General features: G+C 58.6%; 46 protein-coding genes and 5 pseudogenes (1 of these 51 cut by a window edge). 25 read left to right on the forward strand and 26 right to left on the reverse strand.

Annotation, left to right across the window (positions count from 1 at the left end; genetic code table 11):
• Nucleotides 1–775, reverse strand: partial view of a beta/alpha barrel domain-containing protein gene (locus AC3IX4_RS16875; RefSeq protein WP_489256561.1) — the 5' portion only. The gene continues 188 nt to the left of window position 1, outside the view; only the first 775 of its 963 coding nucleotides appear in the window; it begins with the start codon at nt 773–775; the stop codon falls past the left edge of the window.
• Nucleotides 776–1,013: 238 nt separating this feature from the next.
• Between AC3IX4_RS16875 and AC3IX4_RS16880 the strand changes: the two genes are divergently transcribed.
• Nucleotides 1,014–1,502, forward strand: a complete 489-nt coding sequence (locus AC3IX4_RS16880) for an Lrp/AsnC family transcriptional regulator (RefSeq protein ID WP_489256562.1) — start codon at nt 1,014–1,016, stop codon at nt 1,500–1,502.
• Nucleotides 1,503–1,576: 74 nt separating this feature from the next.
• On the opposite strand, the pseudogene AC3IX4_RS16885 reads toward AC3IX4_RS16880, so the two are convergent.
• The 5 genes and pseudogenes from AC3IX4_RS16885 to AC3IX4_RS16905 form a co-directional block, all read right to left on the reverse strand.
• Nucleotides 1,577–2,429, reverse strand: a pseudogene (locus tag AC3IX4_RS16885) (IS5 family transposase).
• A 92-nt stretch (nt 2,430–2,521) separates the two neighbouring features.
• Nucleotides 2,522–3,310: a methyl-accepting chemotaxis protein gene (locus AC3IX4_RS16890; RefSeq protein WP_489261308.1), complete on the reverse strand. Its 789-nt coding sequence runs from the start codon at nt 3,308–3,310 to the stop codon at nt 2,522–2,524.
• A 117-nt stretch (nt 3,311–3,427) separates the two neighbouring features.
• Nucleotides 3,428–4,021 (reverse strand): annotated as a pseudogene (locus tag AC3IX4_RS16895) (cache domain-containing protein); the annotation flags it as partial.
• Nucleotides 3,988–4,293: a hypothetical protein gene (locus AC3IX4_RS16900; RefSeq protein WP_489256563.1), complete on the reverse strand. Its 306-nt coding sequence runs from the start codon at nt 4,291–4,293 to the stop codon at nt 3,988–3,990. The pseudogene AC3IX4_RS16895 and the gene AC3IX4_RS16900, both read right to left, overlap by 34 nt.
• 237 nt (nt 4,294–4,530) lie before the next feature.
• The gene (locus AC3IX4_RS16905) at nt 4,531–6,210 is read right to left on the reverse strand and encodes an arylsulfatase (RefSeq protein ID WP_489256564.1); all 1,680 of its coding nucleotides are present in this window, start codon (nt 6,208–6,210) and stop codon (nt 4,531–4,533) included.
• 308 nt (nt 6,211–6,518) lie between these two features.
• Between AC3IX4_RS16905 and AC3IX4_RS16910 the strand changes: the two genes are divergently transcribed.
• Nucleotides 6,519–7,493 (forward strand): helix-turn-helix transcriptional regulator, encoded by a 975-nt coding sequence (locus tag AC3IX4_RS16910; protein WP_489256565.1) that lies wholly within the window; start codon nt 6,519–6,521, stop codon nt 7,491–7,493.
• Nucleotides 7,494–7,496: 3 nt separating this feature from the next.
• Here the strand turns inward: AC3IX4_RS16910 and AC3IX4_RS16915 are convergent, their stop codons facing one another.
• From AC3IX4_RS16915 to AC3IX4_RS16940, 6 genes and pseudogenes are all read right to left on the reverse strand, one after another.
• The gene (locus AC3IX4_RS16915) at nt 7,497–8,753 is read right to left on the reverse strand and encodes an OprD family porin (RefSeq protein WP_489256566.1); all 1,257 of its coding nucleotides are present in this window, start codon (nt 8,751–8,753) and stop codon (nt 7,497–7,499) included.
• Nucleotides 8,754–8,868: 115 nt separating this feature from the next.
• Nucleotides 8,869–9,072, reverse strand: a pseudogene (locus tag AC3IX4_RS16920) (3-hydroxyacyl-CoA dehydrogenase); the annotation flags it as partial.
• Nucleotides 9,073–9,081: 9 nt separating this feature from the next.
• A complete protein-coding gene (locus tag AC3IX4_RS16925; RefSeq protein ID WP_489256567.1) occupies nt 9,082–10,299 on the reverse strand; it encodes a patatin-like phospholipase family protein in 1,218 nt (405 codons plus the stop codon).
• Nucleotides 10,300–10,344: 45 nt separating this feature from the next.
• A pseudogene (locus AC3IX4_RS16930) lies at nt 10,345–10,434 on the reverse strand (transporter suffix domain-containing protein); the annotation flags it as partial.
• Nucleotides 10,435–10,438: 4 nt separating this feature from the next.
• Nucleotides 10,439–11,716: a peptidase MATCAP family protein gene (locus tag AC3IX4_RS16935; RefSeq protein WP_489256568.1), complete on the reverse strand. Its 1,278-nt coding sequence runs from the start codon at nt 11,714–11,716 to the stop codon at nt 10,439–10,441.
• 9 nt (nt 11,717–11,725) lie between these two features.
• Nucleotides 11,726–12,727 (reverse strand): transporter substrate-binding domain-containing protein, encoded by a 1,002-nt coding sequence (locus AC3IX4_RS16940; RefSeq protein ID WP_489256569.1) that lies wholly within the window; start codon nt 12,725–12,727, stop codon nt 11,726–11,728.
• Between the two features lie 929 nt (nt 12,728–13,656).
• Between AC3IX4_RS16940 and AC3IX4_RS16945 the strand changes: the two genes are divergently transcribed.
• Entirely contained in the window at nt 13,657–15,453 is a 1,797-nt protein-coding gene (locus AC3IX4_RS16945) for an acyl-CoA dehydrogenase (protein ID WP_489256570.1), read from the forward strand.
• A 1,960-nt stretch (nt 15,454–17,413) separates the two neighbouring features.
• Here AC3IX4_RS16945 and AC3IX4_RS16950 read toward each other — a convergent pair.
• The 3 genes and pseudogenes from AC3IX4_RS16950 to AC3IX4_RS16960 form a co-directional block, all read right to left on the reverse strand.
• Nucleotides 17,414–18,718, reverse strand: coding sequence for an IS4 family transposase (locus AC3IX4_RS16950; protein ID WP_489261189.1), 1,305 nt, complete (start codon nt 18,716–18,718; stop codon nt 17,414–17,416).
• 393 nt (nt 18,719–19,111) lie between these two features.
• On the reverse strand, nt 19,112–20,005 hold the full coding sequence (locus AC3IX4_RS16955; protein ID WP_489256571.1) for a LysR family transcriptional regulator: 894 nt from the start codon (nt 20,003–20,005) through the stop codon (nt 19,112–19,114).
• Nucleotides 20,006–20,298: 293 nt separating this feature from the next.
• A pseudogene (locus AC3IX4_RS16960) lies at nt 20,299–20,523 on the reverse strand (AAA family ATPase); the annotation flags it as partial.
• A gap of 577 nt (nt 20,524–21,100) precedes the next feature.
• On the opposite strand from AC3IX4_RS16960, the gene AC3IX4_RS16965 reads away from it, so the two are divergent.
• The 8 genes from AC3IX4_RS16965 (at nt 21,101) to AC3IX4_RS17000 (ending at nt 29,541) form a co-directional block, all read left to right on the forward strand.
• A complete protein-coding gene (locus tag AC3IX4_RS16965; RefSeq protein ID WP_489256572.1) occupies nt 21,101–22,399 on the forward strand; it encodes a sialidase family protein in 1,299 nt (432 codons plus the stop codon).
• Nucleotides 22,396–23,013, forward strand: a complete 618-nt coding sequence (locus tag AC3IX4_RS16970; protein WP_489256573.1) for a hypothetical protein — start codon at nt 22,396–22,398, stop codon at nt 23,011–23,013. Before AC3IX4_RS16965 ends, AC3IX4_RS16970 begins: the two co-directional genes overlap by 4 nt.
• A gap of 32 nt (nt 23,014–23,045) precedes the next feature.
• Complete coding sequence (locus AC3IX4_RS16975) at nt 23,046–25,082, forward strand: LTA synthase family protein (protein WP_489256574.1); 2,037 nt, start codon at nt 23,046–23,048, stop codon at nt 25,080–25,082.
• Nucleotides 25,083–25,651: 569 nt separating this feature from the next.
• Nucleotides 25,652–26,137: an SgcJ/EcaC family oxidoreductase gene (locus AC3IX4_RS16980; RefSeq protein ID WP_489256575.1), complete on the forward strand. Its 486-nt coding sequence runs from the start codon at nt 25,652–25,654 to the stop codon at nt 26,135–26,137.
• A gap of 57 nt (nt 26,138–26,194) precedes the next feature.
• Nucleotides 26,195–26,596 (forward strand): hypothetical protein, encoded by a 402-nt coding sequence (locus tag AC3IX4_RS16985; protein ID WP_489256576.1) that lies wholly within the window; start codon nt 26,195–26,197, stop codon nt 26,594–26,596.
• A 26-nt stretch (nt 26,597–26,622) separates the two neighbouring features.
• Nucleotides 26,623–27,495: a GNAT family N-acetyltransferase gene (locus AC3IX4_RS16990; RefSeq protein ID WP_489256577.1), complete on the forward strand. Its 873-nt coding sequence runs from the start codon at nt 26,623–26,625 to the stop codon at nt 27,493–27,495.
• Entirely contained in the window at nt 27,495–28,394 is a 900-nt protein-coding gene (locus AC3IX4_RS16995; protein ID WP_489256578.1) for a polysaccharide deacetylase family protein, read from the forward strand. Before AC3IX4_RS16990 ends, AC3IX4_RS16995 begins: the two co-directional genes overlap by 1 nt.
• 211 nt (nt 28,395–28,605) lie before the next feature.
• A complete protein-coding gene (locus AC3IX4_RS17000) occupies nt 28,606–29,541 on the forward strand; it encodes a SphA family protein (RefSeq protein WP_489256579.1) in 936 nt (311 codons plus the stop codon).
• 722 nt (nt 29,542–30,263) lie between these two features.
• On the opposite strand, the gene AC3IX4_RS17005 is transcribed toward AC3IX4_RS17000, so the two are convergent.
• The 3 genes from AC3IX4_RS17005 to AC3IX4_RS17015 form a co-directional block, all read right to left on the reverse strand.
• Nucleotides 30,264–30,593, reverse strand: coding sequence for an EthD domain-containing protein (locus AC3IX4_RS17005; protein WP_489256580.1), 330 nt, complete (start codon nt 30,591–30,593; stop codon nt 30,264–30,266).
• Entirely contained in the window at nt 30,590–31,879 is a 1,290-nt protein-coding gene (locus AC3IX4_RS17010) for an MFS transporter (RefSeq protein ID WP_489256581.1), read from the reverse strand. The genes AC3IX4_RS17005 and AC3IX4_RS17010 overlap by 4 nt, the downstream gene beginning before the upstream one ends.
• A gap of 483 nt (nt 31,880–32,362) precedes the next feature.
• On the reverse strand, nt 32,363–33,601 hold the full coding sequence (locus AC3IX4_RS17015; RefSeq protein ID WP_489256582.1) for an OprD family porin: 1,239 nt from the start codon (nt 33,599–33,601) through the stop codon (nt 32,363–32,365).
• A 264-nt stretch (nt 33,602–33,865) separates the two neighbouring features.
• On the opposite strand from AC3IX4_RS17015, the gene AC3IX4_RS17020 reads away from it, so the two are divergent.
• The 8 genes from AC3IX4_RS17020 (at nt 33,866) to AC3IX4_RS17055 (ending at nt 41,240) form a co-directional block, all read left to right on the forward strand.
• Nucleotides 33,866–35,062, forward strand: coding sequence for an acetyl-CoA C-acetyltransferase (locus tag AC3IX4_RS17020; protein ID WP_489256583.1), 1,197 nt, complete (start codon nt 33,866–33,868; stop codon nt 35,060–35,062).
• Nucleotides 35,063–35,105: 43 nt separating this feature from the next.
• On the forward strand, nt 35,106–35,996 hold the full coding sequence (locus tag AC3IX4_RS17025) for an MBL fold metallo-hydrolase (RefSeq protein ID WP_489256584.1): 891 nt from the start codon (nt 35,106–35,108) through the stop codon (nt 35,994–35,996).
• Between the two features lie 113 nt (nt 35,997–36,109).
• Nucleotides 36,110–37,033 carry a LysR substrate-binding domain-containing protein gene (locus AC3IX4_RS17030; protein WP_489256585.1) on the forward strand — a complete coding sequence of 308 codons (924 nt, stop codon included), beginning with the start codon at nt 36,110–36,112 and terminating at the stop codon, nt 37,031–37,033.
• Nucleotides 37,034–37,325: 292 nt separating this feature from the next.
• Nucleotides 37,326–38,018 carry a 3-oxoacid CoA-transferase subunit A gene (locus AC3IX4_RS17035; protein ID WP_489256586.1) on the forward strand — a complete coding sequence of 231 codons (693 nt, stop codon included), beginning with the start codon at nt 37,326–37,328 and terminating at the stop codon, nt 38,016–38,018.
• A gap of 6 nt (nt 38,019–38,024) precedes the next feature.
• Nucleotides 38,025–38,726 carry a 3-oxoacid CoA-transferase subunit B gene (locus AC3IX4_RS17040; RefSeq protein ID WP_489256587.1) on the forward strand — a complete coding sequence of 234 codons (702 nt, stop codon included), beginning with the start codon at nt 38,025–38,027 and terminating at the stop codon, nt 38,724–38,726.
• A gap of 2 nt (nt 38,727–38,728) precedes the next feature.
• Entirely contained in the window at nt 38,729–39,601 is an 873-nt protein-coding gene (locus AC3IX4_RS17045; RefSeq protein WP_489256588.1) for an acyl-CoA thioesterase, read from the forward strand.
• A 32-nt stretch (nt 39,602–39,633) separates the two neighbouring features.
• On the forward strand, nt 39,634–39,912 hold the full coding sequence (catC, locus tag AC3IX4_RS17050) for a muconolactone Delta-isomerase (protein ID WP_489256589.1): 279 nt from the start codon (nt 39,634–39,636) through the stop codon (nt 39,910–39,912).
• Between the two features lie 68 nt (nt 39,913–39,980).
• The gene (locus tag AC3IX4_RS17055) at nt 39,981–41,240 is read left to right on the forward strand and encodes an acetyl-CoA hydrolase/transferase family protein (RefSeq protein WP_489256590.1); all 1,260 of its coding nucleotides are present in this window, start codon (nt 39,981–39,983) and stop codon (nt 41,238–41,240) included.
• A 186-nt stretch (nt 41,241–41,426) separates the two neighbouring features.
• Here the strand turns inward: AC3IX4_RS17055 and AC3IX4_RS17060 are convergent, their stop codons facing one another.
• Nucleotides 41,427–42,341, reverse strand: a complete 915-nt coding sequence (locus AC3IX4_RS17060) for a LysR family transcriptional regulator (RefSeq protein ID WP_489256591.1) — start codon at nt 42,339–42,341, stop codon at nt 41,427–41,429.
• An 87-nt stretch (nt 42,342–42,428) separates the two neighbouring features.
• Between AC3IX4_RS17060 and AC3IX4_RS17065 the strand changes: the two genes are divergently transcribed.
• From AC3IX4_RS17065 to AC3IX4_RS17090, 6 genes are all read left to right on the forward strand, one after another.
• Nucleotides 42,429–43,490, forward strand: a complete 1,062-nt coding sequence (locus AC3IX4_RS17065) for an LLM class flavin-dependent oxidoreductase (RefSeq protein WP_489256592.1) — start codon at nt 42,429–42,431, stop codon at nt 43,488–43,490.
• A gap of 56 nt (nt 43,491–43,546) precedes the next feature.
• Nucleotides 43,547–44,557 carry a flavin reductase gene (locus tag AC3IX4_RS17070; protein ID WP_489256593.1) on the forward strand — a complete coding sequence of 337 codons (1,011 nt, stop codon included), beginning with the start codon at nt 43,547–43,549 and terminating at the stop codon, nt 44,555–44,557.
• A 201-nt stretch (nt 44,558–44,758) separates the two neighbouring features.
• On the forward strand, nt 44,759–46,177 hold the full coding sequence (locus tag AC3IX4_RS17075) for a spinster family MFS transporter (protein WP_489256594.1): 1,419 nt from the start codon (nt 44,759–44,761) through the stop codon (nt 46,175–46,177).
• Nucleotides 46,178–46,241: 64 nt separating this feature from the next.
• Nucleotides 46,242–46,655 (forward strand): GFA family protein, encoded by a 414-nt coding sequence (locus tag AC3IX4_RS17080; protein WP_489256595.1) that lies wholly within the window; start codon nt 46,242–46,244, stop codon nt 46,653–46,655.
• Between the two features lie 49 nt (nt 46,656–46,704).
• Nucleotides 46,705–48,225, forward strand: coding sequence for an acetaldehyde dehydrogenase ExaC (exaC, locus tag AC3IX4_RS17085; RefSeq protein ID WP_489256596.1), 1,521 nt, complete (start codon nt 46,705–46,707; stop codon nt 48,223–48,225).
• 113 nt (nt 48,226–48,338) lie between these two features.
• Complete coding sequence (locus AC3IX4_RS17090; protein WP_489256597.1) at nt 48,339–50,213, forward strand: DUF1302 domain-containing protein; 1,875 nt, start codon at nt 48,339–48,341, stop codon at nt 50,211–50,213.
• Between the two features lie 29 nt (nt 50,214–50,242).
• On the opposite strand, the gene AC3IX4_RS17095 is transcribed toward AC3IX4_RS17090, so the two are convergent.
• The 7 genes from AC3IX4_RS17095 to AC3IX4_RS17125 all read right to left on the reverse strand — a co-directional run bounded on the left by AC3IX4_RS17095 (nt 50,243) and on the right by AC3IX4_RS17125 (nt 57,670).
• A complete protein-coding gene (locus AC3IX4_RS17095) occupies nt 50,243–52,690 on the reverse strand; it encodes a penicillin acylase family protein (RefSeq protein WP_489256598.1) in 2,448 nt (815 codons plus the stop codon).
• 35 nt (nt 52,691–52,725) lie between these two features.
• The gene (locus AC3IX4_RS17100; RefSeq protein WP_489256599.1) at nt 52,726–53,349 is read right to left on the reverse strand and encodes an NIPSNAP family protein; all 624 of its coding nucleotides are present in this window, start codon (nt 53,347–53,349) and stop codon (nt 52,726–52,728) included.
• A 91-nt stretch (nt 53,350–53,440) separates the two neighbouring features.
• On the reverse strand, nt 53,441–54,655 hold the full coding sequence (locus tag AC3IX4_RS17105; RefSeq protein WP_489261309.1) for an OprD family outer membrane porin: 1,215 nt from the start codon (nt 54,653–54,655) through the stop codon (nt 53,441–53,443).
• Between the two features lie 247 nt (nt 54,656–54,902).
• Complete coding sequence (locus AC3IX4_RS17110) at nt 54,903–55,403, reverse strand: flavin reductase (RefSeq protein WP_489256600.1); 501 nt, start codon at nt 55,401–55,403, stop codon at nt 54,903–54,905.
• A 14-nt stretch (nt 55,404–55,417) separates the two neighbouring features.
• Nucleotides 55,418–56,377, reverse strand: a complete 960-nt coding sequence (locus AC3IX4_RS17115; protein ID WP_489256601.1) for a PDR/VanB family oxidoreductase — start codon at nt 56,375–56,377, stop codon at nt 55,418–55,420.
• A gap of 65 nt (nt 56,378–56,442) precedes the next feature.
• Nucleotides 56,443–57,183, reverse strand: a complete 741-nt coding sequence (locus AC3IX4_RS17120; protein ID WP_489256602.1) for an SDR family NAD(P)-dependent oxidoreductase — start codon at nt 57,181–57,183, stop codon at nt 56,443–56,445.
• A gap of 10 nt (nt 57,184–57,193) precedes the next feature.
• Nucleotides 57,194–57,670: an aromatic-ring-hydroxylating dioxygenase subunit beta gene (locus AC3IX4_RS17125; protein ID WP_489261310.1), complete on the reverse strand. Its 477-nt coding sequence runs from the start codon at nt 57,668–57,670 to the stop codon at nt 57,194–57,196.
• Nucleotide 57,671: the final 1 nt, after the last annotated feature.

The following is a 57,671-nucleotide window of genomic DNA, read 5'->3' on the forward strand; positions in this document are numbered from 1 at the left end:
GAAACAACCCGCCAGGGTGATGGACGATAATGTCGAGCAATGATGCAAGACTGATTTTTCGCCCGGTCAGACGCGCAACAAGCGTCAACATGACTTCCGTGGCGGCGTTACCACCTCCCTTGCCCAACCCGCCCAATGTCGAATCAATCCAACGGGCTCCGCCGCTGATGGCCGCGATCGAATTCGCAACGGCCAGGTTCAGATTGTCGTGAGCATGAAAGCCCAAAGGGAAGTCACAGCGACGGTTGACAAAGCGAATAAGGGCTTCGACCTGAGCGGGAAACATCGAACCGTTGGAGTCGGCGAAATAGAGTACATCCGGCATCAGGAGACTGGCCTGGCGCACAATATCAGTGAGCTGGTCATCCGCCAGCTCACTGGCGCGGATGATATTCAGACAGACCACATAACCTTCCTCGCGGGCCGCGCGGGCCAAGGCGATACTGGCGGTAAGGTTATCCTGGCGTGCAGGAATCCTCACATGACTGATGCCGTACCCTCGCAATGCCGCCAGGTGACCAGGTTGCACATGGTCTGGCCGCAGCATCAACGCCAACCGACCGGCTCCCGTCTGAGGCAGCAACTCGAGCAATGAAGGGGGGCAATAGGCCGTCAACCCAAGGTCTTGAGTATCGCGACGAAAATAACCGAGCTCCACAAGATCAACCCCGGCAGCCAACAGGCGTGAGACCGTATGCGTAACCTGGGACTGACTGAAGTCATGATTATTAACGTAGCCGCCGTCGCGTAAAGTGCAGTCGGTGACTTTAAGCATTGAGTGCATTGTCAAGATAGCATCCCTATTAGTTGCCGCTCTGATCAAGGGGGGGATTTCACTCCTGTGACACCCGCTGTTTGGCCCCAGTGAGATTTTGGTTCGCTAATCACAGCCAATTTCCAATTAAGACTTGATTGGAAACATTCTTCTACGACGCCATTAATTATAGATAAGTGAGTGAAAAAAAATATTGCTTTTCGCAGTCTTCATTGATAGTTTTCCAAAAAAATTTCCTATGGAAGGGCAAAAATTGAAAAAATCCTCCGACATGTTGGATGCTGTTGATATCGCAATACTAAAAGCCATGCAGGCGGACGCAAAAACCACAACCTCAGACTTGGCTAGGTTGCTCTCACTGAGTGAAACACCTTGTTGGAGAAGGCTGAAACGACTCGAAGAAAGTGGTTTCATCTCTCGATACGAAGCGGTTCTTAATAAGGAAGCACTGGGCTATGGTATCAAGGCCTTCGTGCAGTTATCCGTGGACGCTCATACCCTGGAAGCTACTCGCGAACTCGAAGAAAAAATCAAGTCACACCCCGGAGTGTTTTCATTTCATAACGTTACGGGCGATTGCGATTTTCTCGTTCAGATGATCTGTAAAAGCATGGACGACTATAATTTTTTCATCGAAAACACCTTGCGCGACATACCGTGCATTCGAAAAATACAAACATCCATTTCACTGCGCGAAATCACTCAACATAATCATTTGAACATATAAGGAAACCGCGATTTCTGGCGCAAGGCAGTAAAATCGAATCGCCAGCAGATTCGAGTTTTACCTCTTTTAGGTCTTTAGGCTCTGTATGAAAAATAATGCCGCAGACACCGCATAGCACAAGCAAGCGAAACCATGGCGCCGAAGCTTTTTGCGAGCTTGTCGAAACGTGTCACCACTCGACGGCTTTCCTTCAGCCATCCGAACATCCGCTCGATGATGTTCCGTTGCCGATATTTGGGACGATCGAAGAGTCTGGGCAAGCCTGGCTTAGGCTTGCGCTTCATCTTGCGCAACGGGATCACGGGCTGCATGCGGTACCTGTCGCAGTACCGACGTAGTGCTTCGGCATCGTAGCCTTTGTCCGCTAACAGCCATCGGCATCGTTTGCGTGGACGGCCCCGCAGGCTGGGAATACAAACCCCGTCCAGTAGCGGCTCGGCGTAGCTGATATCGCTGGCTTGGCCACCAGAAAGCAGAAAGCAGAAAGCGCAACGGCGTACCGTTGGTATCACACAGCATATGGATCTTGGTGGTAAGGCCGCCGCGGCTGCGCCCTAGAGCATGATCAGTGGGTTCGTCAGGCCCCCTTTTTTACCGGCTCCTGAAGAAGCTCGGGGTGCGCGTACCGCTGTCGAGTCGATCATCCAGGTTTGTAAGTCTATCAAGTCCTTCTCGTTCAACTTGATGTGCAAACGCTGGAGCATCCGGTCGAAGACCCGTTGATTTCGCCAGTCTCGGAATCGCTGATAAACCGTTGACCAGGGTCCGAAATGCTCTGGCATATCGCGCCACGCAGCGCCCGAACAGAGAATCCAAAGCACGCCGTTGAGTATGAGGCGGTCATCACGGCGCGGGCCGACGTGGTTCCACAAAGAGATCCGCTATCAGCTCCCATGCTTCATCCGAGATTTCGTATCGCTTTGCCATCACAGGATTCCTTTCCATAGATAGCTGGGAACTCTATAAAAAAACGGGTCTGGCAGGGCTTCGACACGGTTTCCGCGAATTACGTACAGAACCTAGTACTTGAACTGACCGACCAGCCCTTGTAGATCGACTGCCAAGCGCGCCAGCTGACTGCTGGCCTGGGCCGTCTGGCTGGCGGAATCGGTGACCCGATCGGCAACATCGTTGATATTGACCACGTTCTGATTGATCTCATCCGACACCGAACTCTGCTCTTCGGCGGCGCTGGCAATCTGCGCGTTCATGTCATTGATACGGGTCACTGAGAGGGTGATCTGTTTGAGCGAGTCGCTCACTTGCTGTGCCTGGGTGACACTGTCCTGGGCGCGTGTCTGGCTTTGCTGCATGACCACGGCGGCTTCGCGGGCGTTGGTCTGCAGTTGTTCGATCACGGTCTGGATTTCTCCGATCGACTGCTGTGTGCGCGAGGACAACGTGCGCACCTCGTCCGCCACCACGGCAAAGCCACGCCCTTGCTCGCCGGCACGTGCTGCTTCAATGGCAGCGTTAAGCGCCAGCAGGTTGGTTTGTTCGGCGACACCACGAATCACGCCCAATACGCTATTAATGCTTTGGCTGTCATCTTGCAGACGGGTGATCACCTGGACGGCGTGTTCGATTTCGACAGCGACTCCGTCAATCGCATTCACCGCACCCGCCACGACCTGTTGGCCATGCAGCGCCTGCTGGTCAGTGCTGTCCGCCGAGTGTGCCGCCTCTGAGGCGTGGCGCGCCACTTCCTGGACGGTGGCCGTCATTTCGTTCATGGCGGTGGCCACTTGCTCGATTTCGCCACGCTGGTTGGCCAGGTCGCGCTTGAGTTCCTCGGTAATGGCCGACATTTCTTCGGCGGCCGAGGCCACCTGCGCGGTGGAGCCCGCAACGCTACCGATCAGCAAACGGACTTTCTCGGCAAAACTGTTGAAGGCCTGTGCCAATTCGGCAAGCTCATCGCTGCCCTTGACCGCCAGGCGGCGCGTCAGATCGCCTTCACCGGCGGCAATGTCGCGCATGGCAGCGGCGGCGGCCCGAATCGGTTGCACGATACTACGAGCGATCAGCGCGGCCAGTAACAGACCAATCGCCAAGGCGATCGCGGCCACCAGAAATGCCGTATTGCGCGTGTCACTGAGGGCGTTGGCGTAGTAGGTCCGGTCCATGGCGATTTCCAACACGCCCAGAGGCTGGCCGGAGAAGTCGCGCACAAGTCCTGCATAAGAAGCAACTGAGCGGCCATTGAGCTCTCCCTGAACGGTCACCTCCTTTGCGCTAAAGGCGATTTCGCGTTGAGCGTTGGAGAAGATCCTGGAATCATCGAAGGTCGTGGCGAAGGCAACGTATTGGTCAGGAGATTTGCGGAGCATCAAGCCTACGTCAACGTTGTAGCGTTGTTTGAATGACTCAAAGAACGGTTGGCCGAACGACAGGCCGAACTCGACAGAACCGACGTGTTTGCCATGCGCCTGAATCGGCGCAACGCCACGAATACCCAAGCCTGCAACGCCAGACTCAATCCCTCTCAAGGCGCTGTGCTGGGTGTTGACCTGAACCACCGTATTGCGGATATCGGACAAGTCATCGCCAAATTTTTTCGGCTCGTGAACCCGCAGATCAGCGCTTCCGAGGCGATGGCAGTGCTGATGTTATTGAACAAGCCGCGCAATTCGCGTTGTTCGGCCTCGGCGATCACGTTGTCAAATCGACTTAAGAACACCGTCAGCAGGGCAGCGACGGTGAGGACAAGCAACAGCACTACGCTGATTGCGATACGTTGGCCAATTTTGAGAGCGCTAAATAAGGTCGAGCTGCGGTGCATATTTGTCATTGTTACTGTCTGTTTAGTGAAATGGACCTTGCGGTTAGTCGCACTATCTTACAGTTGTTAGACAATCCCTGTTACCGCAGCCTAAGGCAAATGGCCATCAATTGAATCGCAGCGCCTGCATCGCAGGCAAGCCTGGCTCCTACACAGACCGTTGTAGGAGCCAGGCTTGCCTGCGATGGCGTCACCACAATACATCAGACAAACCGCGGTGCATTCATCATCAACCCGCGAAACGGCTTACTTGAAGCAGTACTCATACAGGCACGTCTGGAACCCATACTTCATTTCGAAGTTGCCCTCCAGAACGTTGTTCTCCTTCACGTACTGATCCCACGCCACGAGCATTTCCTTCATCTTGGCAGGCTCGGTGCTCGCCAGGTTGCGGCTTTCGGTGGGGTCTTCCTTCAAGTTGAACAGACGCCAGGCGGAGTCGCCATAAGGCTGGTTGACCCAGGTGATTTTCCAGTCACCCTTGCGCAGCGCCTTGCGGCCAAACAGTTCCCAGCCAATCTGGCGCTCGCCCATCGGCTTGCCTTCCAACATCGGGATCATGCTCTTGCCACTGATGGGCTGGACCTCACGCCCCTTGAAGGTCTTACCCAAGGCAGGCACACCGGCAGCCTGAAGCAGGGTCGGCATCAGGTCCATCACATGGACCATATCGTCGCGAAGTGTGCCTTGCAGGTGGGCCTGCTTGAGCATCTTGGCGCTGATAATGGCCGGCGCACGAATGCCGCCTTCGGTGGTGAACCCCTTGAACAGCGGGTACGGCGTAGAGCTGACCTGCGCCCACTGGGCACCGTAGTCGCCATAAGAGCCTTTATGGCCAAGGTTTTTCAGGCTGTTGTCAAACTCCTTTGCCATCCATTCCTTGTTGCCTGGCAAGTCCAGAGGGCTGTTACCGTCTGCGCCGTTGTCGGAAATGAACACAATAAAGGTGTTATCCAGCTTGCCGTTTTTTTCCAGGTACTTGAGCAGACGGCCGATGTTGTAGTCCATGTTGGACACCATCGCCGCGTAGATTTCCATGTTGCGCGCTTCACGCTTGCGCTGCTCGGGGCTCAACTGATTCCAGTCAGGCAGCCCTTTGGCCATCGGCATATTGGGACGCTCGTTTTCGCCCACGATGCCGAGCGCTTTCTGACGCTTGAGCCGAGCCTCTCGGATCTGATCGTAACCGCCGTCATAGCGCCCCTTGTACTTGTCCAGCCACTCATCGGGTGCATGCAAAGGCCAGTGCGGCGCGGTGTACGAAAGCATGGCCATGAACGGCTTGTGCTTATCCTTGTCGGCTTCGAGGTAATCAATCAGGCGATCGGTATAGAACTCGCTGGAGTAGAAACCCTTGGGCACTTCAACCGGCTTGCCGTCTTCGCGGTAAATGGCCTTGGGGTCGGCGGCAATGATTGCATGCTGGTCGTCGAAGTGGCTGGCGCCGCCCTGGACCAGAATGAACGAGCGATCAAAACCACGGGCTTTCGGGCTGGTTTCTTCGGTACGTCCCAAGTGCCATTTGCCCGTGGTGTAGGTGTTGTAGCCGGCATCCTGAAGGACCTGGGCCACGGTCACCATGCGATCGTTGAGGTAGCCCTCATAACCGGGTACGCCTTTTTGGAACGGCTGCAGCAGCTCTCCCATATTGCCCAGCCCCGCGACGTGGCTATCGGCACCGGAAAGCAGCATGGCACGGGTTGGAGAGCAGGTTGGGGCTGTGTGAAAATTGGTCAGGCGCATCCCTTGGTTGGCAAGGGAGTCGAGATTGGGGGTTTCGATTTCACTGCCATAGCTACCCAGGTCGCTGTACCCCAGATCGTCGGCAATGATGACCAGGAAGTTAGGCCGCTCGTCACTGGCCAATGCCGCCTGGCTCAAAGCAGCGGCCAGCGCGCAAATCCAAAGACTCTTCATCCCTCTCATAGGGGGCTCCTCGGTTGTTCTTATTGGATGGAGTTCGCAGTATGTGGACCGTGAAGCTGGCGCCGATAATGCAGGCGCGCAAGGCCTTATCTGTGCGCGTCTTTTTTTTCTGCGCGCTATGGGGGGATGACCGAGCGTCGCTCATCATGGGCGTTTCGGGTACTCGCGCGTACTATCAGACCCCAGAGAGGCCTGTGTCGATGAGTCAACGCTAACAAGGGCGCAAGCCAGCTCTATAACAAGAAAGGTTTTTGTATGAATATCCACGCGATGCCTGATCGACTGGCCCGCCTCGCAGGTGCGCTCCAATGATGGATCAATACGCTAGCTCGAACTTTCCGTTTGCGGCCAAACCGATGCTGCGTACCGGCTGCCTGGATCAAGCCCAGGCGTGCCTGAACCACCAGATCGAAGAGCGGCGCATTCATCTGATGGGCCAAGGCATACTGGAAGTCAACTTCACCCTGCAGGCCTTGCCACAACTCAAGTTGTTCGGCGCCAGCTGGGGCAATGAAGTTCGCGTGAGTTCAAGTCCGCTCAGCTGTTGGCACGGCATATTGCCCCTACAAGGTGCAATCACCAGCCTTCCCGCCGGGCTGCAGGCCATTCCCGGTCAGTTGCTGGTATTCACGCCGGGGCATCAGGTGGATGTTATCTGGCATGAGTCGACCAAGGCCGTGGTCATTTCATTGGAAAATTCATTGCTGGTTGATCATCTGGATCGCCACCATCAATCCAGAGTGCCAGGGGTGCCTGCCCAAGCGATCCTGATCGACCGGTTGCACCCGGCACTGCAGAGCCTTGGGAGCCTGCTGCGACTGGTGGACATGGAAGGCAATACCCCGTCCGGGTTGCTGAGTTCCCCTGTCAGCCAGTCCCACATCCAGCACCTGTTCTGCGAAAACCTTCTACAACTGGTGCCGTCGCTCGACACGCTGCCACAACGTTGCCTATTACCCGGAACGGTCAAACGGGTCGTGGATTACATTCACGCCCACCTTAGCGAACCGCTGCTGATCGCCGACCTGGTCTATGTCAGCGGCGCCAGCAGGCGCAGCCTGGAGCAGGCGTTTCGCAAGAACATGGGCAGCACCTTGCAGCGCTATATCCAGCACCACCGGCTGCGGGCGATACGTGAGCTATTGCACAAGCACCAACCCGGAGAGCTACAGATCAGCGAGCTGGCGTTCCAATGGGGGTTTGCTCAACCCAGCCATTTCACCGCGGCCTATAAGCAGGCGTTTGACGAGTTACCGTCTCAAACCCTGGCCAGGCCGCGCTAAGCCCTACCAGATGTTCCAGGTATAGGTCGTGATCAGCCGGTTCTCGGTGTAATCATTGTTGTGCTGAACTTTCGCGTCGATATTGCGCCACTCAACACCCAGGCCCTTCAAAGGCCCGCTCTGCACCGTATAGGCAAGGAACAGATCGCGCTCACTTTCCGAAGCGTCACTCAAGTCACCCCCGCGATCAATCCCTGTGCCGCGCTGATAACGCGCCAACAGTCGCAGCCCAGGCACCCCCATGGCGGCAAAGTCGTAATCGTAACGCGCTTGCCAGGAGCGCTCATCAGGCCTGATAAACGCCAAGGCCGACCAACTGAGCAGAAACGGTTGTGGCGTAAAGCCGTTCAATGTCGGAAAGCTGCTGTCACCCAGCATCCGCTGATAGCCGACGCCAAACGAATGCCCGCCTTTCTTGAGTGTGGTCATCGCACCGTAGGAACGGTTATCGATTTCACCATAGAGCGCGTCGCCGTCTTCACGGTTGTTGAAATAGCGCAAGTCGGTCTTGAGCGCATAGCCACTGCCCAGGTCTGAATTAAACGTCAGGCCCAGATAATGTTGTTGATAGATGTCCTCCAGCTGGCCGTAAAAGTAGCTGGCAGAGATCCCAGGGGTAAAGGCATAGGTCGCCCCGCCCAGGTTCAGCCCGTCACTGGTGCGACGTGGGCCGTTCAGCCCGGTGAACAGGTACATTTTTTCCCGGTTTGAAGACTCACGGCTGCTGATTTCGGTGAGTCGCCCCGCGGTCAGGGTGAGCTTATCGATTTCATTGGAAGTGACCAGCGCACCCTGGAAGGTGCTGACCAGCTGGCGTGAGTCGTCAATGGAGACCACTGGCAATACGGGGCGAAGTTCACCGAATTTCAATTCGGTCTTGGAGTACTTCATTTTCGCCGTCAGGCCACCGCGCCCGTAGTCGTGAACCGGCTTGCCCGTGTCGTGATCGAAGGGGAGCACGGTGTCTGGAGAGCGCCCGCCACCACCGTCGAGCCGCACCGCGTACTGCGCTGCAGCGTCCAGGCCAAATTGCACGACGCCTTCGGTGTAGCCCGAGGTGAACCGCAGGTCAAAACCCTGGGACCAGCTTCCATCGCGGGAAACTCTGGGGTTATCACCCTTGAAATCACGGTCTACGTAAAAATTACGCATACCGAGGCTCAAGTGGCTGTCGTCGAGGATCTCGGCTTGCGCCGCCAAGGGCAGAAGCACACCAATGAGGTTGATTGCTTTCAGGGGTTTGCCAAGAACTGAGTTCATTGTGGCCTCTACATTTTTATAGTTGTTGTAGAAGGCCAGTATTCGTATCTACGCCAGCGCAAGGTTATCGCGCCAGCGCAGAAACTATCGTGATGACGCAACTATCATCGTGTTGTTATGTGCCCGGGTTCCAGTCGGAGAATCGACGGCCTTCGGCGGCCAACTTCTCCAGTAATGGCGCCGGCCTCCACCATGCGCCAAAGCGCTGATGGAACTCACGAACACGCGCCAGTACCTGGTCCAGGCCCAGGCTGTCAGCATAGAACATCGGGCCGCCGCGCCAGGCTGGAAAGCCATACCCATTCAGGTAAATCACATCGCACACTCACTATTTTCCCGTTGCTGTTGCACCTGGAGGAGCGAATCCTGGCGGAACTTTGAGCCACGAGAAACCCTGCAACGCCATGTCATAACCGGTGTCGTAGAGCTTGCGCATGTATTCGTTGTCGAACTCTTCCTTGTGGGGGGCGTTGAAGCTCGACGGTATGAACCCGAGGTTGAAGTCCACACCGTCGCGCTGGGTGGTGGCATAGATCCGGTAGAGGTCGCCGATGCCCTGGCTGTGGATCAACGAGGCGACTGCGCGCCCGGCGATGCTCAAGGTGCTGCGCTCGACGTGCGCCCAGTCCGGGTCGAGTCGCGAGTTGCGTATCACGTAGAGCCTGCGCTCGCGGGTGACTCCTGCTTTTACCGCCTCTTCATTGACACGGATCCCGGCCGGATAAGCGAATACCTGCGCCATGATGCCACCGTCCACGTGCATTTCCTGATAGGTTTTACCGTCGACTTCCACATCGATCATCATGGGCGGAAATCCTCCCGGAATCGAGGCGGAGGCGATCATGATTTTCACGAAAAGGTCCAAGGCCTCAGGACCACCATAGGTCGCGATTTTCCCCATGTCCCAGATAATGGGGCGTCGCGCATCAAGGTCGGCGGTGGCGATCAACAGAAAGCGGCCCTTCGCGTACTCGGCGGCGATCTCCTTGAGCATGACATCGGTCACCGATTTGCGCGTCAGCTTCAACAGCGGTGCGTTGTCCGACATCGCATCGCCCAAAACGCCTGCTAAAAAGCTGCGATGCAAAATGACGTCTTTGGGCGATAAGGTGGTATAGACCCTCTTCAGTTCCGCGTCGTACTTCGGCCCAAGAAAGGCGAACGGCGCAATTAGCGCGCCCGTGCTGATGCCGGAAACGAGTTTGAATTCAGGGCGCGTTCCTGTGGCCGTCCAGCCATTCAGTAATCCTGCGGTGAACGCACCGTTGTCACCACCGCCCGAAATGGCTAGATAGACCGCCGGCGGTAGGGGCCCCTTGTGCCCCTGTTTCACTAGGTAAGCCTGTTCCCGCCGTAGCGAGTCAAGCCCGACTCGGGTCAGCTCTGTCATGTTTCCGCCCGCGACATAACGCACCCCGTCCATGCCTGGGATCTCCGCTCTCGCCGTCAACTCGTGCGGCACCGCCGGCAGCCGCGGCGGTGCCATCGCGCAGCCCTGCATCAGCACTAACACGGCCACCACCAGGCTGGAAGTTTTCATAATCATTTACCTCTCTGACGCTAAGGACGCTGTGCTTCAGCGCTTTAATACTCAGTCTGCTTCCAAATTGACCACCCGTGTGGTTCGGATGAACAGCGCGCGAACTTTGTTCCAAAAATTGCCGCCAAGGACGAAAAAAGCAAGATCACATGGCGCTGGCATCGGCTTCATGCTCGTCTGCAAAGGCCAGGAGTACCTCCAGATCGAGCACATCCAGCTTGATCCTGGCGATAAAGGCGGAGAACGCCAGGTTGGCGGCGAGCAACCGCAGATCGGCGGCCCAGGCCGGGAGATGGACCGGTCCCTGGAGCCAGCCCGACTCGAAAAGAGGAGCCAGGCGTACGGTATCACCCAGACCGAGGCGCCCCGCAAACAAACGGCCCACCAGTTCCGGCCGGTTGTCGCGGATCGCGATGCGCAGTAGGGTATGGACGCCGAGCAAACCGGTCAGGTAAGCAGCATCCTTGGTAAACGCCGAACCGCCATGCAGGTCGGCGCCGCGGAAAATCCGTTGGGTTGAGCGGAAGGACTCCTCTTGCGACTGACCGGCATCAAGAAAACCTTCGAATACTTGGATGAAATCGGCACCCTCCAGCGCTTGCTGGACCGCGAGCACGCGCAGGGCGAGGCGACGCAAGCGGTTGATGTCCATGCTGCCGGTGAACAGCTCGGCCAGGGTGGCAATGCCCTCCTGAGTCTGGGTCGTGCGTGGCGCCCCCAGGCCCAGGCTTTTGAGGTTGGGTTGGAGCGCGCCGTTTTGTGCCGTGGCGACATGCACGAAGGCCTCGTGCTGCAATAACTGACTCTTGTCCAGTTCCGAGAACAGAGCGCTGGCACGTAGGCGGATGCGGCTCGCCCCGGCGATGGCCTTGGCGGCCAGGCTCGGATCGAGCATGACCGTGATCCGGCCCGCGCCGAAGAAGCGGTCCAGTTCCGGCTGCATCCAGGCGGCGAAGACCTCGGCCGGGATGTCGGCCTGGCTCGGTGGAATCTGAGCACCGCCCAGAAGGGCGTCGGTGGTCTTGAGGAAGAAATGGGCCGCGTCCAGCATGCTCAATTTCAGGTTCGAGTAATAGAAATCCGGGCGCCGGTACAGCGCTGACGAATATTGAGTAAAGGCGGGAGTGCCAATGGCACCCAGCATGCGTCCAGCCGTGGCATAGCTACGCGCTGTCATGGCGAGGTAGTTCCCGGCCGGATGCCCCACATCGCAACGGCCAATAAAGGCTTCCAGGGCGGCAATGTCGGCGCTGTGCTCGCGCGGGCGCAGCTCGACTTTGGGCAATTCTGCTTTCCCGCCTCGCCAATGCGCCAGGAAGACTTCCTCGACTCCATCCGGCCAAGACAGGGCATCCAGCACGCGGATCTTGCGGGCCAAGCCGGGCAGAGTGGCATCGAGTTCGGAGAGGGGGGCGGCGCTCATGGAAATCTCCTAGAGAGACGAGGTTTTCTCGAAAAAGCTTAGTCGTTGCCGATGTATTGCGTTGTAACAGGTCAAGACGGGATGTCCAAAGCCCGGACGATGCAGCGCCCCCACGCACTCAGCGTTGCCGAAGACGGTGCCCAGCTTGTGGCCCTCGGCAAACTTCGCCAGCACCTTGAGCAGCTCCGGACTGCCCTTGCGCACGGCCCAGGCGAGCTCGGTATCGACCCGAATGGGAAAGTCGTCATGGATCACCAGCTCATGGAGCATGCTGCTCCAAGTCTCGGCGATATAGCGGTCCACCACCGTGGCATTGACCAGCCCGACATTGACCATCTCCAGCAGGTCCTCGGACTCCAGGTTCTCGTCCGCCGGCTTGATATTAATGGGCGTCAGGCCTTTCTGCCGGAAGGACTCGTTGAGTTCGGTAAGGTGCTCGAAGTAGCTGCTGGAAGGCCGAACCATTACCTCCAGGCCGGCCAGGTCCTCCAGCTTTGCCACGGGCATGCTCTTCGGCCCGGTAACCAGGACTTCCTGCATGTTACTGGCGAAGGGCGCACTGAAATCCACCGCTTCCTGGCGCTTGCGGGTAATGGACAGACCACCGGCAGCGATATCGCCGATACCTTCCGTCAGCTTCGGCAGCAGCTCATTACGGCCGACGGGAATGAACAGCACGCGCCACTGCAGGGATTTGTTCGTGAACGGGTACGCTTTGTTGAGCCAGGACTCCAGCGCCTTGCCGATCTCATAGGCGATGCCCAGTTGGCGGCCACGGTCCACCGCAAAGAAGGTCTTGCTGTAGGGCACCAGAATGCGTACCAGCCGGCGCTCGCGCATGCTATCGAAATCACCAGTCCTGGCACCCGGAACCGGCAATACCAACGCAGTAACTTCCGCCTCCTCGGCGGCGCTCAGCTCCACATTCGGCAGGTCCTGGGCCTGTGCAGCGTGCAACACGCACGCCAGCGCCAGCCCGAACAGCCAGCGCACAAGAAGCGGTAGTCTCATCGGATTTCACCCTCATGGACCGCGCCGACCGGGGCGAGACTGCCCCAGCCGCCCTACAAGCGTGGCTCACAAACCTGCCGCCCGCTACCGAATACAAAGCGTGTAAAAACGCAGCTGATGGAGGATATCTGGATATTGGACTGTTTCGCGGCCGGAATCATGGCCGGCGGGCCTATGTTCCCGGAGGGAGTCCGCAAGCGGTTCTACGCTTCAGTCATTGAGCTATTTCGGCCGGTTTGATGGGCTGCATGGTCAAGCGCCTGCCATCGTTGAGTGAGTTACACCGCTTCCTGTTGCGCGGCCCCACCCCCCTGCTCTACCCGCGCTACTTGTTAGTCGCCTTGGGGCTGGGTCGATGTAGGAGCAAGGTTTACCTGCGATAGCCATAGGTATCTACACATCTTTTGGTGTACTGCATTTCGTAGCAGTGGACGAGTAGAACGAGGCCACGTCCGGCTGCGCAGCAGTCGTAAAACCTGGCACTTCAGTATTCAGATACACCGCGAGTACAGGCTTTGCGAGGACTACGTCCCCGGACCTGGCCTCGCTGAACTCGTCTACTGCTACGAATGTAGCCGCTGACGAGGTACGAGGCTGCGATCGGCAGCGAAGCGGCCGTAAAACCTGAGACCGTAATCCATCAGGCACACCGAAGGGCCTGAATTTACGACGGCTTCGCCGCCGATCGCAGCCTCGTACCTCGGCAGCGGCTACAAGAGCCGCGCTGCCCCAGAATTGTGTAGATACCTATGCTGCGATGGCATCACCGCGGTCTATCTGGCATACAGCGGTGGCGCCATTGCAGCCAATGGGTATTGGGCTGGCATGCGGGTTCGGCAAATGCCCACCCTCAACGGGTGGGCGCGAGGCTACCGGCGCTCTGGTCTACTCGTCTGCTCAGCGCCAATGCCCGACAGGAGGGTTCATCCATGAGTGAATACACCGCGCCATTACGTGACATGCAGTTCGTCCTCAACGAACTGGGCCATCTGGACCCTGTAAGCCGCCTGCCCGGCTGCGAAGAGCTCAGCCCCGACCTTGCCGACGCTATCCTGGTCGAGGCTGGCAAATTCGCCCAAGGGGTGCTCTCGCCCCTCAATGTCAGCGGCGACCTTGAGGGCGCTCGCTGGATCGATGGCCAAGTCATCACCGCCAAGGGCTGGCGCGAAGCCTATGAGCAATTTGTGGAGGGTGGCTGGAATGCCTTGTCCTGTGCACCTGAGCACGGTGGCCAGGACCTGCCGCGTCTGGTTTCGGCGCTGGTGGAGGAGATGTGGAACGGCGCCAACCTGTCATTCGGCCTGTGCCCGATGCTGACCCGGGGCGCCATCGAAGCCATCGAGCTGCGCGGCAGCGACGCCTTGAAAGAAACCTACTTGCCGAAGATGATCAGTGGCGAGTGGACCGGCACCATGAACCTCACCGAACCCCAGGCCGGTTCCGACTTGGCCGAAGTGCGCAGCCGCGCCGAACCCCAGGCAGATGGCACGTATCGTGTGTTCGGGCAAAAGATCTTCATCACCTACGGCGAGCACGACCTCACCGACAACATCGTGCACCTGGTGCTGGCTCGAGTGCCGGGGGCACCGGCGGGCGTCAAGGGTATCTCGCTGTTCGTGGTACCGAAGTTTATGGTCGAAGCCGATGGCAGCCTCGGCGAGCGCAACGATGTGCGCTGCGTTTCCATCGAGCACAAGCTCGGCATCCATGCCAGCCCCACCGCCGTACTGGCCTTCGGCGACAAGCAAGGCGCCACCGGCTGGCTGGTGGGCGAAGAAAACCGTGGCTTGGAGTACATGTTTATCATGATGAACGCCGCGCGTTTCTCGGTGGGCATCGAGGGCATCGGCCTGTCGGAGCGCGCCTACCAAAGGGCCCTCGCCTACGCCCGCGAGCGGGTACAGGGCACTGAGGCAGGCACCGGCAGCCGCGACAAGGTCGCCATTTTGCGCCACCCCGATGTGCGGCGCATGCTGCTGTCGATGAAGTCGCGCACCGAAGCCATGCGCGCCCTGGCCTGCAGCGTGGCCGCGGCCATGGACAGTGCCGAACGTGCAACCGAGATCGAGCAGCGTCAGCGCAGCCAGGCCTTCGTCGACCTGATGATCCCGGTGGTCAAGGGCTGGAGCACCGAGAACGCGATCGATATCGCCTCCCTCGGCGTACAAATCCATGGCGGCATGGGCTTTATCGAAGAAACCGGCTCGGCCCAGCACCTGCGCGATGCCCGCATCACCACCATTTACGAAGGCACCACCGGCATCCAGGCCGGCGACCTGATCGGGCGCAAGATCGCCCGCGACCAAGGCTTGGCCATTGGCCGGGTCATCGAACAGATGCGCCAGGTCGAGCAGCAATTGCTTATCGCAGACAACGCAACGCTGGCCACTATTTCCGGTGCCTTGGGCCAGGGTGTAAACGCACTGGAGCAAACCGTCGGGTTTATCGTGTCGAACTACGACCGGCAGGTTGCCCAAGTATCCGTGGGCGCGGTGCCCTTCCTTGAGCTGTTCGGCACGGTCGCCGGTGGCTGGCAACTGGCGCGCTCGGCCTTGGTGGCCCAGCAACGACTGGATGACGGCAGCCAGGAGCTGGACTTCTATCGCGGCAAGCTTGTGACAGCACGCTTCTATGCCGACCACCTGCTTTCCCGCGCGCAAGGCCTGGCCCATTGCGTGATCCAGGGTGGTGAAGCGGCTTTGTTGATCAACGACGAACAGTTCTGAGCCTGCCCTCTCCCAGGTTCACCCTGAGAATGAAGGGAGGAAGGCTGTATCAAGGCTTCCAGGCGCTTGCCTTGGGTTTTGTGCTGTTGCCTAGATCGAGCGCCGCCCGCGCGGCGCATCGCGGCTGAAGCCGGCTCCTACATTGGTTGCAACGTGCCATTTTCTGTGGGATCGGCGTTGTTAGCCTTGGTGGTTCGGCTTTGGATTTTTGTGGTTTCGGGTGGGGGCGCGTGACTGACAACTCCAATCTCACAGGCCATGGCACGTTGCAACCAATGTGGGAGCCGGCTTTAGCCGGCGATGCGCCGCGCGGGCGGCGCTCGATCTCAAGAGCAAAGGAAAAACCAAGGCAGGCACCTTGTGTGGCTCATGCGATCTGTTGACAGGCACTCTGCGGTTCACCCTGAGAATGAAGGGAGGAAGGCCGTATCAAGGCTTCCAGGCGCTTGCCTAGGGTTTTGCGCTGTTGCTTAAATCGAGCGCCGCCCGCGCGGCGCATCGCGGCTGAAGCCCGCTCCTACATTGGTTGCAACGTGCCATTTTCTGTGGAATCGGCGTTGTTAGCCTTGGTGGTTCGGCTTTAGTTTTTTGTGATTTCGGGGGGGCGCATGGCTGACAACTCCACTCTCACAGGCCATGGCACGTTGCAACAAATGTGGGAGCCGGCTTTAGCCGGCGATGCGCCGCGCGGGCGGCGCTCGATCTCAAGAGCAAAGGAACAACCAAGGCGGACACCTCGTGGGGCTCATGCGATCTGTTGACAGGCACTCTGCGGGTTCACCCTGAGAAAAGGGAGGAAGGCCGTATCAAGGCTTCCAAGCGCTTGCCTTGGGTTTTGTGCTGTTGCTTAAATCGAGCGCCGCCCGCGCGGCGCATCGCGGCTGAAGCCCGCTCCTACATTGGTTGCAACGTGCCATGGCCTGTGGGGTTGGGGTTGTTAGCCTTGGTGGTTCGGCTTTAGGTCTTTGTGGTTTCGGAGTCTTGCGCGTGGCTAACAACTCCAATCTCACAGACCATGGCACGTTGCAACAAATGTGGGAGCCGGCTTTAGCCGGCGATGCGCCGCGCGGGCGGCGCGCGATCTCAAGAGCAAAGGAAAAACCAAGGCAGGCACCTTGTGTGGCTCATGCGATCTGTTGACAGGCACCCTACGGATTCACCCTGAGAATGAAGGGAAGTAGGCCGTATCAAGGCCTCCAAGCGCTTGCCTTGGTTTTTACGCTGTAGCCCAAATCGAGCGCCGCCCGCGCGGCGCATCGCGGCTGAAGCCCGCTCCTACATTGGTTGCAACGTGCCATTTTCTGTGGAATCGGCGTTGTTAGCCTTGGTGGTTCGGCTTTAGTTTTTTGTGATTTCGGGGGGGGCGCATGACTGACAACTCCACTCTCACAGGCCATGGCACGTTGCAACAAATGTGGGAGCCGGCTTTAGCCGGCGATGCGCCGCGCGGGCGGCGCTCGATCTCAAGAGCAAAGGAACAACCAAGGCGGACACCTCGTGGGGCTCATGCGATCTGTTGACAGGCACTCTGCGGGTTCACCCTGAGAAAAGGGAGGAAGGCCGTATCAAGGCTTCCAAGCGCTTGCCTTGGGTTTTGTGCTGTTGCTTATATCGAGCGCCGCCCGCGCGGCGCATCGCGGCTAAAGGCTAGGCGCCCCCGCCGCTCCTACATTGGTTGCAACGTGCCATTTTCTGTGGGATCGGCGTTGTTAGCCTTGGGGGTTCGGCTTTAAGTCTTTGTGGTTTCGGGGTATTGCGCGCGGCTGGCAACTCCAATCTCACAGGCCATGGCGCGTTGCAACCAATGTAGGAGCGGCGGGGGCGCCTAGCCTTTAGCCGCGATGCGCCGCGCGGGCGGCGCTCGATCTCAAGAACAAAAGAAAAACCAAGGCAGGCACCTTGTGGGGTTCATGCGATCTGTTGACAGGCACTCTGCGGTTCACCCTGAGAATCAGCCCTTTCAAGGTCTTTCATCTTTTTTGGCCTTGAGCACCCGGTCCGTCGATACATGAGCACGCGCAGCTTTGCCCTCGAGCCATTCCTTGGGTTTATCTACTTTGGGGCCGCGTTTGCTTTTAGCGACCTGTCGGGGCTGGATATTCCTGGCCAGCGCCAACAGACGCTCCGCCAGAGTTTCTGAGGTCGTTTGGAGTGATAGGTAATCCGAGGGCAACGCGATCTGCATCCCCTCATAACTGCTGCGCACCTGCACCGCCAGGTGGAAGATCGAAGCTTCCCAGCCCTCGGGCTGCGTCTGGCGATGGGCCTGTTCAACACTGCGCTTAAGGACCGACAAAACGTTGTAGGCCAAGATCGCCGAGGCAAAACCGAGCAAGGCCGCTCGGGGGTTGCCCAGGCTTGCGATTTCACTGTCCAGCACCGATTCCAGGCGTTGGAACATCCCTTCGATACTCCAGCGACGACGGTACAAATCAGCGATCTGCTGAGCACTGATGCTGTCGGGCAAATTGCTCCAGAATAAGAGCGTGGAGTCACCCGACTCAGTGGGCGTTCGCAAGCTCAGTTCAATTCGCCGCCAGCAGCGTCCGCCTTTCAATTCGATGGTTTGTTCACGCACCGTTCCAGCCTCGACAGACACGGGTTCTTGCCAGTCGTTTTCCTGGATCAGGCGTGGATGGTGACTCTGCTGACGAATAATGAACGAGGCGCCCGACTCCTCGCAGGCTTCCATGACGGGGAGCGTGCAATAGAGCCGATCGGCCATCCACAGCTGTCCCGCCCTCGCACTCGCCAGCAACGGCAGTACGCTGACGCGTTCACTGGCGTAGGCATCTTCGCAGGGCTGAAGGTCAACGACCTGATCCAGGTCGGGGTCATAGACCACGACCGAAAAACCAGGCCGCGCGGCGCCTCGTTCACGCCGCAAAGCCCCCAGACGTTTTTCGGTAGAAGGCAGGTGGTTGCCGTCGACGATACGCAGTTGCCAGCCGGGCAAAATGGCTGAACAGCCCAACGCTTCTATGGTCGGGGTCAACCGCTCTGCGCTGCCGGTGACCAGGGCCCGCAGCAACGCGGGTTCTGTGCGGCTGACCTTGTCATAGAGCGCTGCCAAGGTAACCGGAAGGTCCTCCATCTGACGTGCAGCGGCATGCAGTGAAGGTCGTAAACCCAATGAAACAAGGGACATCAGCTCAACGATGGTCGAAAACAAAAGCTCACGCGGGTACTGGCGTTGGCGATGGTTTTCGAACACCTGATCGACCCACTCGGCCGGGATGGCCTGCTCCAACGCCAACTTGGCCATGACGCTGGCCGGTGCTTTTTTTTCAAACCGCGCTAAGACTTCTTCCCACATCGTTTCGTCATCCTGGACCGTAGATGGGAGAGAGTTTAAACGAAGACCTTGAAAGGGCTGACCCTGAGAATGAAGGGAGGAAGGCCGTATCAAGGCTTCCAGGCGCTTGCCTAGGGTTTTGCGCTGTTGCTTAAATCGAGCGCCGCCCGCGCGGCGCATCGCCGGCTAAAACCGGCTCCCACATTGGTTGCAACGTGCCATTTCTGTGGGATCGGCGTTGTGAGCCTTGGGGGTTCGGCTTTAAGTCTTTGTGGTTTCGGGGTGTGTCTCATCAAGGAAGGTGGCGCCCCCGCAAAAAAGGGGGGGCTGGGACGAAAAACAATTTCGGCAGGCTTGAACGGGTCACTGCGACTGAGTAATGGCCTTGGCCCAGTCTATGAAGCTTCTGATCTTGGGCAGATCGTCGTGATGCTCTGCATAAGCCACGTAATGCGCACCGGGACTGGGGCTTGAGTAGTGCCAGGGCACCAGCAGTGTGCCTTGGCTTAATTCGACTTCGACCATGAAGCTTGGCACCAGTGCCACGCCAAAGCCTGTCATTGCCGCACGAATGCACATATCGAAGGTGTCGAACTGTGGGCCGTGATAGCTGCTGTTGGAGGTGATCTGTTGCGCATCGAACCAATTGTGCCAAGCCTCTGGCCGTGAGGTGCACTGCAGCAACATACAGTGGGTGAGATCCTGAGCGCTGGCGATAGGATGCCGCTCAATAAATGTCGGCGAACAGACCGGCACAACGGTTTCACCGAAAAGCTCAACACAGGTCGCCCCAGGCCAGGAGCCGCCTCCGTAGAAGAACGCGATATCGGCCTTGGCCTGCACGAGGTCGAAAGGCTCAAGCTCGTTTCGTATGTCCAAGCGAATATGGGGAAAGCGCTCAGCGAACTCCGGCAATCGGGGAATCAGCCAACGCGAGCCGAACGTGGGCTGAGTGGCGATACGCAGGACCTCTGTCTCTCCACTAAAAGACACCATGTAGCGGCTGGAAATGTCCGTTTGCGCGAGGATTTTATTTACCTCGACCAAGTACAACCCGCCCGCAGGCGTCAGCTTCAGGCTATTACGGATACGGTGGAACAGCCGCTGTTGCAGCATCTGCTCAAGCTGGGCGACCTGCTTGCTCACCGCACTTTGAGTCAGGTTAAGTTCTTGGGCCGCGCGAGTGAAACTCAAGTGCCGCGCTGTGGACTCGAAACATTCGAGACCCGCCATCGAGGGTAATAGCTTTCTGGACATACAGGTGATTGCTGCTACAGGACGTGAAGGAAAGACAGCATGTTGCCGGTCAGAAACAGGCAACGGAGAACGCCAGACCCTAATCCTACGAGGAGGAAATCGCAAGGGCTGATAGCCGTGTGCCTGGGCAGGAGCCTTTGCAGCTTGCATTCCAATTCGGAACTAGCTGGCTGTCGCTGGCTGAATTGCCCAAGGCTGATACAGACTTTCTGCAAGAGTGTCCGAGCGTTATCAGCGATGAAGGCAGGCTCAATCTGTAACCACGTACAGGCTAGATACCTCTTGCTGCTCATCTATTCAAGGCAGCTTTCAGGCGTTGCGGGCAAGCTATCGATAAATGCAGCAATCTGCCGGCTTCCCCGCAAGTGCACCGCAGGTATCTGCGGGCCTATCGCCAAGCGCACTGCCTCGATTCCTGGGCGGTAACCGCGATCAAAATTCCACACAAAGTTCAAGAAGGCCAGGAACGCCCGATCGAGCTTCTCTGTGCAGCCTGCTGCAAGGTCAGGGCGAGGACGCCTCTCTTGGCCATTTTCGGCCTGAGCCACGGGCAGCTATGGGTCGACTTCAGTCTGTCACGACCAACGGCAGTCGACCCAAAGCTGACGGTGGCGACCGGCAAAAATCGGCCAAAAGCGGACAGAACCTCAGGAAGCATAGGTATCTACACAACTCTGGGGCAGCGCGGCTCTTGTAGCCGCTGCCGAGGTACGAGGCTGCGATCGGCGGCGAAGCCGTCGTAAATTCAGGCCCTTCGGGGTGCCTGATGGATTACGGTCTCAGGTTTACGGCCGCTTCGCTGCCGATCGCAGCCTCGTACCTCGTCAGCGGCTACATTCGTAGCAGTACGGCAAAAGATGTGTAGATACCTATGCTCAGGAAGGTCACCGTCGAAACCAAGTTTTTGATTAACGGTCAGGCACCTGCTGAAGGCTGCAAGCTATTGAGTTACAAGGAGTCGCGGCTGCAGCTTTGGGTCGGTCAGCGCACTGCGAACATTTGCTTACAAAACAGGAGCTCGTTAAAGACCGAGTTTGTAACTTACAGTGTTAGGTTACTGCGCTTGATCGGGCCATGAGATGCTCAGCTTTAATTATGCGCTTCAAACTACCCAGCCTTCCTGCCTTCGGTGCTTACCTTGCCCTTTCTTGCCTTTTTGCGGGCGCATGGTTCACCCACCCTGCTCCTACGCATTCTTCCTTTGCCCTGATGAATCCGGTGATGGCTGTGGCTGAACAAGTGGCCAAGCCCATTTATACCAGCCGTTTCGCCTCATCTGGGCTGGTGGACTTCGTGCATTCCTCGGCGGTAACAGCCTTGCCTGACGGTAACCTGATGGCGGTCTGGTTCGCCGGCTCTCGCGAAGGCGCAGCCGACGTGCAGGTGCGCTCTGCCCGTTTCGACGCGAGCACCAGCGAGTGGGGTGCGGAACAGGTATTGGCGACTCGGGATTCGACTCAACAGGGCACTCGGAAATACATTCGAAAACTGGGCAACCCGGTCATTGCACTCGCGCCGGACAATCGCCTCTGGTTGTTCTACGTGTCCGTGTCCATGGGTGGCTGGGCCGGCAGTGCGGTCAATGTGATGGTCTCGGACGACTATGGTCGCCATTGGTCCGCGCCACGCCAATTGATCACTTCACCCTTTCTGAATATCAGCACCCTGGTCCGGTCGGCACCGGTGTTTCATGCCGACGGCTCCATCGGTTTACCGGTCTACCACGAATTTCTGGGCAAGTTTGCCGAGTACCTGTACCTGAGCGCAGACGGTGATGTGATCGATAAATTCCGCATCAGCCGCGGCAATAATTCATTGCAACCCACGGTAGTTCCGCTGGATGGGCAGCGCGGCATCGCCTTGTTGCGCTATGCCGGCAACACCCACCACCGTGTGCTGGCGACCCGCACTGATGATGCCGGACAAACCTGGAGTGAACCTTATCCGCTCGAACCATCGAATCCGAATTCCTCATTGGCGGCCGTTGCGACTCCCGAACATGGGTTGCTGGTGGCCCTCAATGACCTGCGGGAGGGCCGCTTCAAGCTGAGTCTTTATAACACCGACGCAAAAATGGACGATTGGCGCTCGTTGCCGGACCTGGACAAATCACCTGATCCAGAGGGCGATCCGTTTCCACCCCGGGCCTACAAGGAAATCATTGGCAATGAGTTCCGCAGTTCCAGTGGCGCGCTTCGCCAACCGCTAGAGGCGCAGTTCCTGAGCAACCTCGACAGCCGGACATGTACTGAGCAAGGGTGCAAGTTTGAATATGAATACCCGTACTTCATCCGTAGTCCCGACGGTATGTATCACTTGGTTTATTCCTGGAACAACACTTTCATCAAGCACGTCACCTTCAATGATACGTGGCTGTCCGAGCGTCTCAAATGATTAACCTGTGGCAAGCCCATGTCAGCTTCGCAATGATCATCTTCCTGCTGCTGCCTTCTTTTGGTTTAAACCGGGTTAGGGGTATCGCGCTGTTGGTCGCTTTGCTGGCAGCCAGCTTCATACCGCTGGACGGGTTGTCGCTGGCCGCTTACTTGCGCAGCCACATTGATGACCTTGCGGTCACGTCCCTGGTCTTCATGGGGTGGGGCTGTTTACGTCGACTGGGTTTCTTGCCGCCTGCGCAGCAAGGTAAAACCAGCGTATTGATCATCTTTGCCTCGATGGCCCTGATGCTCTATCCGGCAACCCTGGGTTTGAGTTATCTGGACCCTTATCGGTTTGGCTACAGCCCGCGCCCTATGTTGATTTTCGTCGCACTGCTCACGTTAAGCCTGTTTTACCTGCGCAACGGCCTGGCAGTCGTGATGCTGGCCAGCGCGACCCTGGCCTTCATCGCCGGGATAAAGCCTTCGCAAAACTATTGGGATTACTTGGTTGATCCGCTGCTGGGTCTGTATTGCTGCGCGACACTACTGATGCTTGCCACGCGCTGGACGTATGGTTGGCTAAACAAGCTGCGCGGCTCAGTGCGAAACGTATCCAAATCCGTTTGAGACTTAACGACATTTTTGACAGGGGAACATGGATGGGTTGGCTGCAATCGAGACGTTTGCATTACTGGGTAAGCGCAACAGCGATTGCGTTTGCGTTGTTTGCACTGCTACGGGTGGTGTTCTTTTTCGGCTTTTCCGGTTTCGACGCCAGAGCCCTGATCGACGAAAATGCCGTCTTGGAAACCTTAGGCATCGGCTTTCGTTTCGATTTGCGCTTGGCCATCCTGGTGATGTTGCCGTTGGCGCTGCTGGCCTGGATTCCTCGTTGGAATCTTATCGGCAGCCGCCTGCTTCGCCGGATGGCACGCGTGTATGTGTCAGCAACCCTGAGCGTCCTGCTGCTGATCTATATCATCGATTTTGGCCATTACGCGTACCTGGGCGTGAGGATCAACGCCACCGTGCTGCGCTTCATCGAGGATGCACAAATATCCCGCGATATGGTCTGGCAAACCTACCCGGTTATCTGGATTTCCCTGGGTTGGCTGGCAACGGTCGCACTGGTGACCTTGGCCCTGGTGCGGCTGGAACGCGTGACGCTGGACCGCCGCCGCAAACCCATTCACCCGATCACCGCCACATGGGGTGGCGCGTTGATGGTCGTGGTGGTGCTGTCAGGTATTTTAGGCCGTGTCGAGAACATGAACCTTGAAAACCCTGTCCCGTTGCGCTGGAGCGATGCGTTCTTCTCGGGCAATAGCCAGATCGCCGCGTTAGGCCTGAACCCGGTAATTTTCCTCTACGACACGGTCAAGGTCGGCCAGTCGCGCTACGACGAAGCGCAGGTGCGCGAACACTACGCCGTGATGGCGAACTACCTGGGGGTCGACCAGCCCGACCCACAAACCCTTAACTTCGTACGTAACCAGACGCCACAATCCTACAAAATACCGGGCTCCCGGCCACCGAACGTGATGTTTGTCATGCTTGAGTCGCTGGGTACGAGCGCCGTCGGGGCCTACGGCAACCCGATCAATCCGACGCCCCATCTCGATCGCCTGGCCAGCCAGAGCTGGTTTTTCGAACACTTCTATGTTCCGGTTACGGGAACCGCAAAAACCGTCTGGGCTAGCATTACCGGGGTGCCTGACGTAACGCGTCAGGAAACCGCGACGCGTAATCCGCTGATCACCAAACAGCACACAGTGATCAATGCCTTCAGCGGTTATGAGAAAATCTACACCATCGGCGGCAACTCCGGCTGGGCCAATATGAATGCCTTGATTCGGCAAAGCATCGACGGAGTTCGTTTGTTCGAAGAGCGGGACTGGAAATCCCCGGTGGTGGATGTCTGGGGGATTTCAGATCTGGATCTGTTCAAGGAAACCGACAAGATCCTGCAAGCACTGCCCAAGGACAAACCGTTCTTTGCGTATGTACAGACTGCCGGTAACCATCGTCCCTTCACGATTCCCAAGAGCAATGATGGGTTCGAGGTCAAGCACCCTACCTTGGCAGAAGTACAGGCCGCAGGATCGCGCAGTGTCGAGCAGTACAACGCAGTGCGCTTGCTGGACTTCAACATCGGACGCTTGATGGAAATTGCCAAGGAAGGTGGCTACTACGACAACACCATTTTCGTGCTGTTTGGCGACCATAACACCCGTATCGCCCAGATCCCTTTCCTGGCACCGGCTTATGAGCAACTAGGTCTGGAAAGCAATGCGGTGCCGATGATCATCCACGCGCCTGGCTTGCTCGGGACGCGTAACGTCAAGGAAGCGGTCGGCCTGGTGGACTTGCTGCCAACCGTGGCGGGTATGGCCGGCCTTGAGTTTCGCAACAGCGGCATGGGTCGTGATATTCAGCAGCCAGCGCCCGAGGGTGAACGCGTGGTACCGTTGGTATTACGTGAGGGCACGTTCCCGTTAATTGCGGGCGTTACTCAACACTATATGGTGCAGATGGAGCACGACGGCAGCTCGCCGACTCTCCACGACCTGGCCTCACTGACGCCGATGGACGACGTGGCTCGGCAAAACCCTGAAGAGTTCAAACGCCTGGTGCAGCTGACCCGCGGAATGCATGAAACCTCAAGGTTGATGTTGTACCAGAACGTGCGACAGTGACTGCGAGTGCCAGCCAACCCGCGCCTATGGTTCAGATAAACGCGGACCCACCCGTGACGCAAGTAGCGGGTTGGGATCGAGTACATGGGTCGCCCCCACTTCCGGGGCCTTGCCCTATACCCGGCACGATCAGCGCACGTCGACGTCACGCTGTGAGGGAGACATCGACGGACTTGTGGCAGAAGTGCGCTTTGTATTTACGGTAACTCAGCTCCTGCAACCGCCCAGCATGGATGATTTTGAACGAGTCGCGCCGACTGGATCAAGCTCATGATCGCAGCCGCTGGATGATTTCTGCCTGTCGCGATTGGCTGCAACGGATCGATGACTGTTGCGTCGATCAGTTGAATCCACAGCCAATAGCGGACAGTGGACAAGCTGCCGGCATGCCAGCAGCGTCATTCGATTTGCCACCTATACTCACCGGGCAGTTCGGGTTTGCCATCTTTGTCGTGGCTCTCCTCGAGCAATGTCGTACGCGCAGTGACCACACTCAGGCAAAACACAGACTTGCAAAATGACAAGAAGCGTTAGACCCTCAGCGTTTTTAACCGTCACGAGGATCGCCGATGAGAAACCTATCTGTCCTGTCAGTTGCCTTTGCAGTCGCTCTTGCAGGCTGTGCCTCAGCCCCATCAGGGCTCGAGCCCGGTACTGCACACACGGAAGTATGCAAGGCAACCAATGAGCAAGAAATCTCGGGCTTGTTTGACCGATGGAATCGCTCACTGCAAACCGGTGACCCACACCAGGTTGTCGCCAACTATGCCGAACGCTCGGTCCTTCTGCCTACCGTGTCGAACAAACCGCGATTAACCGCGGCGGAAAAAGAGGACTACTTCCATCACTTCCTGGCAAACAAGCCCACCGGCAGGATCGACTCGAGAACCATAGAGATTGGCTGTAACTCAGCGGTTGATGCTGGGCTTTATACGTTCAACTTTGGCACTACGGGTGCTCAAGTCAAAGCTCGCTACACTTACACCTACAAGTGGGACGGAACGCAGTGGTTGATTACGAGCCACCACTCCTCTGCAATGCCAGAGAAGCTTTGAGGTGGCCATCAACCAAAACGGCGTCTGACTCTTGCTCAGCCGAACAGATCGGAGTTCATGAAGCCCCCATTCCCGATCCGCCAACCCTGCCCGCCCGGAGCCTGCACCTGCGGGCTTGAGCGACTGCTGGACACTCCCGGCGCCGATCTGCGCATCCTGCGCCTGACGCGCCAGGAGGAAAAGCGCCTGCTCGACCGGCTGGAAAGTATCGAGTGCCTGGCCGACCTCGAGCATATGCAACTGCGGATGTTCGAGCAGTTGGGCATCCGCCTGGAAATCGCCCCAGGCCACAACGAAGTGCGCACCATGCGCGGCATCGGTATTCACATCGACGAACTGCCCGGACTCTGTCGTAAAACCCGCCAGTCGATCCCGGCAGCGATTCGCCGAGGGTTGGAGAAGCGACCGGAGATTGCCTACAGGCTGCTCGATGTCCATGACCTCTTGCGCGATGCCTGAGGTGCCCGACTGAGGAGAACATTGCGGTGTCAAATCAGCTGGTAATACGCAACATGACCCGCTCCGAGCTGGACGAGCTCGTCGCCTGGGCTGCACGCGAGGGTTGGAATCCCGGCCTTCACGATGCCGAGCTGTTCTGGGTGACGGACCCTGAGGCTTTCATCGCGGCGGACCTTGATGGCGAGTTGATTGGCGGCGGCGCCATCACGTCCTACAACGGCGAATTCGGCTTCATGGGTTTCTTCATCGTTCGGCCCGAATATCGCGGGCAGGGCCTGGGCAATGCACTCTGGCATGCCCGCCGCGAGCGACTCCTCGCCCGCCTGCGCCCGGGTGCGAGCATCGGCATGGACGGTGTCTTCGCGATGCAGGACTACTACGCCAAGGGTGGCTTCGTCTTCTCCCATCGCAACATGCGTTTTCGTGCCGAGATCCCCGAACGTCCGGAAACCTCACTGGTTGACGGCCAAGACATCGTCCCGCTGGCTACCTTTGCATTCGATCAGGTGCTCGATTACGACCGCACCTGCTTCCCCGCCTCGCGCCCGACCTTCCTGAGAGGGTGGATAGCCCAACCCGATGCGCTCGCCCTGGGTTGCCGGCGCGAAGGAAGGTTGAGCGGATTTGGCGTGGTGCGACGCTGCAGGGAAGGCTGCAAAATCGGCCCCTTGTTCGCCGATGACGCCCTGGCGGCCAATGCCCTCTACTCGCACCTGGCAGGCTTTGCCGCGGGTGGCCCGCTGTTCCTCGACGCCCCACAGAACAACTGCGCCGCGATGGAACTCGTGCACCAGCATCAGATGATCGAGGTCTTCGGCTGCGCGCGCATGTATCTCGGCCCTCCTCCGGCGCTCGCGCACGAACGTGTGTTCGGCGTCACGACCTTCGAGCTGGGCTGATGTCGGCGCGCGATCTGGTCGGTTACGGCGGTTGCCCACCCCCTCCGCGATGGCCGGGTGAGGCTCGCGTCGCGGTTCAGTTTGTGCTCAACATCGAGGAGGGCGCGGAGTCGTGCATCCTCAATGGCGATGCCCAGTCAGAGGCCTATCTCCACGAGCTGCCGGGCCGCCCCCCTCGCACGGGAGAACGGGACTTGAGCGTCGAGGGCATGTATGAATACGGATCGCGCACAGGCGTGTGGCGCATCCTGGAGCTGTTCAGCGCCCGTGGCCTGCCCTTGACCGCCTTCGCCGTCGGCCAGGCACTGGAACTCAATCCGCAGATCGGCCATGCGCTCTGCGCTGCCGGGCATGAGGTCGCCGGGCACGGTTACCGTTGGCTGGACTATCGCGACATCCCTGAAGACGAAGAGCGGCGCCATATCCGCCTGACCCTCGACGTGATCGAGCGGATCTGCGGCAAGCGCCCCATAGGTTGGTACACAGGAAGGGTCAGCCAAAACACCCGCCGCCTGTTGCGCGAGGACGGCGGGCTCCTCTACAGCTCAGACGCCTACAACGATGACTTGCCCTATTGGCTCCCAGGTTCGCCCGCACACCTGGTGATCCCGTACACGCTGGTCAACAACGACGCCCGCTATCTGCTGCCGAACGGTTTCTCTTGCGGGGAAGACTTCTTCCGGCTGCTCAAGGATGCTTTCGACCTGCTGTGGCAAGAGGGCGCGCAACATCCGAAGATGATGAGCGTCGGCCTGCATGGCCGGATCAGCGGTCATCCCGCGCGCGCGATGGCGCTGGCGCGCTTTCTCGATTACGTGCAAGGCCACGACTCGGTGTGGGTCTGCCGGCGGGAAGAGATTGCCAGGCACTGGATAGCCGAATTCCCCGCTGAATCATGACCGTTACATTTGAATTTTCCGCAGCCAGTAGAGTTTTCTTAACAAAAACGGACATCCCGCGTTAAATCAAGCAGCACAACAATCCAGATGCCACGTAAATCATTGAAATAAAACATAAAAAAACAAAAAAAGTTTGGCACGAAATTTGATCCAGTCCTTGCGTGAATTTAAAAATTTCGCCTCGTTAACAACAATAAAAGGACGGACTCTAATGCATCAGACATTCAACCACCGCACACCTCTTGCGCTCAGCGCTGGCTTGATTCTGGCCACCAGCGCTTCACTGGCTCAGGCTACCGAAGGCGGGATATCGTCTTGGCCGATGGGCATCGAAATCTACGGCATGGGCATTCTGCCTCCGCCGGGTACTTACGGGCAGTTATTCGTCGGCAACTATTTGGCCGATACCGTGCGTGATAACGCGGGCGATAAAGTGGCCGACATTGACCTGCGCGTCACCACCCTTGTGCCACGTTTTGTCTGGGTCACCGAACAGCAAGTGCTCGGGGGCAATCTGGGCTTTCACGCTTTGCTACCGCTCAATGACGCGCGGCTGAACATCAAGAACGGCCCGCACGACCACAAGCGCGGCATTGGCGATGCTCACCTTGGCCCGGTGGTCGGTTTCCACCACAGTGACAAGTTTCATACTGCTGTGGGTGTCGACTTCGTACTGCCCACCGCCAGCGAGTACGACAAGGACGACCTGGTCAACCTCGGCAATAACTACTACACCGTACAGGCGGTGTATGCCATGACCTACATGGACCCCAAGGGTTTCAACGCTGATATGCGCCTGATGTACGATTACAATTTCGAGAATCAGGACACTCACTACCAGTCTGGTCGCGAGCTTCATGCCGACTACACCCTTGGTTGGGGCTTGGGTAATGGCTGGGTACTCGGCGTTGGTGGCCATGCCTATAAGCAGGTGAGTGATGACCAGTGCGGTGCTTCCCATTGCGCGGCTGCGGGCTTGGTTGATGCTACTGATGGCAATCGTGGTAGTTCGTTCTCAATTGGGCCGGCGGTGCAATACGCCAGCAAGGATGGCTGGTTTTTCAGCGCCAAATGGCAGGATGAATCCGGTGTGCGTAACCGTACCGATGGGCAGGCGTATTGGCTGAAGTTGACTGTGCCGCTTTGAGCCAACCCTGGTTTCACCGTACAAAAAAGCCCCGTGATCATCTGATCACGGGGCTGCTAAAACCAATGTGCTTGAATCTGGAGCATATCCGTTTTCGAGGGTGACGCTTAGTCACCTTTCCGCCCTTACGGCGTGTCACTTTTGCCGGGCGCAAAAGTAACCAAAACGCCTGGTCCCCGCATCCGGCCCTACGCTGCGCTCCGGGTTCCCTCCCTCCGCACCTGCTCCGTGGGGCCGCGCCGACGGGCCGTCCATGGCCCATCGGCGCTTGCGGGCCATCCATGGCCCTTACCCCAGGGAGGAAGGTCGTATCAAGGCCTCCAGGCGCTTGCCTTGGGTTTTGTGCTGTTGCTTACATCGAGCGCCGCCCGCGCGGCGCATTCGCGGCTAAAGCCTGCTCCTACATTTGTTGCAACGTGCCATTTTCTGTGGGATCGGCGTTGTTAGCCCTTGGTGGTTCGGCTTTGGATCTTTTTGGGTTTCGGTGGGATTGCGCGTGGCTGACAACTCCAATCTCACAGGCCATGGCACGTTGCAACAAATGTAGGAGCAGGCTTTAGCCGCGATGCGCCGCGCGGGCGGCGCTCGATCTCAAGAACAAAGGAAAAACCAAGGCAGGCACCTCGTGGGGCTCATGCACCACTGCGCAGGCGCTCCAGTCGGCCTCCTGAAGGGACATCCGCGGTGTCTGGATTTTCTGTGCTTGAGGATCAAGATCACGATCAAGTACTGGCTATTTCTTCAGTCACAAATGGCTTGAGCTGCCCAATGAAAGTCTTGCCGTGTTCGAACCAGGCCTTTCGCTTGTCGGCCTCCATGTAGACTTGGTAATGCTCGTCATCCAGGAACCAGCACTCACCAATGGCATGCACAGGGCCGACATCCAGGTAGGGGACGTGGGTATCGCTTGGGTTGCTTGCCACCAACCGTACTTCGTATTTGTGCAGGCCCGGCATGCCCTCGCTCATGTCGAAGTGGAGGATGCATTCGCGCTTGAAGACTTCGTCGCTCATGGTTTCAGGCTTTACCAGCAGATAGACAATTCTGATCATTTGAGTTTCTCGACTACGTTGTTCGCAAAGGGTTGCAGCAGTGGCTCGTCAGTATCCGGGACGATGGTGTCCAGGCGGATGCCCTTGGTTTCAGGCAGCAGCATCAGGGCCGACACCGCCAGTGCGTAAGCGACCAGGCAAAATCCGCCGACCGTTTGTGCCAGGCCAAATTTGGCCGCCAGCAGGCCAACGCCCGTCACAGCCAGCGCACCGATGGATTTACCGACGTTGTAGGAAAACCCCATGCAGGTGGTTCGAACCTGGGTAGGAAATTGTTCACTCAGGAACGGCCCCAGTGCCGCGAACATCCCGATCGCAAACGCGCCGACCAGAAAGCCCATCAAATGCGCCACGAATACGTTGAAGGGCACAAACATATAGGCGACGGTCACGATCCAGGAGCCCAGCGACAGCATGATCAGGGTGGGGCGACGACCGAGCCGGTCAGAGAGGTAGGCGGTGGCGCAAAATCCGCAGAAGCTGCCCGCAGCCATGATCAGGATGGTCACGATCAGCGACCCCTTCTCGACACCGCGCTCCGCCATCAGTGAAGGTGTCCATACCAGGATGACGTAGCACCCGGCCTGCAAGCCGATCACCAGCAGGCTGGACAACATGCTGACTCGAATGTATCGCTTGGAAAATACCGTCCAGATCGTGGCCTTTTCGACATTGGATTGGCGTGCCTGCTCGAACGCCTGGGAATCCTTGACGTTGCGGCGAATGAAAATGACCACCAGCGCCGGAAGCACCCCGACCCAAAAAGCGACACGCCACGCATATTCCGCCGGGACATAAGCCAGAATGGCTGTCACGATCAGCACCGCAGCCGACCACCCCAGGGCGAAGCCGGACTGGACAAAGCCCAGCGCCTTACCGCGGTTTTTCGGGTTGATCACCTCAGCCATCAAGGCCACGCCTACCGCCCACTCACCCCCGAAACCCAGCCCCTGAAGCGTTCGCGCCACCAGCAGTTGCTCAAAGTTCTGGGCAAACCCGGCAACGACCCCGAACAAGGTAAACCAGCACACGGTAAAGATCAGGATGCGTACTCGCCCGAAGCGATCGCTCAGGATACCCGCGACCCAGCCGCCCAGCGCGGCGGACAGCAGCGCCGAGGTGCCGACGATGCCCGCCTCGCCCTTGGTCAGGCCCCAGATGGCCATCAGGGTTGGCAGCAGGAAACTGAACATCTGCATGTCGTAGGAATCCAGGGCCCATCCTGCATAGCAGGCCCAGAAGGTTTTTTTCTCACGTGCGGAGCCGCTCTTGTACCAGGAGAACATGGGAGCATCCTTTATTGTTATGGGTATCTCAGTGCCGTCGAGCTTCTCTTAGATTCTCGTGTGCGCCTATTTGAGTTATTGAAAGCCTGCCTTTTGCTTTCCCTAATCAGTCAGGGCCGTCTTAGTAAACCGCGGTGCATTCATCGCGGCTAAAGCCGGCTCCTACCCAAAGCGTGCCACCGTCCTGTAGGTGCTAGCCTTGGCTGCGATGGCCTCGCCGCGGTACATCAGGCAAACCGCGGTGCGTTCATCGCGGCTAAAGCCGGCTCCTACCCAAAGCGTGCCACCGTCCTGTAGGTGCTAGCCTTGGCTGCGATGGCCACACCGAGGTGCATCAGGTAAACCGCGGTGCGTTCATCGCGGCTAAAGCCGGCTCCTACCCAAAGCGTGCCACCGTCCTGTAGGAGCTAGCCTTGGCTGCGATGGCCTCGCCGCGGTGCATCAGGTAAACCGCGGTGCGTTCATCGCGGCTAAAGCCGGCTCCTACCTCAGAGCAATGCTGTAGGAGACGATCAAGCGGTTCTCGTTCAGCTCACCGATCATGTCCGAACGCACCATTGCATTGCGCCAGCGCACGCCCAGGTTCTTGAGCGGGCCGCTCTGGACGACATAGCTCACGTCCAGGTCGCGCTCCCACTCATGGCCATCACTGCCGGCCACCGAATAACCATCACCGCGCAGATAGCGCGTGAAAGCCGTCAGCCCAGGCACCCCGAATCCGGCGAAGTCCAGGTCGTAGCGTGCCTGCCAGGAACGCTCCTGCGCACGGGTAAAGTCGAGAATCTGCACGACGTTTGCAGCATTGGGGTCTGCGTCCTGCAAAAAGGGAAAAGCCGTTTGCCCGCGGTTGTCCTGGTAGCCCAGCCTCAAGGTGTGGCTCCCCCTGTTGGCGGATAACAGCAGGGTGGTCAGACCGTTGTCGATAGTGCCGGCTCGCCGCCCGCCCACCTCAGAACTGTCGAAATAACCCGCGTTAGCCCCCAGTGTCCAATCCCCCCATTTTTGCGAAGCCAGCAAGCCGTAGTAATTCTGTTGGTAGACGTCTTCCAATTCGGCGCGCCAAAAGGAGGCTGTGAGCTGCGGGTAGACACTGTAGGCGGCGCCTGCGTAATTGAAGCGGTCACTGCTGGCGGCAAAATTCGCCGTGCGCAGGTCATCATGATTACTGCTGGCATTTCGAAAATTGACACTGCGGATCTGGCCTGCATCGACGACCAGGTTGTCGATGTCATTGCTCACCACCGACAAGCCGTTGAAAAACGGCGGCATCAACCGCGCATCGCTGGACAGCAGCACCGGCGACTTGGGCATCAGGCCACCGACCTTGAGCACTGTTTTCGAGACCTTGGCCTTGAAGGCACCCGATACATCGCTGTATTCCCCAGGCCCTGCGTCACCGAATGCATTAGGCAGCAGGCCAGTCCCTGCATGGGCATCCGAGGAATCAAGCTTCAGGCCGACGGCCCCGTACACGTCCAGGCCCACGCCGACCAACCCGTCGGTGTACCCGGACTTGGCGTCAAGCATAAATGACTGTGCCCACTCCACCCGCTGCGACTGCGGCGCATTGTCCTGACGGAAATCTCGATTGAAGTAATAGTTACGCAGGTTGAGATTGACGCTGCTGCCTTCAACGAAGTCAGCCTTGGCGATAGCGGGAAACGCCATGACGGGGGTGATGCAATACAAAGCGCAAGACCGCGCCAGACGATGCTTTTGCATGGGGGTTGTTTCCTGTCGTTGTTCTTATTAGTTACCCGACCGCACGGATCGCAAGCCCCAGCATGGTGAGCCCGTCGTGCGCTGGGTATTGGGATTTGCTTAAGCAGAACTTGCGCACAGCGAAACATGAGCACCGCGGGAGCCATGCCTTAAGCACACTGAAAGAGGGCCTTTCGCTAAATCGAATTGTTAGCGCACGGAGCGGCCGCCATGCTGGCTACCCATGCACCGCATCCCATCACAACAACAAGAGGCTCTTGCGATATGAAGGACGCTTTGATCGTTTCGCCGCTGCGCACTCCCATCGGCAAGTTTGGCGGCGCCCTCGCCTCGCTGACCGCCGACCAATTGGCGGCTACGGTCATCCGTACCCTCATGGACCGCCTGGACATTGCGCCGGGGTCTCTGGACGAAGTCATCGTGTCCCAATCCTATGCGTCCAGCGAAGCGCCCTGCATGGGCCGCTACGCAGCGCTACTGGCCGACTTGCCCCTCGAAGTGCCCGGCTACACGCTCGACCGCCGCTGCGGCTCGGGGCTTCAGGCCATCGTCAATGCGGCCATGCAAGTACAGACGGGCCATGCGCAAGCGGTGATGGTGATCGGTGTCGAGAGCATGAGTAATATCGAGTTCTACAGCACCGACATGCGCTGGGGCGCCCGTGCCGGCAGCGTGAAACTGCATGATCGCCTGGAGCGCGGCCGCGAGCGGTCTCAGCCAGAGTCCCGTTTTGGGCGTATCTCCGGCATGCCGGAAACGGCCGAAAACCTGGCTCGCGACTACTCAATCAGCCGCCTTGAGGCGGATCGCTTTGCGGTGCGCAGCCATCAGAATGCAGCCAGCGCTTGGCAGCAGGGTCGATTCCTGGATGAGGTGATCCCCCTGGACGTACCGGGTAAACGCGGTGCAAGCGTGCAAGTCACGACCGACGAAGGCATTCGCGCCGACGCCAGCCACGATACCCTGGGCCAACTTCGCCCTTTACTGGCTGACGGTGTGTGCACCGCTGGCAACTCCAGCCAACAGAACGATGCCGCCGCCGGCTGCCTGGTGGTCTCACCTGAATACGCGGCACGCTATAACCTGCGGCCACTGGCCCGGCTGGTGGATTGGGCAGCGGCGGGCTGCGATCCGGCACGCATGGGGATTGGTCCGGTACCGGCAGCGGCCAGGCTGTTTCAACGTACCGGCCTGAGCCTGGCCGACATGGACCTGATCGAAGTCAACGAAGCCTTCGCCGCCCAAGCGCTGGCCGTGTTGCGGGCCTGGAACATGGACGATATCGATCGCGTCAACGTCAATGGCTCCGGTATCTCCCTGGGTCACCCTATCGGCGCCACCGGCATACGGATAATGACCACGCTGTTGCATGAAATGCGTCGGCGCGATGCCCGCTACGGCCTGGAAACCCTGTGCATCGGTGGGGGCCAGGGAATGGCCGCCCTGTTCGAGCGAATTTGAAGCTGTTAACCGCGAACTCAAACACGATTGAAGGAATAGCCACATGATGCAGTCACGCATGATCGGAGATATCAAGGTTACCCGGATCCTGGAATACGCAGGCCCTACCCATGACCCGGCCTTTCTCTTTCCCGATATCGATCGCAGCGTGCTGGAAGAACACGAGGCACTGATGGCACCCCATCACTGGGTGCCGCACATGAACAAATTGATCGTCACCATTCAGTTCTGGGTGGTCCACGCGGGCAGCAACATCATTGTGGTCGACACTGGCGTGGGCAACTTCAAACCCAGGGCCGGTATCCCACGCATGAACATGCTCAACACCTTGGTGCGCGAATGGATGATTGCCGCGGGTGCGCCGCCAGAAAAGGTCACTCACGTGGTACTGACTCACCTGCATGCCGATCATGTGGGCTGGAACACCACCTGGCAGGACGGGCGTTGGGTACCGACGTTCCCCAATGCACGCTACTACATCCCCAAGGAGGATTTTGTTTTCTGCAAGGAAGGCAAAAACAAGGAGCCTGGGGTGATCGACGTGTTCGGCGATTCCTTCTTCGACAGCGTCATGCCCATCATCGATGAGGGGCTTGGCGTGATGATCGATCCCACACAAGAGATTGCCGATTGCCTGGTGGTCGAGCCCGCGCCGGGGCACAGTCCTGGGCAAGTGGCGTTCCGCGTTCGCTCAGGTGGCGAGGAAGGGTTGTTCTGCGGCGACATTCTGCACAGCCCCTTGCAGATCGCCCGGCCCGACCTGAACTCGGGCTACTGCATCTGGGCGGACACCGCCCGTCAGACGCGCCTTGCGTTTCTCAACCGCGCCGCCGATCGAGAAGCCCTGATCATGCCCGTGCATTTTGGCGAGCCACATTGCGGCTTCATTCGCCGCCAGGGCGATGGTTTCAGCTTCGAGCCCTCGGCCTGGTAGGCAAAATCCAGAAAGGGCTCACCGTTATGGAACGGGTCTAGCAGAGCGCCTTTCTGGACAGCCCAAGCAACAAGGCAGTACCGTGTTTTATTCCTTGGCTAGAAGCATTCATCATGGCGATGCATTTCGATATCACTGATTTCCGTTTGTTCATCAACATTGCGCAAACCAGCAGTCTGACCAGAGGTGCCGAGCGCTCGTTTCTTTCCGTTCCTGCGGCCAGCAACCGCATCAAGAACCTGGAGGACAATCTGGGGATGCGCCTGCTGGAGCGTTCACCCCAGGGTGTGACGCTGACCAACGCCGGAAAGACCTACCTGCAACACGCGCGTATCGTCCTGGCCCAACTGGAAATGCTGACCGGCGAATTGCAGCAATTCGCTATCGGGCTAAAGGGCCAGTTCCGCCTTCAGGCCAATACCACTGCCATCACCGAGTACTTGCCGCCGGTGGTGGGTGAGTACCTCAAGACCCACCCGGATGTGCATATCGACATGCGCGAGCGGTTGAGCGATGACATTATCCGCAGCATCCGCGAAGGCAGTGCCGACCTTGGGATTGTCTCCGGCAGTGTGGTCACCGAAGGCCTGCAAACGGTTCCGCTGGTCTCCAGCCGCTTGATGATCATCGCTCCCGTTGGCCATCCCCTGCTGGAAAAAAGTGAGGTGTTTTTCAAGGAGGCACTTCAATACGAATTCGTGTCGCTATTGGAAGGCAGCGCCATTCATGTGTTTCTCAGTCGCGCCGCCTCAGCGCTGCACATCCCCTTCACCATTCGTGTACAGGTCGCCAGTTCAGACGCCATTTTCCGTATGGTCGAAGCGGGCGCCGGCATCGCTGTGGTGCCGCAAGCGGTCTATAACCGCCTCAAGGGCCATCATCATATCGGTTCGTGCGGCCTGCTCGACCCCTGGGCGGTTCGCACCTTCCAATTATGCGCCCAGGATTTCGAGGGCCTTTCGGCCTTCGCTCGCGAGTTTGCCAACAGCTTGATTGATTACTACCGCAATCCCCTCCTCCCTACCCTACCTGCCTGATCCCCGCACGTCCTGTAGGAGCCAGCCTTGGCTGCGATGGCCACACCGCGGTGCACCAGGCAAACCGCGGTGCGTTCATCGCGAGTAAACTCTGCTCCTACCCCGATAGCCACACCGCGGTGCATCAGGCAGACGGCGCTGTCTTCATCGCGGGTAAATCGGAGCGCCGAACCGCCGGTTCCTACCGTAGGCCTTAATCAAAGATTAATCAGGGCTTCTGAAGTCCGAAATTGTAGCGCTCGACACCCTTGGGCAAGCTGTGGCGAAGAACTTCCAATTAGGAACATAAGCCATGATCAATAAGCTTTGCGCCAGCGCCCAGGTCGCCCTGGCCGGTATCAAGGATGGTGCAACAATTGCCATCGGGGGATTCGGCGGCGCTGGCATGCCTGACGAGCTCATCAATGCCCTGATCGAACAAGGCGCACGTGACCTCACCCTGGTGAGCAATAACGCCGGCCAAGGCGATTCAGGGCTCGCCGCGTTGCTCAAGGCCGGGCAAGTGCGTCGAATCCTGTGCTCCTACCCGCGGATGGCTGGGTCGCACGTGTTCGAGACCCTGTATCGGGCCGGCAAGATCGAGCTTGAAATCGTCCCCCAGGGCAACCTCGCGGAGCGCCTGCGGGCCGCCGGTTGTGGTATCGGCGGGTTCTACACCCCGACCGGTTTCGGCACCTTGCTGGCCGAAGGCAAAGAGACTCGGCTGATCGATGGTCGCCACTGTGTGCTGGAACTGCCGATTCACGTCGACTACGCGCTGATCAAGGCTCAATCGGGAGACCGTTGGGGCAATCTGACCTTTCGCAAGACCGCACGCAATTTCGGCCCGGTCATGGCCATGGCCGCCAAAAACACCATTGCCTCTATCGAGCAATTCTGCGAGCTGGGTGATCTGGACCCGGAAACCGTGGTCACCCCTGGCATCTACGTGAAGCACCTGGTGCTTCGCCAATCGCCGGCCAATCTTCTGAACCAGGCAGGATAAGCAACCATGGACAACAACGTAAAAATCGCCATGGCCATGCGGGTCGCGCGTGACATTCCCGAGGGCTCTTATGTCAACCTGGGTATCGGCCTGCCGACGCTGGTGGCCAACCACCTGCCCGAAGACAAGGACTACTTCCTGCACAGCGAGAATGGTGTGCTGGGCCGCTGGCAGGCCGCAGCGCCCGGGGAAGAAGACTGGGACATGATCAACGCGGGCAAGGAGCCTATCGAACTGAGCCCGGGAGCGGCCTTTTTTCATCATGCCGATTCGTTTGGCATGATGCGCGGCGGCCACTTGGATATCTGCGTGCTGGGCGCCTTCCAAGTATCGTCCACCGGTGATCTGGCCAATTGGCACACCGGTGCCCCCGATGCCATTCCAGCCGTTGGCGGCGCCATGGACCTTGCCATCGGCGCAAAGCGCGTGTTCGTGATGATGGAACACCTGGCCAAGGATGGCCACAGCAAGTTGTTGCCTGCCTGCACCTATCCCTTGACGGGTTTGGGTTGCGTCAGCCGCATCTACACCGAACTGGCCACGATGGACATCACCCCCGAAGGCGTCAAGGTCATCGAGTTGATCGGCGAGATGACGCCTGAGCTTTTGCAGGAAGTGACGGGCGTACCGCTGGACTTTTCAGCACTGCGCGCCAAGACGCCTTCAAGGCAACAGCACGCCGCTACCCACGAACACGCGGAACTGTAAAGGTGAACGGGCACTGGAGCTGGGACCAGCGTGACCTGACTGAGCTGTTGACCCTTGAGCCCGTCGGTCATAACACCTGGCAGAGTTATGTCTGCGATACCAACGCCAATGGTCGGGTCTACGCCGGTCAATTGCTGGGGCAAGCGCTCTGGGCGGCGACGCAGACTGTCGAGGGCCGCCGCCCCGCAATGTTGCAGATGACATTCCTGCACGGCGCACGGCCACAGGACAGCATTGAGTACAGCGTCGAGCCGTTGCAGGACGGTCGCAGGTTGTCCAGCCGCCATATCTACGGTGTGCAAGGGACCGGAATGGTCATGAGCGCCAATGCCAGCTTCCAGGTGCCCCTGGCCGGTGCGGACACCACCCACAGGTTGACGCGCCAGGTCCCAGGCCCCGAGGGCCTGGCGACCCTGTCCGAGCTTACGGCCAGCACGGCGTTGCAGCCTGAATCACTGCAGTTGCGCGCCAGTGCCCGGCCTTTGCTCGACATCCGCCTGATCAATCCAGAGCGTTACCTGGATGCTGCCGACCAGAGTGAAGTCGCCTACTGGATTCGTCTGGATCAACCGCTGCCAAGCGAAGGAGGCCTGCACTATGCCGCCCTGGCGTATATGTCCGGCAGTTGGCTCAACGGCCATTTCGCCCCACGGCCTCAGGATGACCTGTGGCAACACGATTACGTGAGCCATCTGAATCACAGCCTCTGGTTTCACAGCCCGGACCTTGATGTGACCGATTGGCTGCTGTTCGTCAACGAGGCTGTGCGCAGCGTGTCTGGACGCAGCCTGACGATGACTCATATCTACCAGCGCGACGGCCGACTCGTGGCAAGCATGGCCCAGGACCTTCTGATTTCATCTCACAACGCTTGAACATTTGAATCCATAAAAACAAGGAGATTCACATGCTCTACCACGTAAAAATGGACGTAAACATCCCGCGCGATATCCCAGTCGAAGAAGTGGAAGCCATCAAGGTTGCCGAAAAGAAGCGCGCCACCGAACTGCAGGAAAGCGGCAAGTGGCCGCACCTGTGGCGGATCGTCGGCCAGTATTCCAACATCAGCATCCTGGACGTCGAAAGCAATGACGAACTTCACGCCTTGCTGTCCAGCCTGCCGCTGTTCCCGTTCATGACCATTCAGGTCACGCCTCTGGCCAAACACCCCTCCTCTATCGTTTAAATCGTTGGGCCCCTTGTGGGTGCAAACCCCAGGGGCCGCACTCACATTCTGATGACAGGGAATTCGCGATGCCGGTGCAGTTGCCGTTGGAAACCTTGGATCTGACCTCGCTGGTGCGCCTGGGTGATACGGTCATGTGGGGGCAGGCAAACGCCGAGCCCCTCCCCCTGACCCAGGCGCTGATGGAGCAGCGTCACAGCATCGGAGCGTTCACCGTCGTACTGGGCATCGACAAGAGTGCGACCTGCAAAGTGGAACATGCCGATTGCGTGAGTTTCCTCGCCTATTGCGGTGCCGGTGGCAATCGGGATCTCGCCGATGCCGGCGTGCTGGATATCCTGCCCAGCCACTACTCCTCGTTCGCCCAAATGCTCGCCAGTGGCGCCCTGCGCATCGATGTGCTGATGCTTCAGGTCGCCCCCGCCAATGCGAGCGGTCGCTACAGCCTGAGCCTGGCCTGCGAGTATCTGCTGCAGTGCGTTGACAGTGCCCGCCTGGTCATCGCCGAAGTCAACCAGCAGGCGCCCTGGACTTACGGCGAGCGAACGCTGGGCGATGATGACCTGGATGTCATTGTCCATACCGACCGCCCACCCTTGGAAAGCACGGCGACGGGTAGACGAGAGAGTGATCAGCGTATCGCCCGCCATATCGCAGGCCTGGTCGAAGACGGGGCAACCTTGCAGATGGGCATCGGCGCCATACCGGATGCGGTACTCGATGCGCTGGGCGACCATCGAGACCTGGGGGTGCACTCAGGCAGCCTCGGCGATAGCGTGGCACGCCTGATGCGATCTGGCGTCATCAACAATCGGCGCAAGTCCATTGATCGCGGTGTCAGCATTGGCGGCATCCTGATGGGCTCGCGCTTGTTGCATGACTTTGCCCACAACAACCCGGCCATTGAGCTGCGATCGACTCAGTACACCCATGACGCTTCGGTGTTGGCGAGTATTGATCGCCTGGTGGCGATCAATTCGGCGCTGGAGGTCGATCTGACAGGCCAGGTTAACTCGGAAGTCGCATCGGGACACTACGTCGGTGCGGTGGGCGGCGCTGATGACTTTATACGCGGTGCCCACCTGTCCAAAGGCGGGCTGCCCATTATTGCGCTCCCTTCAATCGCTGGAAAACGCAGTCGAATCGTCGCCAAACTTGAAGGGCCGGTCACCCTGGCCCGCAGCAACGCAGGTATTTTCGTGACCGAGTTTGGGGTAGCGGACTTGCGCGGGTTAACGGTAAAACAGCGCGTTGTGAAAATGCTCGACATCGCTCATCCCGATCATCGCGAAGCGCTGGAGACACAGTTGTCCGTCGGCCTCTATTAAACTGGTGTAGGAGCCGGCTTTAGCCGCGATGAACGCGCTGCGGTTTGCCTGGTGCATTGCGGTGACTGCATTCGCGGGCAAGCCTCGCTCCTACACAGGTCGGTAGGAGCCGGCTTGTAGCCGCGATGAACGCGCTGCGGTTTGCCTGATGCACCGCGGTGCGTTCATCGCAGCCAAGGCTGGCTCCTACCTCACGATGCAGTCCTTCACCCGTTCCCGTAACCACACCAGCCCAGGATCGGCATCGTATCGTGTGTGCCAATACGCCACCAATTCGGGCTCAGGAATGTCCACCGGTGGCTCATGACAACTGAGCCCGAAGTCGTCGGCAAACACCTCTGCGATCAGCTTCGGTAAATTGCAGATGTAGCCCGTTTGCGCTGCGATCACCGGCATCGCCATGAAGTTTTGCACCAGCGCGCCAATGTGTCGCTCAAGCCCCAGCGAAGTGAGCGTTCGATCGATAATGTTGCCGTTGCGTTGATGCATCTCGATCATCACTTGGGGTCGCTGCAGATAGAGTTCCAGCGGAAAGCGCCCAGGTGGAACGCCTTCACGCGCCCAGATCATCGTCACCAACTCGATGGCGGTGATCGGCTCAATGCGCAGTCCAGCGCCAAGCGTCATGGGTGTATTGATCACCAGGTCGATCTCACCACTTTCCAGCATCGTCGACAGCCCATTGGCCGCAGGCAACGGAACCACTTCGATCATTACGCCTTGAGCTTCACGGGAGATGTGCTGGATCAACTTCGGCAGGATCAGAAACTCCACAAAATCGCCGGCGGCGATGCGGAACTTGCGTTGCGCTGAAGCGGGATGGAAGGTGTCACCGCCCTGCAGTGCCTGATCGATTTTTTCGAGCGCCTCGCGCACGGGTGCAATCAATTCAGTCGCGCGTGGAGTCGGCACAAGCCCGCTACTCCCCAACACAAACAATTCATCGTCAAGGCGTTCGCGCAATCGGCGCAAGGCATGGCTGACAGTGGATTGGCTAAGCGCCAGGCGTTCGCCCGCACGCGTAACGTTGCGCGTCTCCCACAGCGTGGCAAACACCACCAGTAGGTTCAGATCCAGCGTCTTGGTATTTATGTTGTGCATACCCTGAATGCTACCTATTCATTTCCACCATTGTCCAGGGTTTGATTTAGTACATCTCGTCGCTTTATTAACGCGAGAGCACGAATCATGAATAACAACAAAAAGCTTCAAATGGGTTGGTTCATCCCTACACAAGGCGATACCACTGCGTTCAGTGATCCCAGCAAAAGTCTTCCTCAATCCATGGAGCATTTCGAGCGAGTGGGCCTGGCTGCTGAAAAAGCCGGTTTTGACTATGTGCTGGTTCCGGTCACGCCTTACTGCTGGGACGCCTGGGTGACCGCATCGTTTTTGATTGCTCGCACCCAAAAGCTCAAGGCGCTGGTCGCGGTCAAGCCTGGCATCATCCACCCCGTGGCGCAGGCCAGGATGTTTTCCACTTTCGACCAGCTTTCTCAAGGCCGTATCTACGTCAACCTGATCGCAGGCCTCAGCGAAAAGGATGCCTACGCCGAAGGCTCAATCGCCTCCAAGGAGGCTCGTTACGAGCAAATGGAGGAAGAGGTCGAACTGATGAAACGCCTCTGGACAGAGGAAGGGGTCGAATACAACGGCAAGTACTATCAGGTGCATGGGCCGAGAAAGACCCTGGAAAACTTCCAGAAGCCGCACCCGCCGTTCTTCCTGGGGGGCGGCTCAGAGCAGGCAGCGGAAATTTCCGCCAAGCACTCGGCCGTGCATCTGTTCTGGGGTGACTACCCGGAACGTATTGCCGAGCAAATCCTGGAAATGCGCGAGCGTGCAGCCAAGTACGGGCGTGGCGAAGAAATCGAATTCGCCATGCGCCTGCAGATCATCTGTCGGGAAACCGAAGAAGAAGCCTGGGCTGCAGCAGACGCGTTGATCACGGGTGCCGATCCGACCTGGCTCGGCGAGGTCAAGACCATGATGGCAGAGTCTGTGGCCAACCAACGGCAGAAAGAGCTCTCCCAGACCGTGGGCCGCAAAATGACCCCGCACCTGTGGACCGGTATCACTGAAGTCCGCCCTGGCGCGGGTGTCGCGGTGGTCGGTAACCCGCAGCAGGTCGCGGATCAATTGCTGGCGTTTGTCGACGCAGGTTGCAGCGGGTTCTGCCTCTCCGGCTACCCGCACCACGAAGAAGCTGAGCGCTTTGGCCGCCTGGTCATGCCACTGCTTGATCGCTGAGCCACTTTGACCTTCGACAACTCGCTGCCGCTCTCCGGCGGCGATGGAGCACGCCAATGAACACCTCTCACTTCGATCCAAAACAGTTTCGTCAGGCGCTTGGAGCTTTCACCACGGGTGTAACGATTGTCACCACCCGTGGCGAGGATGGGCAGGACTATGGCTTGACCGCCAACAGCTTCAACTCGGTCTCGCTCGATCCGCCCATGGTGCTCTGGAGCTTGAGCAAGGCATCCTCCAGCGCTGCGGCCTTCATGAGCGCCGAACATTTTGCGGTGCATATCCTGGCGTCGGACCAGGAGGCCCTGTCGAACCGTTTTGCCAAACGTGGCGAGGACAAGTTCGCCACGCTACCGATCCAGCGGGGGCCGGGTGATATCCCATTGCTGGAAGGTTGCTCGGCACGCTTCCAGTGCCGCACCGCCTACCGCTATGAAGGCGGCGATCACATTATCTTTGTCGGTGAAGTGGTCGCCTTCGACAGCTTCGACAAGTCGCCCCTGGTCTTCCACAGCGGGGGTTATGGCCTGCTGCTGAAGAAGACCAGCGATATCGAGGACGCCAGCTCGAACTTCGGTGATGACTGGCTCGGCTTTCTCCTGGGGCGTACCTACTACCAACTGCTGATGCCGATTCGCGAGCGCCTCAGGGAACAGGGCTTGCGGGACTTCGACTACGAGCTATTGACCGTGCTGAGCATGGGCGACGGCCGCACCTTGGCCGACCTGCAACACCTGATCGCGATCACGGGCCAGGAAGTCTCGGCGAAAGCGCTGCATCCCTTGATCGAGCGCAACCTGATCATCCTCGACCAGGATCGGCGCGTGCATTTCACCGAGCAGGGCCGACGCTTCGCCATTGAGTTGCTGGCCTTTGCCAAGGCCGCCGAAACGTCTGCCGAGCAGTGCCTGAACTTCGAGGAGGCGCAACTGCTCAAGGTGCTGCTCAAGCGTGTCATCCGCTCGACGGGGAGCGAACTGCCGGCCTGCTGGCGCAAGGAAAACTTCTGGCGCGACAACAACATCTGGGCCCAGGAGCCGGGTTTACTCGCGAAGCGTCGTGCCTGATAGCGGCACGGCTTGGTGTAGGAGCCGGCTTTAGCCGCGATGAACGCGCTGCGGTTTGCCTGATGCACCGCGGTGCCTTCATCGCAGCCAAGGCTGGCTCCTACACTGGCGGCGGCGCGGCTGGGTGTAGGAGCCGGGTTTACCCGCGAGGCGTCGTGCCGATGCACCTCCGTTAAAAATAAGAACAACGAGGCAAGTCCAATGATCCAGAAATCCGATGCAGCAATCGGTGAACAACCCTGGCTGGGGGTCAGCCGGCAAAGTGCCTGGTATGCCGTCTGTACCCTGTTGCTGGCCTATGTCTTCTCCATCATGGATCGACAAATCCTGACCTTGCTGGTCGGTCCGATTCAACAGTCTCTAGGCGTCAGCGACACCCTGATGGGCTTGTTGCACGGGTTCACGTTCGCGGCGTTCTACGCCGTGGTGGGTATCCCCATCGCCCGCCTGATCGACCATGGCAACCGGCGAATCGTGATTGCCATCGGTGTTGCCCTGTGGTGCCTGGCCACTGCCGCCGGTGGCTTGGCCAGCGAATACTGGCATCTGCTGCTCGCTCGTATTGGTGTAGCGGTCGGTGAAGCCGTTCTTATTCCGGGCACTGTGTCATTGCTGGCCGATCTGTTCGCCCCCGAACGACGCGGACGGGCCTTGGGTGTGTTCGGCGCCGCAGGTCCTTTCGGCGCCGGGGCCGGCCTGCTGATCGGTGGCATGGTACTGGGAATATTTTCTGCCTCTCCCCCCACGTTGCCGCTACTGGGCAGCCTGCAAGCCTGGCAGTTGACCTTTTTGGCGGTGGGTCTACCGGGACTGTTGATCGCCTTGCTCGTCGCCGTCATACCCGAGCCGCGGATCCGCCAAGCCAGGCCTGCGCAAAGGTCAATCTGTGCCGGCCAACTGCCGTTTTCGCAAGTCCTAGCGTTTTTGCAGGCGAACCGCAGAAGCTACGCGGCCTTGATGCTGGGCGGCGGCTTCTTCTATATGGGTGTGTACGCCATAAGCAGTTGGGTACCGACCTTCTTCGTCCGCGAGTTCGGCTGGACCTATGCCGAGATCGGTAAGCTGCTGGGGCTGTTCCTCTGCGTGCTCGGTCCTTTGGGCGCAATCGTTGGCAGCTCACTGGGCGACTACTGGCGCAAACAGGGCGTCGTCCATGGCAATTTGCGGGTTGCCCTGGTCGGCGGCCTCGGCCTGTCCCTAAGCAGTGCGGCGATGTTATTGATGCCTAGCGCCTCTTGGGCATTAGCCTTCCTGGCGATCTCCTGCCCCTTCTGGTTCATCTTCTTTGGCGCAGGCCCCGCGGCCATTCAGGAGAGTGCGCCCGCCCCCATGCGAGGACAGGTCGCAGCCCTGTACACCGGCATGATCAATCTATTGGGAGCGGGGCTTGGGCCGGTCGCGGTGGGCGTGCTGACTGATTACGTCCTGCATGACTTTGCCGGTATCAGGTACGCCATGCTGATGGTCTGCCTGGTGTCGGGGCTACTGGCCTGTGCTCTGTTCAGGAGTGGTTTCGCATCGTTCGGGTGCACCCAACGTCACGCCGCCCATTGGCAGCCCGAGCCTGTCCCACCTGGCCAAGGCGGCATGACCAGCCCCAGTCGCTCACCTTTGCTTTAGCAGCCGCGGCCTCATAGCCGCGGTCATGACACCTGTTTGTTCCCTCCATAAGGAAGCGTTCCCCATGACCTATACCCATGGCAGTTGCCTGTGCGGCAGCCTCCACTATTCCAGCGACATGCCACCGCTGACCACCGCCGTGTGCCATTGCACGGACTGTCAGAAGCAGTCAGGCAGTGCCTTCTCGATCAACCTGCTGCTGCCGGCCGAAGGTTTCGTCGTGAAGGGTGAAACCCTCGCCAGCTACTCGAAACCCGGCGGCAGCGGCCTCCCCGTGCGGCGTTTCTTCTGCAGCCATTGCGGCTCGGCGTTGTACTCCGAAGTGGGCGCCATGCCCGGTGTGCTGGCCATCAAAGCCGGAACCTTGACCGATGCAGCGCAAGCGAACCCCGGCATGCACCTTTGGTGCGCCTCGGCGCTGCCTTGGGTACCGATCGATCGCGATTTGAAGTGCTTCGAACAGTCACCGCCCGCCTGAAACCAATGCGCCTCCTTTCAACAAGAACAACAGCCAAGAGAGTTTAGCCATGCGTTATGCACACCCTGGTACAGACGGTGCCATCGTTTCGTTCAAAGCCCGCTACGGCAACTACATCGGCGGCGAGTTCGTCGCGCCCGTCAAAGGTCAGTACTTCACCACCCTCTCGCCGGTCAACGGCCTGCCGATCGCCGAGTTCCCGCGCTCGAGCACCGAGGACATCGAAATGGCCCTGGATGCGGCGCATGCCGCTGCCGACGCCTGGGGCAAGACCTCAGTGCAGGAGCGTTCAGGCATCCTGTTGAAGATCGCCGACCGCATCGAAGCCAACCTTGAGCTGCTGGCCGTCACCGAAACCTGGGACAACGGCAAGCCCGTGCGCGAACCCCTGAGCGCCGATGTTCCGATGGCCACTGATCACTTCCGCTACTTCGCAGGGTGCCTGCGTGCCCAAGAAGGCGCCGCCGCCGAAATTGACGGCAACACCATGGCCTACCACATCCATGAGCCGCTCGGCGTGGTCGGCCAGATCATCCCGTGGAACGTTCCGCTGCTGATGACCGCCTGGAAACTCGCCCCGGCGTTGGCCGCGGGCAACTGCGTGGTGCTCAAGCCCGCCGAACAAACGCCGCTGGGCATCAGCGTACTGATGGAGCTGATCGGCGAGCTGTTGCCACCGGGTGTGGTCAACATCGTCCAAGGCTTTGGTAAGGAGGCCGGTGAAGCGCTGGCGAGCAGCAAACGCATCGCCAAGATCGTCTTCACAGGCTCTACCCCAGTGGGTGTGCAAATCCTCAAGCACGCCGCGCAGAACATTATCCCGAGCACCGTCGAGTTAGGCGGCAAGTCACCGAACATCTTCTTCGAAGACATCATGCAGGCAGAGCCTGCGTTCATCGAGAAGGCTGCCGAGGGCTTGGTATTGGCATTCCTGAATCAGGGCGAAGTGTGCTCCTGCCCGTCGAGGGCATTGGTACAGGAGTCGATTTACCCGACCTTCATGAAGGAGGTGATGAAAAAGATCGAGAAGATCAAACGCGGCGACCCGCTGGACACTGAGACGATGGTCGGTGCCCAAGCTAGCGCGCAACAGTTCGACAAGATCCTCGCCTACCTGGAAATCGCCAGGCAAGAAGGCGCCGAACTGCTCGCCGGTGGCGGCGTGGAACACCTCGATGGCAGCCTGAGTGGCGGCTATTACATCCAGCCGACCCTGCTCAAGGGCCACAACAAAATGCGCATATTCCAGGAAGAAATTTTCGGCCCGGTGGTCGGCGTAACCACCTTCAAGGACGAAGCCGAAGCCGTGGCGATCGCCAACGATACCGAGTTCGGCCTTGGCGCTGGCCTCTGGACTCGCGACATCAACCGCATCCACCGCGTGAGCCGGGCGATCAAGGCGGGTCGGGTGTGGACCAACTGCTACCACCTGTACCCGGCGCACGCCGCGTTCGGCGGTTACAAAAAATCGGGTATAGGCCGCGAAACCCACAAAGTCGCGCTGGAACACTACCAGCAGACCAAGAACCTGCTGGTCAGTTACGACATCAACCCGCAGGGGTTCTTCTAAGTTGCCAGGCGGCGCCAAAAGCCTGGAAACACCTTCCCTCTAGCAAAAAACACTGTCCTTCCAGCCATCCGCAACTATGGGTTGCGGCTGGCAAGGGTTGAGTAGGGAACCGCATGAAAAAAATAACAAAGCGTGCAGCGTTCAATCTGAAGACACTTGCTAGCGTCATTGCCCTCGGTGGCGTGACCGACATCCAGGCCGTCGATTTCAACATCGGAGCCATCGAAGGTCAGTTGGATTCATCGCTGTCGGTCGGCACCAGTTGGTCGACAGCAGGCCCGGACAGCAACCTGATCGGCGTCAACAACGGCGGCAAGGGGCTGTCGCAGACATCAGACGACTCCCGCTTGAACTTCAAGCAGGGCGAAACCTTCTCGAAAATTTTCAAAGGTGTTCATGACCTCGAGTTGAAGTACGGCGATACCGGTGTGTTTATGCGCGGCAAGTACTGGTACGACATTGAACTAAAGGACGAAAACCGTCCGTTCAAGGACATCGACGACGAGGGTCGCCAGCAAGCGGCCAAGTCGGCCGGCTATCAACTGCTCGATGCCTTCGCCTATCACAACTACACCCTCGGCGAACGGCCAGGCAGCCTACGGTTAGGCAAGCAGGTACTGAGCTGGGGTGAGAGTAATTCCTTCCAGAACGGCATCAACTCGATCAACCCTGTCGACGTGCCGGCCTCCCGACGTCCCGGCGCACAAGCCAAGGAAGGCCTGGTCCCGGTCAATATGTTCTTCGTTCGACAGGGCTTGACCGAGAACCTGTCCCTTGAAGCGTTCTACCAGATCACGTGGAAGCCAACCGTGCTGGACAACTGCGGCACCTTCTTTGCCCAGTCAGACGTGATCGCCCACGGTTGCAACGACAACCTGCGCCTGCTGACCAATAATCCGGCGGTAGGTGACTGGGTAAACGACGGCTTGCCGGGCACCCTGCTTGACATCGACCAGAACGTTGAAGGCACGCGAGTACCTCGCGGGCCAGATCGTGATGCGCGCGACATCGGGCAGTGGGGCCTGGCCCTGCGCTACCTGTTCAACCCGCTGAACACCGCGTTCGGCGCCTACTTCGTCAACTACCACAGTCGCGCGCCATTTTTCAGCGACACCGCCCCGGCACAAAGCGTCTACAACGCTGCTGCCGCATTCGGAGCCGCAGCACCGCTGGTGGTGGCTGGCAACTCACAGTATTTCATGGAGTACCCGCAAGACATCCGCCTGTACGGTTTGAGTTTTTCCACCACGCTCCCCACTGGCACAGCGTGGCAGGGTGAAATCAGCTATAGGCCCAATGCGCCGTTGCAGCTGAACACCACCGACATCCTGTTTGCTGTTGTTGACCCACTCAAAGCCAGCGTGAATGCCTTGTACGGCAATGCCTCGTTGCTCGATGGCTCCCCGAGCAACGACCTCCACGGTTATCGTCGCAAGGAAATTACCCAGCTCCAGACCACCCTCACGCAGGTCTTCAATCAGGTGATGGGGGCTGAGCGCCTGGTTCTGATCGGCAAGGTGGGCGTCGTGCATATTGGAGGCTTGGAGAGTAGTGCCAAGGTCCGTTATGGCCGTGACCCGATATTCGGACCCGGCCCGCTACCGGCCAGCGGGGACGGTGCGATCGATACGTGTCGGCAACTCAACCTGGGAACGGTTGGCGCCAATGGCGAGAACTTGACCCGCTACTGCAAGGATGAAGGCTTCGCCACCCGCACTGCCTGGGGCTACCGAGTCCAGGCGATCTGGGACTACAAAAACGTCCTCCCCGGTATCAACCTGAAGCCGAACCTGACGTGGTCTCACGACGTGGACGGCTACGGTCCCAATGGGCTGTTCACTGAAGGCGCCAAGGCAGTCACCCTGGGCCTGGGCGCCGAGTACCAGAACTACACCACCAGCCTTGCCTACACCCAGTTCTTCGGCGGCACCTACAACACCTCGATCGACCGGGACTTCGTTGCACTCAGTGTGGGTGTGAACTTCTAAGCGGATCAGGAACGATCCGCCATCAATCATCAGTCATGCAGCGTCGTGCTCGACTCAAGGTTTGCATTGACCTGCTCTGCGCTCAGCCAATCCTGCTTACAGGCATGCTCGCGATAAAGTGCCAACTGATCCGCGACATGCTTGTTCGCCTCGCCATTGGCCGCGACAAAGCCGCTCTGACCTGGAGGCGCTGCAGAGCACATGCTCACCCCGTCAGTGCCCAGGCTAACCCTGAAGGTTTCGCTGCCACGGTTCATGAACGGTGCAAGGGTGGGTTGCCGGTTTTTCGAAGCCCAAGGCACGCCGATCGAGTTGACGGCAGAGAAACGCATGCTGGTCACCGGTGTGCGCCACGCCTGCATGTCAGCACCCTGGGTGGTTTGCAAGGCTTTGAGCGTTGACCGCAGCACTTCCAGGACTACCGTATCAGGCGACTCCCCATTGAAGAAGTCAAACCGCTGAGGAACGCCGGCTTGCTTGCCCTGTAGCGCATTCCACAACAACTTCGAAGCTTTGCCCGGTTGTGGCGAGGCACCGCTGTATTGCTCCGGGTAACCGGTCTGGGCATAGGCTTGAAACACCTCTGCCGGCAAATCATCCTGCAATACCCGACTGTACATGGCCGGCAACCACGCTCGCATAATCGGCACCGCCGGGCTGTCATAGACGCCCTTGCCCTGATCGTCACGGCCTTGAAGATTCCACTGCTGCAGAATATCGGCCGCTTGGCGCGCAGGATCAGAGCCAGGCAGGCTGCGGGTGGCCGCAACAATCGCAGGCACAAAATAGCGCGCGTTGAGGTCAGCAAATGCGCCACGGCGATCCACATTCCAGATGTCGTCAAGACTGAGTTTTGCCTTGGCCTGCAAAGGCTCGATCAACTCGTTTACCCGATCGACATAGGAGTAGTTGGCACCGTCGGCGCGTAGGCCCGGTGCTGGTTGGTTGTTCCAGCTGACCAGATACCCCTGGTCTGGATTGTAGCTGCGCGGGTTGGCGTCAAAGGGCAGGAAACCTTGCCACTCCATGCTGCCATCACCCACTGCCGGAAACTGTACGGGCTGGTTGTCCGGGCGTTTGGGTTGCTTGCCCACAGCCACGTGCCCGATATTGCCCTGGGTGTCAGCATAGAACCAGTTGATGGAGACGCTGACCCGCTCGGCCTGAAGCAGAAACTCATCCCAGCTGCGGGCCTTGGCCAGGTTGGCCCACCCCAGGAGGGTTTCGATTTCACGCCCTTCCCAACTGCGCTTCTGGCTGTAAGCCGTTTGATTGGGTACATCCCAGGTACTGACAAAACCATGGGCAGTCGAGTACACCTCAAGCGTATAGGGCGCCTCGCCCTTCACGGCAATCGTCTCGGTTCGCTTGTGCATCGGCTGGTAATGACCGTTATAGCGATACTCAAAACGATTCTGCGGGTTGAGTTGCTCTTGATAGACGTCGTTGGTGTCCAGGGCTCCGACAGTCGATCCCCAGGCAATGTGCCCGTTACTGCCGAACAGAATGGCCGGCAGGGCTACCGGGGTACTGCCGGTAAAGTCATAGCCTGCACCGTGCAAACCAACGCTGTAGGTAATACTGGGGTTGAACCACCCCTGCTGTGGACCATTGAACAGCACTGTACGACCGTCCTGGCTTTTCGCCGGGGCGACGACCCAGGCGTTGCTGGCAGTAGGCATCGAATCCGCTGCGGCTTCACCTAAACGGGCGACCTGCAGGCTACGCCAATCGTGTGCCGCCGCGACCGACAAGGGCCGCAGGTTTTGCACCGCATTGTAGTTTCGCAGCGTTCCTGCAGCCTTTGCCGAGGTCGTCGGTGCTGTCGGGTCTTCCAGCCAGCGCATCTGGTCATACAGTTGTTGCCCAATCAGATCACCGCGCAATGCTTTGAGTCGCTCTAGCAATTGCAGGTTGGCAACTTCCTGGGTACCGGCAAAGAATCGGTTAAGGATCAACCCAACCCAAATACTGGCGACATCTTCAGCACTCCACGGTGCGGGCTCGAAACCTTCCTCGACAAACTCTATCGGCAGCAAGCGTGGCTTGTCAGCCAGGACCTCCTTGATGCGGGCATTGAAACCAGCCGCATAGCCTTCAAAAATCTGTCGATCATCGGCAGACAAGGCCTGTAACTGCGCACGAATACTGGCGGGATCAAAATTTGAACGCGTGGCCTTGTCAGCCTCCAGATAGCCCTTGCCCAGCACCTGGGCAACCGTGCCATTGCTGGAACGACGGGCCATTTCCATCTGATACAAACGATCCTGGGCGACCGCATAGCCATATCCGTAATACAGCCCACGTAGATCCTGAGCGTAGATATGCGGGACACCGTACTGGTCGCGCTTGATGTTGACTTCAGCGGCGAAGCCTTGCTGCGCACACGCGCCAAGCCCCAGGCCGAGCAAGCCCAGGCGCAGAGCCCGGCAAAAGAGGTTGGCATCAGTAGACCTTTGACGCTGGCAACTGTACATGACGTACATCCTTAATAACGGGCGGTTTATGTGCTTCAGTGCAGCGGTGAGAACGCTGCAGGCAAGTAAATCGTGGAGTGCATGTCGCGTAGCTGAGGCCCCGAGTTTTCCGGCGGCCATACCCCATCGTTAACCGCACGAGTGCGAACCTCGAGACGCTGCTCAAGGCTGCGATAAGGCCAGATATGCAAATACCGCGGAGTGCGCCCATCCGTTGCATAAAACGCGGCATAAACCGGCGAATAGTTTTCACCCGTGCGCTCACCGATGGCGCTCTCCCAGCCGTCCAGAGTGGGCCCAAGTCCTGAGGGGATCAGGTTGTAGACACGCAACTCGTAGAAAGGGCCATGAGCACCCGCTGGCAGGGGCTTTAGAAAAGGAAACAAGGTGTAGTTTTCCACCTGCATATCGGTCATGAAGGCCTCTATGCCAAAGGCATCATGGGCCAACAGATAGCGCTCGCGTTCGCTCTGGCGCGAGCGCTCGTCGCAAAAGCCGCGCAACACCGCAACCTGGTTCAACGGACCTATCTCCGACGCCCAGCATCCGATCAGGCTGCAACCCTGAACCGCAACACCCAGTGACTGCTCTAACCGGGCCATAACCGCTGCGGTGGTGCGCACCCGCACAGTAAAGGTGATCAACTCGTATAAGATCATCGTGACGTGTACTCGATAACCAGAAAGCCCCAGCGGCAGGCAGCAAGACGCCTGCACCGTCGCTCATGGGTGCTCTGTGGGCTGGAAGGACTTAAAACTTGAAGACGTAGGTCGTGATCAGGCGATTTTCCCCATAGTTCTGCCCCGATGCGCCACCTTTGCCAAAACGGGTCTTCACATCGGTGCGCTTCCACTCAAAACCGAGATCTTTCAGCGGACCGCTTTGCACCACATAGCCAAGCCCCAGATTGCGCTCGCTCTCCTGGTTGTCGCTCAGATCACCGCCACGGTTCCAGTGGGTGCCCTTGGTGTAACGGGCGTTGAACTTCAGCCCCGGCATGCCCATGGCTGCAAAGTCATAGCCATAACGCACCGACCAGGAGCGCTCCCCGGGCTGGACAAACGCCAACGACGACCAATTCACCAGATAGGGCTGGGGGATATACCCGTTCAGGGTCGGAAATACACTTTCACCGAGCATGCGCTGGTAACTGACACCGAACATATGTGCGCTTTTGGTCAAGGTAAATAACGCGCCATAAGAACGGTTATCGATCTCACCGTCCACGGCATTGCCAGCTTCATTGTTATTGAAGTAGCGCACCTCCGTTTTCAGCTTATAACCATTGCCCAGATCAGCCATATGCATCAGGCCAAAATAGTGCTGCTGATAAATATCATGCAGCAGCCCGTAGAAATAACTAAGCTGCAAATTTTTGGTCAGATTGTAGGTCGCCCCAGCAAAATCCAGCCCTTCACTATCGAGTGCGTCGCTCGTTCCCCACTTATAGAGTTTTTCATGGTTGGAAGACTCACGGGTCACGACAGACCAGAAGCGCCCCCCGGTTAACGTCAGCCCCTCGATCTCGCGGGAATCAATCACTGCACCTTGATAGATCGTGTCCAATTGTCGGCTGGGGTCATCGAACGCGATTGGCAATTGCGGGCGATGATCACCCACTTTCAACTCGGTCTTGCTGTAGCGCATCTTCAACGTGGCGCCTGCCCGGCTATAGTCTGCCGCCGCTTGCTGGTCACGAACACTGAAAGGCAGCGTTCCATCATTGCCCGATGAATCCAGCCGCACAGCATATTGCGCGTTCACATCCAGGCCAATCGCCAAGGGGCTGTCGGTATAGCCTGAAATGAATTGCCCATCGAAACCCTGGCTCCAACTGCCAATCTTCGATTTAGGCGCATTGTGTTGATGATAATCCCGGTCGAGATAGAAATTGCGCAATCCCAGGCTGATTTGGCGGTCGTCGATGAAATCGGCATTGGCCATCAGCGGCATCAACGACCCCATCAAACTCACCGCCGTGACAGCGTGACTTACCCAGCGCGTCTGAAACATCGGATATTTCCTTTTTACATGCACGAAGGCACTAACAGTGGGAGCAGATTAATAAGCAAAAACAATGTATGCGGACAATCTACTTTGTTATTTTTATAAACCACTTACTGCAAAAAGAGCTGAGCAGCCCCGACAAGGAGCGCCAAACACCCTGTTACTTATTGTTGTTTTCTATCGTTTCGTTACTGGAGGAATTACTTCAATTTACGGCTTTCGATGCATCCCCCAAGCGGTGGTAAGCGCGATTGAAATACACCAGGCCTTCCTGGCTTTCGCCATTACGAATCCCCACGACTTCACAGTAGAAAATCGTGTGCGAGCCCACTTCATGGGCCTGGGCGATACGGCAATCAAAATTGACCAGTGCCTCGTCCAGCAGCGGCGCACCGCTTTCCAGGGTGCTCCAGTGGGCACGCGCGAAACGCGCTTCCATGTCCAGTTCGCGATTGGCGAATACACCTGAAATCGCCTGATGCTCAGCGCTCAGCACATTGACGCTGAGTACGCCGTTACTCTTGAAGTGCACGTTGGAATAGGACGAGCGATTCATGCACACCAACAGCGTTGGCGGTTGATCGGTGACGCTGCACACGGCAGAGGCGGTAAAGCCGAAACGACCCGCCACACCGTCGGTGGTGATCACCGAAACGGCGCCACCGAGCATTGCCATTGAATTACGAAATCCAGTCGTGTCGACCATGGTAGTGACCTCTGTCAGATATCCAGCACCAGCGTTTTGGATTTGGCTCGTGAGCAACACACCAACATCTGGTCGTTGGCGGATTTTTCGTCGTCGGTCAGGTAGACGTCACGATGATCCGGCTCACCGTCGAGGACGTCGCACAAGCACGTTCCGCAAACACCCTGCTCGCAGGACATCTCGATTTTGATCCCGACCCCGGCCAACGCCTCGGCAATGCTCTGGCCTTCGGCGACTTGCACCGTTTTGCCGCTGCGTGAAGCCACTACCTCGAAGCTTTCGCCTGAAGCGTCGACTTCGATCTGAAAGTATTCGCGGTGGATATGTTCATCGGCGTAACCCAGCTTGCCGGCCTCACCGATCACCCAGTCCATGAACCCGGCCGGGCCACAGACATAAACGTGCACACCGGCTTGCGGCGTGCCAAGTACGGCCGCCAGATCGAGCCTCTGCCCAGCGTCTTCGTCGTCGAAATGGGTGTGTACGCAAGCGGCAAAATCCGCACTGCCCAGCTCACCGAGAAACGCGCAGCGGCTACGCGAGCGCCCGCAATAGTGCAGTTCAAAGTCACTGTCCCGGGCATTGAGCGCATAGGCCATCGCCACCATCGGCGTGATACCGATGCCGCCGCCAATCAGGATCGAGCGCCGTGCCTCCACTGCCAGCGGGAAGAGATTGCGCGGTGCGCTGATCTGGACTTGCACACCTTCGTGCAGCTGTTCATGCACCGCCACCGACCCGCCGCGAGAGGCCGGGTCCTTGAGCACGCCCAAACGATAGGTCGACCTGTCGGATGGGTTGCCGCACAGCGAATAATGGCGAATCAGACCGGGCTCCAGATGGATATCCACATGCGCGCCCGCGTCGAAAACCGGCAACGGTTTACCCGAGGCATCACTCAATTCGAGGACCACGACACCGTCGCCCTGCTCCTCGCGCTTGCTCACCACGACCTTCAATGTTTGCTCACTCATAGCTTTTGTCCGCGTTACACGCAGCCCGCCTGGCGAGCTGCGTCGGTTGAGTCTTGAGTTCGTGCTTAACGCATGAAGATCCCGCCATTCACATCCCAGGTCGCCCCGGTCGTGAAGTAGGCGTCTTCACCGGCCAGTTGCACGACCAGTTTGGCGATAAACCCAGCGTCGCCGAGGGTCTTCACCGGGATGGCGTCGATCAGTTGTTCCAGACGCTGGGGTGGCACGGCCGCACGCACCGCCGGGGATTCGATAGGCCCCGGCGCGATAGCGTTGACGGTCACCCCTGAGGCGGCCAACTCTTTGGCAAAAATTTTCGTCAGGGTAATGATCGCGCCCTTGGAGGCGGCGTAGTGCGCACCCGTGGCGGTGCCGCCATTTTGTCCGGCCAGCGAAGCCATGTTGATAATGCGTCCGTAACCCTGGGCCGCCAGGTAGGTACCGAATACCTGGCACCCGACGAAGGTACCGCGCTGATTGACACCGATCACCCGATCGAATTCTTCCGGGCTGATCTGCATGACCGGCGTGGTCATCGTCATCGCGGCGTTGTTCACCAGCACTTGCAGCGACCCCCATTGCGCCAGGACTGCCGCCAGCGCTGCTTCAAAGTCGGCTTTACTGGCAACGTCCAGCTTCAGTGCCAGCACACGCTCGCCGCTGGGGTCGAGTTCGCGAGCAGCCGCCTCAGCCGATTCCAGCGAGAGATCGGTGATGACCACCGCATAACCGGCTTGGAACAGACCGCGTGCAATCGTGTTACCCAGCCCTTGAGCCGCCCCGGTCACCAATGCTGTGTGCGTCATGGCGCGTCCCTCAGAGGATGTAACCGATACCGGCAAGGGTATCGGTGGAGTTGATCAGCTGGATCAGCTTGCGCTGGATCTTGAAGCTGTTGCCGTTGCGCACCAGTTGAAACGTGATGTCGGCGGTGTAGTGCTTGAGCACGTCCTTGCGAAACTCGCGCAGGTTTTGCGCACAGCGCACGCTGACCACCTCGCCTTCGTCCGAGAGCACACGAAAACGCGACAACGAACGCACGGTACGGGCCCGTGGCGTGGTGGAAATCGACTCACCACTGGTCAGGCGCGTGACCCGCAATTGGCGCATATGATGATCGTCATAGGCGTAGTTCAGCGTGTTCTCGAAGTCGGTTTCCAGTGGGTCGATAGGAATGATGTAGGTCGCGGTTTCAGTCCATAGCCCCAGCCATTCGGCGAACTCGCCATGGTCGAGCATGTCCGCTTCCTGCCAGATAAAGGCGCTCACCTGATTGAGCAATTGCACGTCGATC

This window comes from Pseudomonas sp. KH_021, assembly GCF_057838865.1.

Coding starts and splice junctions, on each gene's coding strand:
- AC3IX4_RS16880 (WP_489256562.1), top strand. CDS start 1,014: ATGGAAGGGCAAAAATTGAAAAAATCCTCCGACATGTTGGATGCTGTT.
- AC3IX4_RS16890 (WP_489261308.1), bottom strand. CDS start 3,310: ATGTCGGCCATTACCGAGGAACTCAAGCGCGACCTGGCCAACCAGCGT.
- AC3IX4_RS16900 (WP_489256563.1), bottom strand. CDS start 4,293: ATGACAAATATGCACCGCAGCTCGACCTTATTTAGCGCTCTCAAAATT.
- AC3IX4_RS16905 (WP_489256564.1), bottom strand. CDS start 6,210: ATGAGAGGGATGAAGAGTCTTTGGATTTGCGCGCTGGCCGCTGCTTTG.
- AC3IX4_RS16910 (WP_489256565.1), top strand. CDS start 6,519: ATGATGGATCAATACGCTAGCTCGAACTTTCCGTTTGCGGCCAAACCG.
- AC3IX4_RS16915 (WP_489256566.1), bottom strand. CDS start 8,753: ATGAACTCAGTTCTTGGCAAACCCCTGAAAGCAATCAACCTCATTGGT.
- AC3IX4_RS16925 (WP_489256567.1), bottom strand. CDS start 10,299: ATGATTATGAAAACTTCCAGCCTGGTGGTGGCCGTGTTAGTGCTGATG.
- AC3IX4_RS16935 (WP_489256568.1), bottom strand. CDS start 11,716: ATGAGCGCCGCCCCCCTCTCCGAACTCGATGCCACTCTGCCCGGCTTG.
- AC3IX4_RS16940 (WP_489256569.1), bottom strand. CDS start 12,727: ATGAGACTACCGCTTCTTGTGCGCTGGCTGTTCGGGCTGGCGCTGGCG.
- AC3IX4_RS16945 (WP_489256570.1), top strand. CDS start 13,657: ATGAGTGAATACACCGCGCCATTACGTGACATGCAGTTCGTCCTCAAC.
- AC3IX4_RS16950 (WP_489261189.1), bottom strand. CDS start 18,718: ATGGCCAAGTTGGCGTTGGAGCAGGCCATCCCGGCCGAGTGGGTCGAT.
- AC3IX4_RS16955 (WP_489256571.1), bottom strand. CDS start 20,005: ATGTCCAGAAAGCTATTACCCTCGATGGCGGGTCTCGAATGTTTCGAG.
- AC3IX4_RS16965 (WP_489256572.1), top strand. CDS start 21,101: ATGCGCTTCAAACTACCCAGCCTTCCTGCCTTCGGTGCTTACCTTGCC.
- AC3IX4_RS16970 (WP_489256573.1), top strand. CDS start 22,396: ATGATTAACCTGTGGCAAGCCCATGTCAGCTTCGCAATGATCATCTTC.
- AC3IX4_RS16975 (WP_489256574.1), top strand. CDS start 23,046: ATGGGTTGGCTGCAATCGAGACGTTTGCATTACTGGGTAAGCGCAACA.
- AC3IX4_RS16980 (WP_489256575.1), top strand. CDS start 25,652: ATGAGAAACCTATCTGTCCTGTCAGTTGCCTTTGCAGTCGCTCTTGCA.
- AC3IX4_RS16985 (WP_489256576.1), top strand. CDS start 26,195: ATGAAGCCCCCATTCCCGATCCGCCAACCCTGCCCGCCCGGAGCCTGC.
- AC3IX4_RS16995 (WP_489256578.1), top strand. CDS start 27,495: ATGTCGGCGCGCGATCTGGTCGGTTACGGCGGTTGCCCACCCCCTCCG.
- AC3IX4_RS17000 (WP_489256579.1), top strand. CDS start 28,606: ATGCATCAGACATTCAACCACCGCACACCTCTTGCGCTCAGCGCTGGC.
- AC3IX4_RS17005 (WP_489256580.1), bottom strand. CDS start 30,593: ATGATCAGAATTGTCTATCTGCTGGTAAAGCCTGAAACCATGAGCGAC.
- AC3IX4_RS17010 (WP_489256581.1), bottom strand. CDS start 31,879: ATGTTCTCCTGGTACAAGAGCGGCTCCGCACGTGAGAAAAAAACCTTC.
- AC3IX4_RS17015 (WP_489256582.1), bottom strand. CDS start 33,601: ATGCAAAAGCATCGTCTGGCGCGGTCTTGCGCTTTGTATTGCATCACC.
- AC3IX4_RS17020 (WP_489256583.1), top strand. CDS start 33,866: ATGAAGGACGCTTTGATCGTTTCGCCGCTGCGCACTCCCATCGGCAAG.
- AC3IX4_RS17025 (WP_489256584.1), top strand. CDS start 35,106: ATGATGCAGTCACGCATGATCGGAGATATCAAGGTTACCCGGATCCTG.
- AC3IX4_RS17030 (WP_489256585.1), top strand. CDS start 36,110: ATGGCGATGCATTTCGATATCACTGATTTCCGTTTGTTCATCAACATT.
- AC3IX4_RS17035 (WP_489256586.1), top strand. CDS start 37,326: ATGATCAATAAGCTTTGCGCCAGCGCCCAGGTCGCCCTGGCCGGTATC.
- AC3IX4_RS17040 (WP_489256587.1), top strand. CDS start 38,025: ATGGACAACAACGTAAAAATCGCCATGGCCATGCGGGTCGCGCGTGAC.
- catC (WP_489256589.1), top strand. CDS start 39,634: ATGCTCTACCACGTAAAAATGGACGTAAACATCCCGCGCGATATCCCA.
- AC3IX4_RS17055 (WP_489256590.1), top strand. CDS start 39,981: ATGCCGGTGCAGTTGCCGTTGGAAACCTTGGATCTGACCTCGCTGGTG.
- AC3IX4_RS17060 (WP_489256591.1), bottom strand. CDS start 42,341: ATGCACAACATAAATACCAAGACGCTGGATCTGAACCTACTGGTGGTG.
- AC3IX4_RS17065 (WP_489256592.1), top strand. CDS start 42,429: ATGAATAACAACAAAAAGCTTCAAATGGGTTGGTTCATCCCTACACAA.
- AC3IX4_RS17070 (WP_489256593.1), top strand. CDS start 43,547: ATGAACACCTCTCACTTCGATCCAAAACAGTTTCGTCAGGCGCTTGGA.
- AC3IX4_RS17075 (WP_489256594.1), top strand. CDS start 44,759: ATGATCCAGAAATCCGATGCAGCAATCGGTGAACAACCCTGGCTGGGG.
- AC3IX4_RS17080 (WP_489256595.1), top strand. CDS start 46,242: ATGACCTATACCCATGGCAGTTGCCTGTGCGGCAGCCTCCACTATTCC.
- exaC (WP_489256596.1), top strand. CDS start 46,705: ATGCGTTATGCACACCCTGGTACAGACGGTGCCATCGTTTCGTTCAAA.
- AC3IX4_RS17090 (WP_489256597.1), top strand. CDS start 48,339: ATGAAAAAAATAACAAAGCGTGCAGCGTTCAATCTGAAGACACTTGCT.
- AC3IX4_RS17095 (WP_489256598.1), bottom strand. CDS start 52,690: ATGTACAGTTGCCAGCGTCAAAGGTCTACTGATGCCAACCTCTTTTGC.
- AC3IX4_RS17100 (WP_489256599.1), bottom strand. CDS start 53,349: ATGATCTTATACGAGTTGATCACCTTTACTGTGCGGGTGCGCACCACC.
- AC3IX4_RS17105 (WP_489261309.1), bottom strand. CDS start 54,655: ATGGGGTCGTTGATGCCGCTGATGGCCAATGCCGATTTCATCGACGAC.
- AC3IX4_RS17110 (WP_489256600.1), bottom strand. CDS start 55,403: ATGGTCGACACGACTGGATTTCGTAATTCAATGGCAATGCTCGGTGGC.
- AC3IX4_RS17115 (WP_489256601.1), bottom strand. CDS start 56,377: ATGAGTGAGCAAACATTGAAGGTCGTGGTGAGCAAGCGCGAGGAGCAG.
- AC3IX4_RS17120 (WP_489256602.1), bottom strand. CDS start 57,183: ATGACGCACACAGCATTGGTGACCGGGGCGGCTCAAGGGCTGGGTAAC.